At 63.4% G+C, this 54,774-nt stretch carries 59 protein-coding genes, 2 tRNA genes and 2 pseudogenes (1 of these 63 only partly in view); 37 read left to right on the forward strand and 26 right to left on the reverse strand.

Annotated features, from left to right (window positions below; all coding sequences use genetic code 11):
• Positions 1–565: DnaA/Hda family protein (locus X743_RS152100; protein ID WP_023766407.1), on the forward strand; the 565-nt coding region annotated here is incomplete at its 5' end.
• Positions 566–891: 326 nt separating this feature from the next.
• On the opposite strand, the gene X743_RS152095 is transcribed toward X743_RS152100, so the two are convergent.
• Positions 892–968, reverse strand: a tRNA-Pro gene (locus X743_RS152095).
• Between the two features lie 157 nt (positions 969–1,125).
• Between X743_RS152095 and X743_RS152090 the strand changes: the two genes are divergently transcribed.
• The 7 genes from X743_RS152090 to X743_RS152060 all read left to right on the forward strand — a co-directional run bounded on the left by X743_RS152090 (position 1,126) and on the right by X743_RS152060 (position 6,543).
• Positions 1,126–1,431, forward strand: a complete 306-nt coding sequence (locus X743_RS152090) for an ETC complex I subunit (RefSeq protein ID WP_013896224.1) — start codon at positions 1,126–1,128, stop codon at positions 1,429–1,431.
• 56 nt (positions 1,432–1,487) lie between these two features.
• Positions 1,488–1,564 (forward strand) — tRNA-Arg (locus X743_RS152085).
• A gap of 167 nt (positions 1,565–1,731) precedes the next feature.
• Positions 1,732–2,142 (forward strand): hypothetical protein, encoded by a 411-nt coding sequence (locus X743_RS152080; RefSeq protein WP_023766408.1) that lies wholly within the window; start codon positions 1,732–1,734, stop codon positions 2,140–2,142.
• Between the two features lie 855 nt (positions 2,143–2,997).
• Positions 2,998–3,219, forward strand: coding sequence for a hypothetical protein (locus tag X743_RS152075; RefSeq protein WP_023766409.1), 222 nt, complete (start codon positions 2,998–3,000; stop codon positions 3,217–3,219).
• Positions 3,220–3,401: 182 nt separating this feature from the next.
• Positions 3,402–4,184: a GGDEF domain-containing protein gene (locus X743_RS152070; protein WP_023766410.1), complete on the forward strand. Its 783-nt coding sequence runs from the start codon at positions 3,402–3,404 to the stop codon at positions 4,182–4,184.
• Positions 4,185–4,284: 100 nt separating this feature from the next.
• Positions 4,285–5,247: a glycosyltransferase family 4 protein gene (locus X743_RS152065; protein WP_023766411.1), complete on the forward strand. Its 963-nt coding sequence runs from the start codon at positions 4,285–4,287 to the stop codon at positions 5,245–5,247.
• A gap of 69 nt (positions 5,248–5,316) precedes the next feature.
• Positions 5,317–6,543, forward strand: coding sequence for an anion transporter (locus X743_RS152060; protein ID WP_023766412.1), 1,227 nt, complete (start codon positions 5,317–5,319; stop codon positions 6,541–6,543).
• Between the two features lie 99 nt (positions 6,544–6,642).
• On the opposite strand, the gene X743_RS152055 is transcribed toward X743_RS152060, so the two are convergent.
• Positions 6,643–7,227 (reverse strand): TetR/AcrR family transcriptional regulator, encoded by a 585-nt coding sequence (locus X743_RS152055; protein WP_023766413.1) that lies wholly within the window; start codon positions 7,225–7,227, stop codon positions 6,643–6,645.
• An 82-nt stretch (positions 7,228–7,309) separates the two neighbouring features.
• Here X743_RS152055 and X743_RS152050 point away from each other — a divergent pair, with 82 nt between their 5' ends.
• Entirely contained in the window at positions 7,310–8,206 is an 897-nt protein-coding gene (locus tag X743_RS152050) for a crotonase/enoyl-CoA hydratase family protein (protein WP_023766414.1), read from the forward strand.
• On the opposite strand, the gene X743_RS152045 is transcribed toward X743_RS152050, so the two are convergent.
• From X743_RS152045 to X743_RS152025, 6 genes are all read right to left on the reverse strand, one after another.
• Positions 8,152–8,475, reverse strand: coding sequence for a cupredoxin family copper-binding protein (locus X743_RS152045; RefSeq protein WP_023766415.1), 324 nt, complete (start codon positions 8,473–8,475; stop codon positions 8,152–8,154). The two genes, X743_RS152050 and X743_RS152045, sit on opposite strands and share 55 nt — an antisense overlap.
• A complete protein-coding gene (locus X743_RS152040; protein WP_023766416.1) occupies positions 8,472–8,999 on the reverse strand; it encodes a DUF4142 domain-containing protein in 528 nt (175 codons plus the stop codon). Before X743_RS152040 ends, X743_RS152045 begins: the two co-directional genes overlap by 4 nt.
• A gap of 105 nt (positions 9,000–9,104) precedes the next feature.
• Positions 9,105–9,788 (reverse strand): RNA polymerase sigma factor, encoded by a 684-nt coding sequence (locus X743_RS152035; protein ID WP_023766417.1) that lies wholly within the window; start codon positions 9,786–9,788, stop codon positions 9,105–9,107.
• A gap of 105 nt (positions 9,789–9,893) precedes the next feature.
• A complete protein-coding gene (locus X743_RS152030) occupies positions 9,894–10,973 on the reverse strand; it encodes an HPP family protein (protein ID WP_023766418.1) in 1,080 nt (359 codons plus the stop codon).
• 45 nt (positions 10,974–11,018) lie between these two features.
• Complete coding sequence (locus tag X743_RS1000000172095; RefSeq protein WP_156934439.1) at positions 11,019–11,156, reverse strand: hypothetical protein; 138 nt, start codon at positions 11,154–11,156, stop codon at positions 11,019–11,021.
• Positions 11,157–11,216: 60 nt separating this feature from the next.
• On the reverse strand, positions 11,217–12,395 hold the full coding sequence (locus tag X743_RS152025; RefSeq protein WP_023766419.1) for a cystathionine beta-lyase: 1,179 nt from the start codon (positions 12,393–12,395) through the stop codon (positions 11,217–11,219).
• Between the two features lie 299 nt (positions 12,396–12,694).
• Between X743_RS152025 and X743_RS152020 the strand changes: the two genes are divergently transcribed.
• The 7 genes and pseudogenes from X743_RS152020 (at position 12,695) to X743_RS151995 (ending at position 19,658) form a co-directional block, all read left to right on the forward strand.
• Positions 12,695–13,330 carry a DUF1326 domain-containing protein gene (locus tag X743_RS152020; RefSeq protein WP_023766420.1) on the forward strand — a complete coding sequence of 212 codons (636 nt, stop codon included), beginning with the start codon at positions 12,695–12,697 and terminating at the stop codon, positions 13,328–13,330.
• A gap of 7 nt (positions 13,331–13,337) precedes the next feature.
• Positions 13,338–14,208: pseudogene (locus X743_RS01000000169025) on the forward strand (DUF2182 domain-containing protein).
• Between the two features lie 402 nt (positions 14,209–14,610).
• Positions 14,611–15,639, forward strand: a complete 1,029-nt coding sequence (locus X743_RS152015) for an amino acid ABC transporter substrate-binding protein (protein WP_023766421.1) — start codon at positions 14,611–14,613, stop codon at positions 15,637–15,639.
• 63 nt (positions 15,640–15,702) lie between these two features.
• Entirely contained in the window at positions 15,703–16,890 is a 1,188-nt protein-coding gene (locus X743_RS152010) for an amino acid ABC transporter permease (RefSeq protein ID WP_013896207.1), read from the forward strand.
• A gap of 4 nt (positions 16,891–16,894) precedes the next feature.
• Complete coding sequence (locus X743_RS152005) at positions 16,895–18,052, forward strand: amino acid ABC transporter permease (RefSeq protein WP_023766422.1); 1,158 nt, start codon at positions 16,895–16,897, stop codon at positions 18,050–18,052.
• 24 nt (positions 18,053–18,076) lie between these two features.
• The gene (locus X743_RS152000; protein WP_010915400.1) at positions 18,077–18,880 is read left to right on the forward strand and encodes an amino acid ABC transporter ATP-binding protein; all 804 of its coding nucleotides are present in this window, start codon (positions 18,077–18,079) and stop codon (positions 18,878–18,880) included.
• A gap of 112 nt (positions 18,881–18,992) precedes the next feature.
• Positions 18,993–19,658 carry a TIGR02117 family protein gene (locus X743_RS151995; protein WP_023766423.1) on the forward strand — a complete coding sequence of 222 codons (666 nt, stop codon included), beginning with the start codon at positions 18,993–18,995 and terminating at the stop codon, positions 19,656–19,658.
• A gap of 240 nt (positions 19,659–19,898) precedes the next feature.
• Here the strand turns inward: X743_RS151995 and X743_RS151990 are convergent, their stop codons facing one another.
• Both X743_RS151990 and X743_RS151985 read right to left on the reverse strand, forming a co-directional pair.
• A complete protein-coding gene (locus X743_RS151990; RefSeq protein WP_023766424.1) occupies positions 19,899–21,143 on the reverse strand; it encodes an FAD-dependent monooxygenase in 1,245 nt (414 codons plus the stop codon).
• Positions 21,144–21,162: 19 nt separating this feature from the next.
• A complete protein-coding gene (locus X743_RS151985) occupies positions 21,163–21,408 on the reverse strand; it encodes a zinc-finger domain-containing protein (RefSeq protein WP_013896203.1) in 246 nt (81 codons plus the stop codon).
• Positions 21,409–21,552: 144 nt separating this feature from the next.
• Between X743_RS151985 and X743_RS151980 the strand changes: the two genes are divergently transcribed.
• A complete protein-coding gene (locus X743_RS151980) occupies positions 21,553–23,754 on the forward strand; it encodes an RNA degradosome polyphosphate kinase (RefSeq protein WP_023766425.1) in 2,202 nt (733 codons plus the stop codon).
• Complete coding sequence (ppx, locus tag X743_RS151975; protein ID WP_013896201.1) at positions 23,754–25,289, forward strand: exopolyphosphatase; 1,536 nt, start codon at positions 23,754–23,756, stop codon at positions 25,287–25,289. Before X743_RS151980 ends, ppx begins: the two co-directional genes overlap by 1 nt.
• A gap of 359 nt (positions 25,290–25,648) precedes the next feature.
• Here the strand turns inward: ppx and X743_RS151970 are convergent, their stop codons facing one another.
• The 5 genes from X743_RS151970 to X743_RS151955 all read right to left on the reverse strand — a co-directional run bounded on the left by X743_RS151970 (position 25,649) and on the right by X743_RS151955 (position 30,043).
• Positions 25,649–26,053, reverse strand: coding sequence for a DoxX family protein (locus tag X743_RS151970; protein ID WP_023766426.1), 405 nt, complete (start codon positions 26,051–26,053; stop codon positions 25,649–25,651).
• 232 nt (positions 26,054–26,285) lie between these two features.
• Positions 26,286–26,708 carry a DoxX family protein gene (locus X743_RS151965; RefSeq protein WP_023766427.1) on the reverse strand — a complete coding sequence of 141 codons (423 nt, stop codon included), beginning with the start codon at positions 26,706–26,708 and terminating at the stop codon, positions 26,286–26,288.
• Between the two features lie 175 nt (positions 26,709–26,883).
• Complete coding sequence (gene fumC / locus X743_RS151960; protein WP_023766428.1) at positions 26,884–28,281, reverse strand: class II fumarate hydratase; 1,398 nt, start codon at positions 28,279–28,281, stop codon at positions 26,884–26,886.
• Positions 28,282–28,445: 164 nt separating this feature from the next.
• Complete coding sequence (locus X743_RS1000000169830) at positions 28,446–28,997, reverse strand: DUF805 domain-containing protein (RefSeq protein WP_198028444.1); 552 nt, start codon at positions 28,995–28,997, stop codon at positions 28,446–28,448.
• 272 nt (positions 28,998–29,269) lie between these two features.
• Positions 29,270–30,043, reverse strand: a complete 774-nt coding sequence (locus tag X743_RS151955) for an SDR family oxidoreductase (protein ID WP_023766430.1) — start codon at positions 30,041–30,043, stop codon at positions 29,270–29,272.
• A gap of 224 nt (positions 30,044–30,267) precedes the next feature.
• Here X743_RS151955 and X743_RS151950 point away from each other — a divergent pair, with 224 nt between their 5' ends.
• On the forward strand, positions 30,268–31,239 hold the full coding sequence (locus tag X743_RS151950; protein WP_023766431.1) for a glycosyl transferase family 90: 972 nt from the start codon (positions 30,268–30,270) through the stop codon (positions 31,237–31,239).
• Positions 31,240–31,293: 54 nt separating this feature from the next.
• Here the strand turns inward: X743_RS151950 and betI are convergent, their stop codons facing one another.
• A complete protein-coding gene (betI, locus tag X743_RS151945; RefSeq protein ID WP_084555530.1) occupies positions 31,294–31,932 on the reverse strand; it encodes a transcriptional regulator BetI in 639 nt (212 codons plus the stop codon).
• A gap of 92 nt (positions 31,933–32,024) precedes the next feature.
• Between betI and choX the strand changes: the two genes are divergently transcribed.
• Both choX and X743_RS151935 read left to right on the forward strand, forming a co-directional pair.
• Complete coding sequence (choX, locus tag X743_RS151940) at positions 32,025–32,963, forward strand: choline ABC transporter substrate-binding protein (RefSeq protein ID WP_023766433.1); 939 nt, start codon at positions 32,025–32,027, stop codon at positions 32,961–32,963.
• Positions 32,960–33,817 (forward strand): alpha/beta hydrolase, encoded by an 858-nt coding sequence (locus X743_RS151935; RefSeq protein ID WP_031257847.1) that lies wholly within the window; start codon positions 32,960–32,962, stop codon positions 33,815–33,817. Before choX ends, X743_RS151935 begins: the two co-directional genes overlap by 4 nt.
• Here X743_RS151935 and X743_RS151930 read toward each other — a convergent pair.
• Entirely contained in the window at positions 33,800–34,576 is a 777-nt protein-coding gene (locus X743_RS151930) for an NIPSNAP family protein (RefSeq protein ID WP_023766435.1), read from the reverse strand. The genes X743_RS151935 and X743_RS151930 overlap by 18 nt on opposite strands.
• Before the next feature lie 82 nt (positions 34,577–34,658).
• Between X743_RS151930 and X743_RS151925 the strand changes: the two genes are divergently transcribed.
• The gene (locus X743_RS151925) at positions 34,659–35,372 is read left to right on the forward strand and encodes a TetR/AcrR family transcriptional regulator (protein ID WP_051508551.1); all 714 of its coding nucleotides are present in this window, start codon (positions 34,659–34,661) and stop codon (positions 35,370–35,372) included.
• Between the two features lie 28 nt (positions 35,373–35,400).
• Here the strand turns inward: X743_RS151925 and X743_RS151920 are convergent, their stop codons facing one another.
• Complete coding sequence (locus tag X743_RS151920) at positions 35,401–36,000, reverse strand: hypothetical protein (protein ID WP_023766437.1); 600 nt, start codon at positions 35,998–36,000, stop codon at positions 35,401–35,403.
• Between the two features lie 122 nt (positions 36,001–36,122).
• Between X743_RS151920 and X743_RS151915 the strand changes: the two genes are divergently transcribed.
• Positions 36,123–37,256: a metallophosphoesterase gene (locus X743_RS151915; RefSeq protein WP_023766438.1), complete on the forward strand. Its 1,134-nt coding sequence runs from the start codon at positions 36,123–36,125 to the stop codon at positions 37,254–37,256.
• 25 nt (positions 37,257–37,281) lie between these two features.
• Here the strand turns inward: X743_RS151915 and X743_RS1000000170755 are convergent, their stop codons facing one another.
• The gene (locus X743_RS1000000170755) at positions 37,282–37,470 is read right to left on the reverse strand and encodes a CsbD family protein (RefSeq protein ID WP_198028445.1); all 189 of its coding nucleotides are present in this window, start codon (positions 37,468–37,470) and stop codon (positions 37,282–37,284) included.
• Positions 37,471–37,667: 197 nt separating this feature from the next.
• Here X743_RS1000000170755 and X743_RS151910 point away from each other — a divergent pair, with 197 nt between their 5' ends.
• The 8 genes from X743_RS151910 to X743_RS151880 all read left to right on the forward strand — a co-directional run bounded on the left by X743_RS151910 (position 37,668) and on the right by X743_RS151880 (position 42,064).
• The gene (locus X743_RS151910; protein ID WP_023766440.1) at positions 37,668–38,321 is read left to right on the forward strand and encodes a glutathione S-transferase family protein; all 654 of its coding nucleotides are present in this window, start codon (positions 37,668–37,670) and stop codon (positions 38,319–38,321) included.
• Between the two features lie 77 nt (positions 38,322–38,398).
• Positions 38,399–39,154: an SDR family NAD(P)-dependent oxidoreductase gene (locus tag X743_RS151905; RefSeq protein ID WP_023766441.1), complete on the forward strand. Its 756-nt coding sequence runs from the start codon at positions 38,399–38,401 to the stop codon at positions 39,152–39,154.
• Positions 39,155–39,655: 501 nt separating this feature from the next.
• The gene (locus X743_RS151900) at positions 39,656–39,865 is read left to right on the forward strand and encodes a cold-shock protein (protein WP_010915421.1); all 210 of its coding nucleotides are present in this window, start codon (positions 39,656–39,658) and stop codon (positions 39,863–39,865) included.
• Positions 39,866–40,206: 341 nt separating this feature from the next.
• Entirely contained in the window at positions 40,207–40,434 is a 228-nt protein-coding gene (locus X743_RS151895) for a hypothetical protein (RefSeq protein WP_023766442.1), read from the forward strand.
• On the forward strand, positions 40,434–40,841 hold the full coding sequence (locus X743_RS151890; RefSeq protein ID WP_023766443.1) for a hypothetical protein: 408 nt from the start codon (positions 40,434–40,436) through the stop codon (positions 40,839–40,841). Before X743_RS151895 ends, X743_RS151890 begins: the two co-directional genes overlap by 1 nt.
• Position 40,842: 1 nt before the next feature.
• Entirely contained in the window at positions 40,843–41,007 is a 165-nt protein-coding gene (locus tag X743_RS1000000170760) for a hypothetical protein (protein ID WP_023766444.1), read from the forward strand.
• A 58-nt stretch (positions 41,008–41,065) separates the two neighbouring features.
• Entirely contained in the window at positions 41,066–41,359 is a 294-nt protein-coding gene (locus X743_RS151885) for a YkgJ family cysteine cluster protein (RefSeq protein ID WP_085984580.1), read from the forward strand.
• A gap of 93 nt (positions 41,360–41,452) precedes the next feature.
• On the forward strand, positions 41,453–42,064 hold the full coding sequence (locus tag X743_RS151880) for a LysE family translocator (protein ID WP_023766446.1): 612 nt from the start codon (positions 41,453–41,455) through the stop codon (positions 42,062–42,064).
• A 94-nt stretch (positions 42,065–42,158) separates the two neighbouring features.
• On the opposite strand, the gene X743_RS151875 is transcribed toward X743_RS151880, so the two are convergent.
• Both X743_RS151875 and X743_RS151870 read right to left on the reverse strand, forming a co-directional pair.
• A complete protein-coding gene (locus X743_RS151875) occupies positions 42,159–42,545 on the reverse strand; it encodes a nuclear transport factor 2 family protein (RefSeq protein WP_023766447.1) in 387 nt (128 codons plus the stop codon).
• A 17-nt stretch (positions 42,546–42,562) separates the two neighbouring features.
• On the reverse strand, positions 42,563–43,009 hold the full coding sequence (locus tag X743_RS151870) for an OsmC family protein (protein ID WP_023766448.1): 447 nt from the start codon (positions 43,007–43,009) through the stop codon (positions 42,563–42,565).
• Between the two features lie 142 nt (positions 43,010–43,151).
• On the opposite strand from X743_RS151870, the gene X743_RS151865 reads away from it, so the two are divergent.
• Complete coding sequence (locus X743_RS151865) at positions 43,152–43,760, forward strand: TetR/AcrR family transcriptional regulator (RefSeq protein ID WP_023766449.1); 609 nt, start codon at positions 43,152–43,154, stop codon at positions 43,758–43,760.
• 323 nt (positions 43,761–44,083) lie between these two features.
• Here X743_RS151865 and X743_RS01000000169035 read toward each other — a convergent pair.
• The 3 genes and pseudogenes from X743_RS01000000169035 to X743_RS151855 all read right to left on the reverse strand — a co-directional run bounded on the left by X743_RS01000000169035 (position 44,084) and on the right by X743_RS151855 (position 47,321).
• Positions 44,084–45,891, reverse strand: a pseudogene (locus tag X743_RS01000000169035) (chaperonin GroEL).
• A gap of 62 nt (positions 45,892–45,953) precedes the next feature.
• Positions 45,954–46,250, reverse strand: a complete 297-nt coding sequence (gene groES / locus X743_RS151860; protein WP_006203049.1) for a co-chaperone GroES — start codon at positions 46,248–46,250, stop codon at positions 45,954–45,956.
• A 276-nt stretch (positions 46,251–46,526) separates the two neighbouring features.
• The gene (locus X743_RS151855) at positions 46,527–47,321 is read right to left on the reverse strand and encodes a class I SAM-dependent methyltransferase (protein ID WP_023766450.1); all 795 of its coding nucleotides are present in this window, start codon (positions 47,319–47,321) and stop codon (positions 46,527–46,529) included.
• Positions 47,322–47,391: 70 nt separating this feature from the next.
• On the opposite strand from X743_RS151855, the gene X743_RS151850 reads away from it, so the two are divergent.
• The gene (locus X743_RS151850; RefSeq protein ID WP_023766451.1) at positions 47,392–48,243 is read left to right on the forward strand and encodes a hypothetical protein; all 852 of its coding nucleotides are present in this window, start codon (positions 47,392–47,394) and stop codon (positions 48,241–48,243) included.
• 97 nt (positions 48,244–48,340) lie between these two features.
• Here X743_RS151850 and X743_RS151845 read toward each other — a convergent pair whose 3' ends face one another.
• Positions 48,341–48,967, reverse strand: coding sequence for a TetR family transcriptional regulator (locus X743_RS151845; protein ID WP_031257849.1), 627 nt, complete (start codon positions 48,965–48,967; stop codon positions 48,341–48,343).
• A gap of 124 nt (positions 48,968–49,091) precedes the next feature.
• On the opposite strand from X743_RS151845, the gene X743_RS151840 reads away from it, so the two are divergent.
• From X743_RS151840 to X743_RS151825, 4 genes are all read left to right on the forward strand, one after another.
• Positions 49,092–50,354, forward strand: coding sequence for an MFS transporter (locus tag X743_RS151840; RefSeq protein WP_023766453.1), 1,263 nt, complete (start codon positions 49,092–49,094; stop codon positions 50,352–50,354).
• A 5-nt stretch (positions 50,355–50,359) separates the two neighbouring features.
• Positions 50,360–51,661, forward strand: a complete 1,302-nt coding sequence (locus tag X743_RS151835) for a D-arabinono-1,4-lactone oxidase (RefSeq protein ID WP_023766454.1) — start codon at positions 50,360–50,362, stop codon at positions 51,659–51,661.
• Positions 51,658–52,803, forward strand: coding sequence for a DSD1 family PLP-dependent enzyme (locus X743_RS151830; RefSeq protein WP_023766455.1), 1,146 nt, complete (start codon positions 51,658–51,660; stop codon positions 52,801–52,803). Before X743_RS151835 ends, X743_RS151830 begins: the two co-directional genes overlap by 4 nt.
• A 186-nt stretch (positions 52,804–52,989) precedes the next feature.
• Positions 52,990–53,925: a helix-turn-helix domain-containing GNAT family N-acetyltransferase gene (locus tag X743_RS151825; protein ID WP_023766456.1), complete on the forward strand. Its 936-nt coding sequence runs from the start codon at positions 52,990–52,992 to the stop codon at positions 53,923–53,925.
• 178 nt (positions 53,926–54,103) lie between these two features.
• Here the strand turns inward: X743_RS151825 and X743_RS151820 are convergent, their stop codons facing one another.
• A protein-coding gene (locus tag X743_RS151820; protein ID WP_023766457.1) for an AraC family transcriptional regulator crosses the window boundary here: on the reverse strand, positions 54,104–54,774 show its 3' portion. 163 nt of this gene lie beyond the right edge of the window; only the last 671 of its 834 coding nucleotides appear in the window; its start codon lies off the right edge, out of view — the gene reads right to left on this strand; its stop codon occupies positions 54,104–54,106.

A 54,774-nucleotide genomic window follows, 5' to 3' on the forward strand; every position in this document is an offset into this window, starting at 1 on the left:
CTCGCCGGTGGTGGTGCTGGCGGGTCCCGCCGGATCCGGCAAGACGCACCTCGCCGCCATCTGGCGCGCGCATGCCAATGCGGTGGCCGTCGACGCCGGGCGCATCGGCGACAGCATCGCCAATCTTGGCGCCCGCCCGGCGCTGATCGACGATGTCGACGCCGGAGCGGTCGACGAACAAGGCCTGTTCCACCTGATCAATGCCGTGCGTGGCGCCGGCTCGACGCTGTTGTTGACGGCGCGGCGCTTTCCGGCCGCCTGGGGTGTGTCATTGCCCGATCTTGCCTCGCGGCTGAAGGCGGCGGCGACAGTCGAGATCCACGAGCCCGACGACCTTCTGCTGGCGGGTGTCATCACCAAATTGTTCGCCGACCGCCAGGTCGAGGTCGAGCCGCATGTCGTGCAGTATCTGGTGCGGCGCATCGAACGCTCGCTGGCGACGGCGATGCGTGTGGTGGAGCGGCTGGATCGCATCGCGCTCGAGCGCAAAATGCCGATCACCAGGGCGCTCGCCGCCGAAACCGTCAGCGTGATGGACGAAGGACAGGGCGAGTTCGAGATCTGACGGCCACGATGTTCTGATAGAGCCTGCCGGCGTGGCGGCTCTCCGTGTTACCTGCCGGTGTTCCATTTTGGGAAGACAGAGCTGGCATCAGTCTTGCTCCGAGAGTTTGCCGGCTGACCCCGGTCCTGATTGCGTTCCAAATCAGGTTGTAGGCTCGCCGGGGGATGGCGCGGGGTTCTCGCCCGGCGAGCTTGCCTATCGAAAGGCCCAGTATCGACAGGTCCAAAGATCGACGGGCCCAAAGATCGCAGGTCCATGGTCAGCGAGCCACAAAGGCGGCCATGCGTTCATGCCAATGGCTATCGATATCGCGTTTTTGAGAAGGATGGTCGGAGTGGAGAGATTCGAACTCCCGACCCTCTGGTCCCAAACCAGATGCGCTACCAGCCTGCGCTACACTCCGAACGGTCTGTTGCCTATTCATTTCGGCGTTGGATGGCAAGTGCAAAAACCTGCAAGTGCAAAAACCTGCAAGTGCAAAAACCTTGCCGCCGTGCGCATTGCGCAGTAATGACGGGCCAAGGGCGGGCGATACCGCCTTGCACAACAATGAGGTGGCCATGTCCGCGCGCATTTTCAGCCCAGCCAAAACCGCGATGCAGTCCGGCAAGGCCAAGACCGGCTATTGGGTGCTGGAATTCGACCCAGAGATGCGCAAGAAGATCGACCCGCTGATGGGCTATACCACGTCCGGAGACATGAGAAGCCAGATCAGGCTTACCTTCGACACGCGGGAAGAAGCAGTGGCCTATGCCGAAAAGGAAGGCCTTGCCTTCCGCGTCGAGGAGCCGAAAGAGGCCAAGCGCCGCCAGATTTCCTATGCGGAGAATTTCCGCTATGACCGCAGGACGCCCTGGACGCATTGAACGCGTGCCCAAACGGGCGCCAGAGGCAATATCTACCGGCCCCCGGGTCGGCCAGCGGTCCCGTAGCTCAGCTGGATAGAGCACCGGCCTTCTAAGCCGATGGTCACAGGTTCGAATCCTGTCGGGATCGCCAATCTTTTCAGGGTCCGTTCCGGACACATAGGTTACGGTTTATACCGGAGACATGGCTAACACTTGGCCCGAGAGGGTCTTGTGGCCGGGTTTGATTTTGATTGCGTTTTCATTTTAGGAAGACCTAATATCGAGGGGCTTTGAAATCGGCATTTTGGGAGGAGTGTCATGCCTAGAGTTTCAGATCTTTTCTTCAAGACCGCCGTCGTGTGGCTCATTTTGGGAATAGGCGCCGGTTTGCAGATGGCGATCTCGGGCGACCACGGTGCTTTTCCGGCCCATGCACATATCAATCTGCTCGGATGGGTCACAAGCGCGATATTCGGCGGCTACTACGCCCTCAATCCCGCAAAGGCGGCTCGTAAGATCGCAATGATCCACTACGGCCTCTATACGATCGGCTTGGTAATCATGCTGCCAGCGCTGTATCTGATGCTACACGGCGGCTATACGGCGATCGAGCCGGTCGTCGCCGCCGGCTCGCTGATCGTGGCCGCTGCCGTGCTGGTGTTTGCCTTCGTGGTCTTCTCAGGCGCGAGCGTGCGTTTGGCATCTGAGCTGTCGCCAGCCACACGCTGAATTGGCGGAATTGATATCAGCGAGATAAGCCCGCCAGCAAGCTGCGGGCTGCCGGAGCTTTGGGACCGGCGATCGGCCCGCGCAAGCAGCGCCAGAACCTTATTGGCAATTCCGCGTGCCAAAGGTTCGAGGAGGAGCATCCCCGGCGGCACAATATTTTAGCGGCTGCGAAACAAAGATTTCCGACCCGCGTTTAGGCTCGTCCGACATGAGAGCCTCGGGAATGGATCCAGCAACTGCAGCGGTGATGGTTTTGCTTTCGTGCAGCCCGAGCCAAGCGTCCGTCTGCAAACCTGTCAATTGGGCACCTGAGACTCGCTATGCCTCGCTTGAGGAATGCCGTGCCTCATTGGCCGACAGGCTCGCGGCAGCGCCTAGCGGAGAAATAGTCGGCCGATGCCGTCTTGCCGACCAGGCCGTCACCGGCTCGCTGCCTACCGGATATACGACGGTTGTGGTGACCCGAGGCATTGGGAGCAGCGCCGTCAGCACGAGCTATATCGTGCAGCAACACGAGTAAGGTTTCCTGTGAGGAAGCGAGCTACGCGGCGGACTTGATTGTCCGCTGGGCGGACCGCTGGCTGGGCGCCAGCCCATTTTGGGCTCGGGACCGCGGTCCGGCGAGTTCGCAATCCGAGCAAACAAAAGCGCGACAAAATCAGCATGCGTGCCGTCGGCTCCGGCCGCTCAGCATCATCGTCCCGGAATTATTTCGTGATCTTCCTGGCCTGGAACCTTAGCACACACCGCGCGTTCGGGGCCTTGTATTCGCGGTGCCTGATAAACAGGCAGTGTGAGGACCAGCGAAACGGGCGGGGGCAAAATAGGTGCGGGTTGGGGGAGGAGAAGCAGGCCATGTCGAAACGTGAAATTGGAACGTCCCCTGCTTTGGTGCGGCGTATCGCCGAACTCAAGGCCAGAATGCATGATGCCGAAATTTCCGACCATGAGATGAGGACCTTTCACAAGGTCGCCGCCATCATGGGGGCGGGCGACGGTTCGCTGCGACTGGATGCCGACGACCTGATCGCGGCATCCTTCGTTGTCGAGGCGGGTGGGCCGTCACCCAACCGCTGAATTCAGGGTCTCCCCTCATCCAGGCGAAATTCGGTGAATTCGCTTCTGCCGCCGGAGCACTGCCGCCCATTGAGGCAAGCGTGCTCCGGCTCCCGCCAACCGATCTCGAATTGAAACGAACATCTTATCATTTTGTTTGCGTTGGCACGTCATAGTAGAGACGGCTAACGGAGTGAAACGGGATGAAGCTCGACCTGTCGCCGACCAGCTGGGGCAGGGTGGTCGCTGTCACTGCCGCCGGAACGGCGTTCTTTATCGCCGTGGCGTTTTTCGTCGATTCGTTCAATTTCCCCTATCTTTCGACCGAGGCCGTCTGGCGTGCGCAGCTGACCGACCTGATGCTTCCCCTGGTGCTGGGCGGCTCGTTCCTGTTTTTTCTCATGTGGAAGATCCGGCAACTGGCCATAGCCCAGCGCGATCTCAGCGTCATCGCGGCGACGGACAGCCTGACGGCGGTGTTGAACCGAGGCGCCTTCTCGATGCTGGTCGAAGCTTATCTCGAGCAGACCCGCAAACAGGAGCCGACCCGTTCCGGCGCGCTGCTGATCATCGACGCCGACCACTTCAAGTTGATCAACGACCGCCTCGGCCATGACTGCGGCGACCAGGCGCTCAAGCTGATAGCGCAGACGATCAAGGCACAATTGCGCGGCAGCGATATCGTCGGCCGCATTGGCGGCGAGGAGTTCGGCGTGTTTCTGCCTGGTGTCGATCCCTCGCAATCCTGGCTGGTTGCCGAAAGCATCCGCCGGCGCATCAGCGAGATGGACTTTTCGCCCGGTGGCCGCTCCTGTCCGCTTTCCGTCAGCATTGGCGGCACCAGCTTCAACGGGCCGACCACCTATGAGGCGATATTCTCCGCCGCCGACAGACGGCTCTATGCCGCCAAATCGAATGGCCGCGATCAGGTCAGCTTCGATCCGGCACAGGCCGCCCCGGAACCCAGCGCCGCCACCATGCATTGACCACCGCCTTGCAAGTGGCTGGGGGCTGACGCGGGCGGCTTCCTTGACGCTCTCTCACCGCTGTGCTTCCTCCGGGCAAGGCCAGGTAAGCGCAGCGATCATGATCCATTTGTTCAACGGTTTTCAGAACCCGTTTGGCGGCAGTGAACGCGAAACCCTGGACCTGTACCGACTGTTGAGCGCCGATGGGCCGGTGCGGCTGTGGGCAACCTCGTCGCGCGTATCGGACGAGCTGATGCGCCAATTCCCGATTCGCCCCGTCTCGCCGGCAACGCGCAACGCGCCGGACGGTGGCACCTATGTCTTCCTCGGCGCGCATTGGCGCAACAAGCTATGGCCTTACTTGATCCCGAAGCCGCGCCGGCTGATCTATGTCTTCAACACCTTCCACCCGAAGATCATCGCGCTGACGACGCGCATGCCGCGCCTGCTTGGCTGGCCAGACGCCGAACTGGTGTTGATATCCGACTTTCAAAAGCGCCTGTTGCGGGTCGAGGGCGTGGTTCATCCGTCGCCGATCGATATCGACCGTTTCGCGCCACGGCAAGGGAGGCCGGACGGCCCGTTTACGGTCGGCCGGCTGAGCCGCGACACGGCGGACAAGCATCATGCCGACGATGCGGCGCTTTACGAGGCATTGCTGGCCGATGGCGTCGCGGTGCGGATCCAAGGCGGCATGCCGCTCAGGGACAGGCTCGCGCCGCATCCGCTGCTCGAACTCCTGCCGCAGGGCCAATTTGCCGCCGAACAGTTCCTGCCGACGCTCGACGTGTTCTACTACCGCACCGGTTCGCATGTGGAGACGTTCGGCCGCGTCGTGTTCGAGGCGATGGCTTGCGGTTTGCCCGTGGTCTGTCATGTGCATGGCGGCTATGCCGACCACATCAGGCATGGCGAAAACGGCTTTCTGTTCGAAACCACGCAGCAGGCGGCCGGCATCCTGGCCGAGCTCAAGGCCGATCCGGCGCGGCGAGTAACCGTGGGCAAGAAGGCGAGGCAGACCGTCGAACAGCTGTTTTCGCCGCAGGCTTTGCGGCAACAGCTTGATTTCTACCGGCGTTAGCGGCACCACGCCATCTGGCCTTTCCAGACACCGTTCGGCGCGCCATCAGATCGAGCAGGACTTCCACCGATGACATTGATGGGCGCCGCGGCACTGCTGATCCTGGTCCTCACCTATGCCGGCGTCGCTATCGGCCGCATCCCTGGCCTGCGTCTCGACCGCGCGGGGATCGCACTGCTGGGCGGCGCCGCGATGATCTCCATTGGAGCGCTCAGCATGGAGGATGCCTACCGGGCCATCAATTTCGACACCATCACGCTTCTGCTCGGCATGATGATCGTGGTGGCGCATTTGAAGGTATCGGGCGCCTTTCGCGGCCTTGGCGCCATTGCCATCGAGCACGCGCACGCACCGTTCATGCTCCTGGTGATGGTGACGCTTCTAACCGGCGTGCTGTCGGCCTTCCTGGTCAACGACGCCATCTGCCTGGTCATGGCGCCGATCGTCGTCCACGTCACCCGCGTCATCAACCGCAACCCGGTCCCCTATCTGATCGCCACCGCCACGGCATCGAACTGCGGCAGCGTCGCCACCATCACCGGCAATCCGCAGAACATGGTCATCGGCGCCCTATCGGGCATTTCCTATCCGGCCTTTTCGGCGGCGCTGGCGCCGGTCGCGCTGTTCGGGCTGGTCGCGGTCATCGTCATCGTGCGCATGGTCTACCGGGCCGAATTCACCCGTACCGCTCAATTGACCCCGCATGTCTCGCGCGGCCGCATGCATCGCGGGCAAGTGCTGAAGGCGGTGATCGTCTGCATCGGGCTGGCGATCGCCTTCTTTGCCGGCGTTCCCGTGGCCAAGGCGGCGCTGGTCGGCGGCGCCATTCTCCTGCTCACCCGCGCCATCAAGCCTGAACGCATCTACCGCGAAATCGACGGGCCGCTGCTGTTCATGTTCGCAGGGCTGTTCGTCGTGGTTGCCGGCGCCGAAAAGACGCTGCTGACGCCTGATATGATCGCTTCGGCCAAAAATCTCGGCCTGGACAATGTCTGGCGTTTGTCCGGCTTCACCGCCGTGCTCTCCAACATCATGAGCAATGTGCCGGCCGTGCTGGCGCTGAGGCCGTTCATACCGGGCCTGGAGAATCCGCAGCGTGCCTGGCTTGTCGTCGCCATGAGTTCGACGCTCGCCGGCAATTTCACTTTGCTCGGCTCGGTCGCCAACCTGATCGTTGCCGAGCACGCGCGGGTCACCGGCAACCCGTTGTCCTTCGGTGCCTTCTTCAAGGTCGGCTTGCCGCTGACGCTGATCACGCTCGTCGCCGGCACCGCTTGGCTGGCGTTGGGATTCTAATGCATGTCGCCCAAAAGTGATCTCGGTTTTGGGAGAACGACGTGCATAAAAACAAAGGTCTAAAGCGCGTCGCATGAATCCGTTTCGGTGCGACGCGCTTTAGGCCTGGCCTGAGATTCGCGCCTTGACCAGCGTGGCCGCGGCTCGTCCGGCGGCTTCGATGTAGTCGGCATTGCGGTGGATCAGCATGATCGAAAAGCAGCCGTCTATCAGCAGCACGATTTCACGGGCCAGGGCTTGCGGCTCCTCGATGTCGTAGCCGGACAACGCGCCAGCCAGCCATGCCTCGAAGTTGGACTTGTGCCGCGACCCGACCTTGATCGCCGGATGGCCAGGCATCGAGGCGAGTTCCGCGGCGGTGCGCAGGAAGCCGCAACCCTTCCACTTCGGATGGCGCGCCACCCGCGCCAGATTGCTGAAGATCGCCTCGACCTTGCGGTCCGCGCCACCCTCCTGGGCTTCGAACCACGCGGCCATCTGCTTCAGATTGGGCTGGTCGCGCCCGTCGAGATAGGCGGCGATCAGGTCGTCCTTGCTCTTGAAATGGTAGTAGAGCGTCCGCTTGGTGAGCCCGGCCTTTTCGGCGACGGCATCGACGCTGACACGGCCGATTCCCTCGGCGTAGAACAGCTTCGTCGCGGCTTCGACGATGCGTTTGCGGGTCGGGCTTTGAGCTTCAGGCATGGGCTATGTATACCGACTAGTGAATATACAGGCAACCGAAAGCATGTTCCTTTTCTCGCCGCAAGCTGAAGAGGAAAAGCAAATGACCGATCTTGTCCTGAACGAGACCCGCGACGAGGTTGCCGTCCTCACCCTCAATCGTCCGGAAAAACTCAACGCGTTGAACTATGCCCTGATCGATCGCCTGCTCGCGATCCTCGACGAGATTGAAGTCGATGGCAGCGTCCGGGCTGTCATCCTCACCGGAGCAGGGGAGCGGGCTTTCTCGGCGGGTGGCGACATCCATGAATTTTCGGCCAGCGTGGCACTTGGTTCCGATGTCGCCATGCGCGACTTCGTCATGCGCGGACAGCGGCTGACGGCGAGGCTGGAAGCGTTCCGCAAACCGATCATCGCGGCCGTCAACGGCATCGCTTTTGGCGGTGGCTGCGAGATCACCGAGGCCGTGCCGCTCGCCATCGCCAGCGACCGAGCTCTGTTCGCCAAGCCGGAGATCAACCTTGCAATGCCGCCGACCTTTGGCGGAACGCAGCGCCTGCCGAGGCTGGTGGGGCGCAAGCGGGCACTTGAACTGCTGTTGACGGGCGACTGGTTTCCGCCGGCGCGGGCGCTTGAGTTCGGTCTCGTCAGCGAGGTTGTGCCGCATGCCGAGCTGATGCCGGCGGCTTTTGATCTGGCCAGGCGCATCCTGCGGCACTCGCAACCGGCCATCGCCAGCATTCTGACGGCAGTGGCGCGAGGCCTCAACCAGAGCATTGCCGAAGGGCTGCTGGTCGAGGCCGAGCAGTTCGCCCGCATGGCCCCCACCACCGATCTGCGCGAAGGGCTCGATGCCTGGATCGAGCGCCGCAAGCCGGGCTTCGACGGCTCATGGACCCATATCGCACGGCCGGAGGAGGCCCGGCGGGCCTCCTCCGCGTTGGATCACGGCGACACCAGCAATCGGCCCTTCATGTTAGGATGGAAGCGGCAGAAATAGTCGACCGTTCCCGCCGCCTTCAATGTCAGGCTTGCTGATTTCCGTGGCGGGATCATCACCTCCCAGCCGCCTTTCACTGTGGCTGTGTGGGAGATCACGTCCTTGTTCAGCCACTCGATCGTGTCGCCGACCTTCGCCTCGACGGCATCAGGCGAAAAGACTAGCTTGTCGATGGTGACCTGGATGGTCGCGGCCGCCGCCGGCACCGTCACGAGGACTAGCGCCAATGCGGCCAGCCATAGCAGGCGATTTGAAGCGCCCGCTTTCATTTCAGCATGCCGGCGACGTGTTCGGCATGCTGCTCATGGCCCTGGAAGATCTTCAGGCCGGTCTCCAGCAGGCCCTTCAACTCGGCATTGCTGGCCGAGGGAATGAGCAGGGTTTCGAGTGCGCCGTTGACCTGCTTGTGGTAGGCGACCTCGTTGTCGACATAAGCCTTGTCGAAGGCTGCGCCTTTCAGCTTGGCGAGCTTGGCGCGTTCCTCTTTCGCCGCCTTCGTCAGTGCCTGGCTGGTGGCGTTGTCCTCGGGCTTCACCTTGAGCTTCTTGACCAGGTCGAGCGCCTGCTTGTTCACCGCTTCATGGTCGCGCTCCATGTCATTGGCGAAATCGAGAACCTCCTTGTTCTTCGATTTCTTGATCGCCTGCTTGGCGGCCTCGATGTCGAGGACGCCGGCCGTATAGGCGATATGGGCGATCTGCGGGTCGGTCGGCTTGTCGGCGGCCCGTGCCGCAAACGGGGCGGCGCTGACGAGAAGCAAGGCGGCAAGGGCGGCGGTGTATCGGGTGAACATGGCATCCTCCTTGCCCGGTCGCGAGAGGCGCCGGGCTCGCATTTTTCAGTTGACGCTGATTGGATGCGGAAGCTGGAGAAACGTTCCCGGAAAATCAGGACAGGATCATTCGAAGCCCAGCCTTCCCATCACCGCCTGGGTCAGCCGCTCGCAGCGCCGGCCGGCGAAGGGGAAGGCGTCGAGCAGCACCGGGCCGATCTCGTCGTCCAGCGCCTTGCGCAACAGGGCACGCGCCCGGTGCAGCCTTGTCTTGACCGTCTCCGGCCGCAGACCGAGCAGGTCGGCGGTTTCCTCCATGCTCAGGCCCTCGATGACGCGGGCCACGAAGACCATGCGGTAGATATCGGGCAGGCTGTCGGTCGCCCGTTCGACAAGTGCGAGAATCTGCCGCTGCGCCATCGTCCGCTCCGGATCGTCGCTGGGATTGAGGGGAAAGCGGATGATCCGCGCTTCCGGATTTTCAGGCATCGCCACAATGCGACGCCTCTTGCGCAGCCGGCCCAGCGCCTCGTTGATGACGATGCGCGACAGCCAGGTGGCGAGCGAGGACTCGCCACGGAATGCCGCCAGGCTGGCGAAGGCGTGGACATAAGCCTCCTGGACGATGTCCTCGGCCTCGGCGTCGTTGCGCACCACGCCGCGCGCGATGCGGAAGAGCCGCTGGTTGTGCGTCTTGATGATGGCGCGGAAGGCGTCCGCCTCGCGCGCCAGCGCTCGCTGCACGAGCAGCATGTCGCTGGAAGGGTTTTGGGCCACTGCGGGCGTGGCGGGCATTGCGAGCTTGCTCATCGCGACCAGATCTCCCGAATAGACGCCCGAACAGACACTTGACTGCACGTTGGATGCGCCTGCCGCAAAAAGGTTCCCGGGTTTCGGCGATCCGACGTCGCTTTTTTAGGCCGCCGCCAATCCCTTGTCTGCCGTCTGCACGCGCGCGGCCGCCGCCAGAAGATCGGTCTGCGTGATCAGGCCGAGAATGCGCCGCTCGCCGTCGACGATGACCACGGCGTGGCTGCGGCCGTCGGTCAGCACGGGAAGCAGGCTCATCGCCGGCGTATCGGGCGAGGCGGTGCCGGCCCTGGACATCACACCCTTCACCGTATCGACGGCCTTCGTCAGTTCCCGCAGGCCGACGGCGCCGACCAGCCTTGCTTCGGCGTCGACCACCGGCAAGGTGCGGATGTTGTGATCGAGCAGCTGCTGGCGCGCCTCGTCGACCGTGGCTTGCTCGGGAACTGAAACCACGTCACGCGACATGATGTCCTGGCAAAGCAGCGTCCGGTGCGACCGCACCATCGCCTGCAGTTCGACTTGTCTCAACAGCCGTTCAAGGTCGTCGCGGTCGATGTCGAAGGTTTCGTCGAGTGTGGTCAGCGCCGCATCGACGTCCTCGGGCCGGAAGCCGACGCGCTGCCCCGCCGGCGGATCGGCGGTGCCGTGGCTGTTGGCGGGGGGTGCGGCGACGTGCGGGTAGTTGCGCCGTGCCAGCCTGTGGAAGAGGAAGCCGAGCGTGACCAGGATGATCGAATTCAGGGCTACCGGCACGAAGGGAAACAGGAAGCCCGCGCTGACGACGGCCGGCCCGCCGAGCACCGCCGTCAACGCCGCGGCACCACCCGGCGGATGCAGGCAGCGCGTGAACGACATCGCCGCGATGGCGAGCGCCACCGCGAGGCCGGAGGCAAATATCGGATCATGGACAAAATGCATGACGGTCACGCCCACCAGCGCGGATATGGAATTGCCGCCGATGATCGACCAGGGCTGCGCCAGCGGGCTCGCGGGCACGGCGAAGAGAAGCACCGCCGAGGCGCCCATCGGCGCCACCAGCAGGGCCACATGCGGGCCGCCGCCCATCGCCAGTCCGCTGATCGCGCCGGTCAGTGCGATGCCGATCGTCGCTCCGATGCACGCCAACAGGCGTTCACGCAGCGTCGCGCCGGCAAGGATAGGGACAAAAAGACGAAAGGCCATGGCAACTTTGTGGTGGAGTGATCGGCTTGGTGACGAATGGATTGGCTAAAAAGCCGTGCAGCACGCAATGATGCCGAACCCACGAATTTGAAAGTCAAACAAATCCGGAAAGCCGCGGCCCGGGAGAATAATATTGCGCGCCACGCCGCGCTGGGATGCTGCGAGCGGCTCGCGCTTTGTCATCAGCGTCAATGCCTTGCGGCTGTTTGCTGGTTCTGTCCGGCAGCCGGCCCGCACGCGCGGTCAGGCGGCGGCCGCGGCGGCCAGACCACGCTGGATATCCGCCTTCAGATCCTCGACATCCTCGAGGCCGATCTGCAGGCGGATCAACGGGCCTTCATAGGCGGCTTTTGCAACGACGCGATCGCCGAGCCAGACCGGCACGGCGAGGCTCTCGTAGCCGCCCCAGGAATAGCCGAGCCCGAAGATCCGCAACGCGTCGAGGAAGGCGTGCTGCTGTTTCTGGCCGCCGCCGGCAAGCACGATGGAGAAGATGCCGCTGGAACCGCAGAAGTCGCGCTTCCACAGGCCATGGTCCGGGTGGCTGGGGAGGGCAGGGTGGAGAACGCTCGCCACGCCCGGCTGGCCCTCGAGCCACGACGCGATGGCGAGCGCGCTGCGCTGATGATGCTCCAGCCGCACGCCCATGGTGCGCAGGCCGCGCAGCACCTGGTAGACGTCGTCGGGTCCAGCACAGCAGCCAAGCGTGCAAAAGCTCTCATAGAGCTGCTTCCAGCAGCGCTCATTGGCCGAAACCGTGCCAAGCAGCACGTCGGAATGGCCGGCCGGATATTTCGTCGCCGCATGGATGGAGATGTCGACGCCATGGTCGAGCGGGCGGAAGTAGAGCGGCGTCGCCCAGGTGTTGTCCATCATCACGATGGCGCCGGCCGCATGCGCGGCCGCGGCGATGGCCGGAATGTCCTGCACCTCGAAGGTATTTGAGGCCGGCGATTCCGTGAACACCACCTTGGTATTAGGCTTGATCAGGGCGGCGATGCCCGCGCCGATATGGGGGTCGTAATACTCGACCTCGACCCCCAGCCGCTTCAGCATGGTGTCGGCGAAATTGCGGGTCGGGTGATAGACGGAATCGACGATCAGCAGGTGATCGCCGGCCGATACGAAGGCGAGCAGCGGTATGGCCACCGCCGCAAGCCCTGACGGCACCACGATCGTGCCGGCCGAGCCTTCCAACGCGTCGATGGCGTGGGCAAGGGCGTCCGTCGTCGGCGTACCGCGCGTGCCGTAAGTGTATTTCTGGTTGCGCGCCGCCATCGCGGCGGCATTGGGAAACAGCACGGTCGAGGCATGCACCACCGGCGGATTGACGAAGCCGAAATAGTCGTGCGGGTTGTTGCCCGAATGGGCAAGCCGCGTGTTGATGCCCATCTTGCCTGGCCCGCTGCCGTCATTCGCCATTCTTGATCGCCTCGTTTGACAAGGCGCTAGCCATAGTGCGGTGCCATGGGCCGTGCAACAGCCCAGCCGCCGCCACGGGACGGACTTCGGATGTGCCAATTCGAAGACAGCTTTGCCGAGTGCGATCTGGCCGCCGGATATTGTAAGCCGCCGCAAAAGGTATATGATGGATATCTAATACAAAATAGGCGGGCCAATCTTACCGGATGTTCAATCCCGGCAGCGGCTAACGCACTGGCAAATTGGGCTTCCGCATCACCGCTTTTCGCTCCCGCCGAACAACAATGGGAGGGATCGTTATGCCCAACGTCAAGTGGATGTTAAAGGCGCGTGAATTCGTCAATTGCAACTGCGCCTATGGCTGCCCGTGCCAATTCAACGCCTTACCGACCTACGGCTTCTGCCAGGCCGTGGTCGGCATGGAGGTTGAAAGCGGCTATCACGGCGACACCAGGCTCGATGGCCTGCGCTTTGCGGGTGTGTTTCGCTGGCCTGGCGCAATTCATGAAGGCGGCGGCGAGGCGGCGGTGGTCATCGACGAACGGGCGAACGAGGCGCAGCGCGTAGCCCTGCTTCGCATTCTCGGCGGCGAGGACACCGAGCCCGGAGCGACCATATTCCAGGTTTTCTCGACCACGCTGGATACGCTGCATGACCCGATCTTCGCCGCCATCGACTTCAAGGTCGACGTCGACGCAAGGACAGGCCATCTGCAGGTGCCGGGCGTCACCGAGGGCCATGGCGAGCCGATCAAGAATCCCGTCACCGGCGCCGAGCATCGGGCGCGCATAGACCTTCCGCGCGGTTTCGAATACGCACTGGCCGAAATCGGGCGCGGCTGGACCAAGGCGACCGGTCCGATCGCGTTCGAATTGGCCGATTCCCACAGCCACTTTGCCAATCTGCATCTCACGGAAAGTGGTATCGTGCATTGAGCCGACCATGAGCGACACGGCCCTCGAGGCGGCGCTGCGGCGCGACCGCGCGGTCGTGACGGCCGCGCTCGTCGTGATCGCCGTGCTCGCCTGGGCCTATGTGCTGTGGCTCGCCGCCGGCATGGTCACCCCCGGTTCGCCCNGCGCCGGCCGGCGCGGGCAGCGGCATGGCCGAAATGGACATGTCGAACATGGCCGGCATGAACATCGCCGGCATGGACATGGGCGCCACCGCGGCGCCCGTTTTCCGGGCCTGGGCAGCGGCGGATTTCGCTTTCATCTTCACGATGTGGACGGTGATGATGGTCGGCATGATGACGCCTTCGGTGGCGCCGATGCTGCTGCTTTACGCCGGCGTCGGCCGCAAGGCGCGGGCCGACGGCCGGCCCATTGCCTCGACGGGATGGTTTTTTGCCGGTTATCTCGCGGTCTGGGTCGTCTTCAGCCTGGTGGCGACCGCCGCGCAATGGCTGCTCGCCGGCCTTGCCTTGCTCAGCCCTTCGATGGCGACCGACAGCGCGATCCTCGGCGGTCTCGTTCTGATCGCGGCCGGCCTTTATCAATGGACGCCGTTGAAGGGCGTCTGCCTGCGGCAATGCCAGGCGCCGATCGCGTTCCTGGCCAGCCATGGCGGGTTCCGTTCCGCTCCGTTCGGCGCGCTTCGGCTCGGTGTCGCCCACGGTGCCTATTGCCTCGGCTGCTGCTGGGCGTTGATGGCCCTGCTGTTCGTCGGTGGCGTCATGAACGTGCTGTGGATCGCCGGCATCGCCGCACTCGTCCTGCTGGAGAAGATCATCCCCACAGGGCAATTGGTGCCGCGCATTACGGGCGTGCTGATGGCCGCAATCGGCGTCTGGTTCATCGTCGGAGCATCCTGAACAGCTTCGCATCCTCGCCCGCGAACGCCGGGCCCGGAGACAGATGATGTCAGTCGATCGCGGCGAGTCGCCAGTAACGCCGAGTAACGGGCAAGGACGGATTTCGACCGGGAACCTCACTTTACGTAAAGCTGATCGTGCCGACTTTATTTGCGCTCATGACTAAATCGCGGGCGCTCTTGTCCGCAATTCAGGCATTCGGGGCAATCGATTTTCAAACACGTTGGAAATCAGTCATTTCCCTTGACCTCACGGGAATTATCGCCTTCGATGCTGTCCGTGAATGGGAGGCAGCGCGTCGGTTTACGACGCGGGGTTCCGGGAATGGGCCGGAATGGGAGCTGCGTTCACACGGGAAAAAAGATCAGGTTTTGCCTGAAAACAGAAAAGGGTCTGTGGGTCATGAAACACATTGCTATCGGCATTCTTGGCGCCGCTGCGCTTGGATTGATGGCGTCGGCCGCGTCGGCTACCACGCTCGACACGGTCAAGGCGAAAGGCTTCATCCAGTGCGGCGTCTCGACAGGCCTCGCCGGCTTCTCCGCGCCGGACGACAAGGGTGACTGGCAAGGCATCGATGCGGATTTCTGCCGTGCTGTCGCAGCCGCCGTCTTCGGTGATGGCACCAAGGTCAAGTTCACGCCGCTCAGCGCCAAGGAGCGCTTCACCGCCCTGCAGTCCGGCGAAGTCGACATCCTGTCGCGCAACACCACCTGGACCATCAACCGCGACACGGCACTTGGCCTGAATTTCATCGGCGTCACCTACTATGACGGCCAGGGCTTCATGATCAATGCCAAGAAGCTGCCGGGCGTCAACTCGGCCCTCCAGCTTTCGGGCGCCGCAGTCTGCGTGCAGAGCGGCACCACCACCGAGCTCAACCTCGCCGACTACTTCAAGGCGAACAAGATGGAGTACAACCCGGTCGTCTTCGAGAAGCTCGAAGAGGTCAATGCCGCCTATGACGCGGGCCGCTGCGACGTCTACACCACCGACCAGTCGGGCCTCTACGGCATCCGCCTGACCCTCGGGTCGCCGGCGGATCACGTCGTGCTGCCCGAGATCATCTCCAAGGAGCCGCTCGGACCGGCGGTGCGCCAGGGCGACGACCAGTGGTACCACATCGTCAAGTGGACTTATTTCGCGCTGCTCGACGCCGAGGAACTCGGCATCACCAAGGCCAATGTCGATGAGATGAAGAACTCCGCCAGTCCGGAGATCAAGCGCGTGCTCGGCCAGGAAGCCGACACCAAGATCGGCACCGATCTCGGTGTCTCCAACGACTGGGTCGTCAACATCGTCAAGGCCGTCGGCAACTACGGCGAAATGTTCGATCGCAATGTCGGCTCGGGCAGCCCGCTCAAGATCGCCCGCGGCATCAACGCGCTGTGGACCAAGGGCGGCCTGCAATACGCTCCGCCGATCCGCTGACCGAAATGTGATCCGGGAGGCAGATCGTCTGCCTCCCGGTTTCTCTTTCCAGGGGATAGTCGCATGGCATCGCAGGAAATCCTTCGCGAGGAGCCAAGCCGGGCTTCGTTCGTCAATGATCCGAAAGTCCGCAGTCTCTTCTTCCAGACGCTGGTCGTCATCGTGCTGTTCGGCTCTGTCTGGTGGATCGTGCAGAACGTCATCGACAATCTGCAGCGCCTGCACATCGCCTCCGGCTTCGGTTTCCTCAGGGGACGCGCCGGTTTCGACATCTCGGACACGCCGATCGCCTATACGTCGGACTCGACCTATGGCCGCGCCATCGTCGTCGGCCTGATCAACACCATCATCGTTGCCGTCGCCGGCATCATCACCGCCACCATCATCGGCTTCGTCATCGGCATCGGCCGTTTGTCGCAGAACTGGCTGATCCAGAAGATCTGCACCGTCTATGTCGAGATCTTCCGCAACATCCCGCCGCTGCTGGTCATCTTCTTCTGGTATTCGGGCGTGCTGGCCGTGCTGCCGCCGCCGCGTGACAGCTACAACCTGCCCTTCGGCTCCTTCCTCAACCAGCGCGGCTTCTACTTTCCGCGCCCGGTCTGGGGCGACGGCTCCTGGCTGATCCTGGTCGCGCTCGTCGTCGGCATCGCCATGGCGTGGTTCGTCGCCCGCAAGGCGCGTCAGCGGCAGATGGCGACAGGCCAGCAATTTCCGGTGTTGTGGACTTCCGTGGCGCTGATCGTCGGGCTGCCGCTGCTGGCTTACGTGCTGAGCGGCTTTCCGCTGAGTTTCGATCTTCCGAAACAGTCGACCTTTAACCTGACCGGCGGCTTTCAGGTCAAGCCGGAGTTCCTGTCGCTCTACCTGGCGCTGTCCTGCTACACGGCGGCCTTCATCGCAGAGATCGTGCGGGCCGGCATCAGGGGCGTAAGCAAGGGCCAGACCGAGGCCGCCGCCGCCCTTGGCTTGCGGTCCGGATCGATCCTGCGGCTGGTTGTGGTGCCGCAAGCCATGCGCATCGTCATTCCGCCGCTGACCAGCCAGTATCTCAACCTGACCAAGAACTCCTCGCTGGCCATCGCCATCGGCTACCCCGACCTGACGGCGACCGCCGGAACGGTGCTCAACCAGACCGGACAGGCGGTCGAAGGCGTGCTGATCATGATGATCGCCTATCTCATCCTCAGCCTGGTGACATCGGCCGTCATGAACGTGGTCAACGCCAGAATGGCGCTGGTGGAGAGGTAGGACCATGCAGGAACACGACATGACCTGGGTGCGTACCGAGATGGCGCTGGCGCAGCCGCCGCCGGCAAGCGTCAGCGGTCCGATCGCCTGGGTGCGCAAGAACCTGGTCGGCACGGTCGGCGACACCATCCTGACCATCCTCGGCATCATCATCGTCGCCTGGGTGCTGCCGCAGGTCATCGGCTGGGCGTTCATCAATGCCGTCTGGACCGGGCCGGATCGCACCGTCTGCGCGACCGTGGCGCAAGGCGGCATTCAGCCGGATGGCTGGAGCGGCGCCTGCTGGGCCTTCGTCAACGCCAAGTTCGGCCAGTTCATGTTCGGCACCTATCCGGTCGAGGAGCGTTGGCGGCCGATCGTGGTCGCCATCCTGTTCGCGGCGCTGCTGATACCGATGCTGATCCCGCGCGTGCCCCGCAAGGGGTTGAACGCCATCCTGCTTTTCCTGGTGCTGCCGATCGTTTCCTTCTTCCTTCTGGTCGGCGGCATGTTCGGCCTGCCGCATGTCGAAACCTCGCGCTGGGGCGGGCTGCTGATCACGCTCAGCCTCTCCTTCGTCGGCATCGCCGTGTCGCTGCCGCTGGGCACCGTGCTGGCGCTCGGCCGGCGCTCCAAGATGCCGATCGTCAAGATGCTGTGCGTCATCTTCATCGAGGCCGTGCGCGGCATCCCGCTGATCACCGTCCTGTTCTTCGTCAGCGTCATGCTGCCGCTGTTCCTGCCGGCCGGCGTCACCTTCGACAAATATTTGCGGGCGCTGATCGGCGTGTCGCTGTTTGCAGCCGCCTATATGGCCGAGGTGGTGCGTGGCGGGCTGCAGGCGATCCCGAAGGGCCAGTATGAAGGCGCCGATTCGCTCGGCCTCGGCTACTGGCAGAAGATGAGCCTGATCGTGTTGCCGCAGGCGCTGAAGCTGGTCATCCCCGGCATCGTCAACACCTTCATCGGCATGTTCAAGGATACCAGCCTGGTCCTCATCATCTCGATGTTCGACCTGCTCGGCATCGTCAAGCAGAACTTCTCCGACGCCAATTGGGCGACGGCGCAGACCGCGAAATCCGGTCTCGTCTTCGCCGCCTTCGTGTTCTGGCTGTTCTGCTTCGGCATGTCGCGCTATTCAATGTACACTGAACGCCGGCTCGACACCGGCCACAAACGCTAAACAAAAAAGCAAGGGGACCCCGTCATGGCCACCGAAAATGCCGTCAGCGCGGAAGAGATCAAGGTCAACGCCGCCAAGATGCATATCTCCACCACCGATGTCGCCATCGACATCATCGCCATGCACAAATGGTATGGCGAGTTCCATGTGCTGAAGGACATCAATTTGAAGGTGATGCGCGGCGAGCGCATCGTCATCTGCGGCCCGTCCGGCTCCGGCAAATCGACGATGATCCGCTGCATCAACCGGCTGGAAGAGCACCAGAAGGGCAAGATCATCGTCGACGGCAAGGAACTGACCAATGATCTGAAGAAGATCGACGAGGTGCGCCGCGAGGTCGGCATGGTGTTCCAGCACTTCAACCTGTTCCCGCATCTGACCATCCTGGAGAACTGTACGCTGGCGCCGATCTGGGTGCGCAAGACGCCGAAGAAGCAGGCCGAGGAAATCGCCATGCACTTCCTCAAGCGCGTGAAGATCCCGGAACAGGCCAACAAATATCCCGGCCAGCTGTCCGGCGGCCAGCAGCAGCGCGTAGCGATCGCGCGCTCGCTGTGCATGAACCCGCGCATCATGCTGTTCGACGAGCCGACCTCGGCGCTCGATCCGGAAATGATCAAGGAAGTGCTGGAGACCATGGTTGGCCTGGCCGAAGAAGGCATGACCATGCTGTGCGTCACCCACGAAATGGGCTTTGCCCGCAAGGTCGCCAACCGGGTGATCTTCATGGATCAGGGCCAGATCGTCGAGCAGAACACGCCGGCCGAGTTCTTCGACCACCCGCGCCACGAGCGCACGAAACTGTTCCTGTCGCAGATCCTGCACTGAGCGATCCGACGCCAGTTCAGGAAGCCCGGCCGCACCACGGCCGGGCTTCCTTGCATTTGAGCGAGTGGATCGCTTGCATTGGAACGCGACTGAGCCGCAGAGTCGCCGCCTCATGAGAAAACTCGGCCGTTTTCTGGCTCTGCTGTTGATAGCGGCCGCGCTCGCCGCGACGCTCGGCACGCTGTTGCCGCGGCCACTGTGGCCGGCCGCCGCTGCGGGCGAGGGCACCCGGCACATATTGGTGCTGAAGAACCCGATCCACACCGACATCGCCATTCCGGTGGACGATGCCGTGCGCCGGCGCTTTCGTTTCCTGGTCGAGGCCGGCATCCCGGCCGACAGTCCCGAGGTGCGCTACATCGTCTTTGGCTGGGGTGGCCGCGCCTTCTATCTGGAAACGCCGACCTGGTCGCAGCTGAAGGCCATTCCGGTGATGAAAGCACTGACCATCGACGCGTCGGTCATGCATGTCGATGTCGCCGGCGCCATCGCCGAGCCACATCCCGACATTGCCGGTTTCGACATCGGCGAGGACCGTTTTGCGGATTTGCTCGATTTTATCGCAGCCAGCTTCCAGCAGGGGACTGGCGGCCCAATCGTCATCGAGAATGCAGCCTATTCCAGGTTCGACCGCTTCTACGAGGCGAACGGGCATTTCAACGCACTGGTCGGCTGCAACACCTGGACGGCGGCGGCGCTACGCACCGCCGGCCTGCGCACCGGCTGGTGGAACCCGCTTCCGGCTTCGCTGGGGCTGTCGATGCGGCTGTATGATTAGCGTGGGCATTCCGCGGATTGGCAAGCGTCGCGTTCCTTCGCGCCCCCCTCTGTCCTGCCGGACATCTCCCCCACGAGGGGGGAGATCGGATCTCGCTCCGGCTTTCGCTAATCTCCAACGTTTGCAAAAAGGACGCCGGCGCCAAAGCTGCCAATCTCTCCCCTCGTGGGGGAGATGTCCGGCAGGACAGAGGGGGGCGCTGTCCCGCCAGCCTATCGATTTCTTTATTGTCTCGATGTCCTACCGCCTGACAATCTTCGGTTGCTCCCAGCCGTAGAGCCAGTCCAGATCCGCCGCGAGCTTTTCCGCCGGCCGCGTCGCCAGCACCAGGTTGCGAGCCAAGGCCACCGGGCCCCAGGCGTGCCAGGCCAGCCGGTTGAGCGCGCCGCGCCGGGTCACCTTCTCGACGCGCGGTCGCCTGAGATTTTCCCAAATCGCCAGGCCCTGCTTCGGATCAGCCGGGAAATCGGCAATTACCCCGGCAAGCGTTGCGGCATCTTCGATGGCCATGGCAGCCCCTTGTGCCGCGAATGGGGTCATCGCATGTGCGGCGTCGCCAATCAGGGCGATGCCGGTTGGTGTCGTCCAGTGCTGCTTCTGGTCGACTGTGTGGAGCGGCCAGGTCAGCCACGGGCCGGCCATTTCCACCAGTCTTGCAAGGGCTGCCGCCGTGCCGCTCATTGCATTGGCGAGGATGACGGGATCGGCACGACCCGACCAATCCTCGGCAATGCGCTCGCCTTTGGTGAAGGCGACAAGGTTGAAGGCATCGCCCTTGCTGACGGGGTAGGCGACCATGTGGAATCCCGGATGCAGAAAAGTCGTGACACAATCAGCCGCCCCAATCGCGGCAAAGGCTTGTCCGGCGTCGCTATCGGCGGCGACGGTCGTGCGCCAGGCCAGTTCGCCGGAAAAACGGCTTCTTGACGATCCCTCCCGAGCCCGATCGACAACCGCGCGCACGGACGACCACACGCCGTCGGCGCCGACCAGAAGGAAGCCCTGCGACTGGACGATCTTGCCGTCCGTCTCCCCGTCCGTCTCCAGCGTCGCCGTCACACCATGGTCGCCTGTGGCAAAGCCGCTGACGCGCGCACCCTTGACCAGCTGAATATTCGGGCTTTCGGCGACGTGTGCGGTCAGCGCGCTCTGCAGATCGGCTCTGTGGGCGACGAGATAAGGCGCGCCCCAGCGTTCTTCGGCGGCTTGCCCGAGGGGGACACGCGCCAGTTCGCGCAACGTCCTTGCGTCCTTCAGCACCACGGCCTCAGGCCGCACCGCGGCCGGCAGCAGCCGGTCGAGCACGCCGAGTTGGCGCAGGATGCGTGTCGCGTTGGGGGAAAGCTGAATGCCGGCTCCCACGGCCTCCAGCCGCTGCGCCTGTTCGAACACCTGCACGGGATAGCCGCGTTCGGCGAAGGCAAGCGCCGCGGTCAGCCCGGCAACGCCCGCTCCTGCGATGACGACTTGCCGCTTGTCGTCCATCAGGCCCGTCGCGGAAGGATCAGGCGGCCTGGTCGATGTAAAGGCAGCCCGCCGGCAGCGTTTCCGTGGCCTTCAGCTTCGGCGAATAGCGGTAGAGCGTCGAGCAATAGGGGCAGACCTTCTCATTGTCGTCGCCCATGTCGAGAAACACATGCGGATGGTCGAAAGGCGGGTTGGCGCCCGTGCACATGAATTCCTTGACACCGATGTCGATTGCCGGAAAGCCCGCATCGTTCTGGAAATGGGGAATGGAACCGCCTGCCATCGTCGTCTCCTTAACGCAGTCTCGCATGCATCTGGATCATAACAGGTCTCTTTGCAAGATCGATGAAATCAAACTGTCGCAAAAGCCTGTCAGAGGATAAGTTAAGCCGGTTAACCGGCCGAGCTGGTGGGAAGAGCAGGAACAATGAACGAACTGAAGCCGGTGCAGAGCGAATTCATCAATGTCGAGGCGGCAAGCCCGGAGGGCGGCAATCCAGACCGTTTCGTCAATCGCGAGTTTTCCTGGCTGCAGTTCAATCGCCGCGTGCTCGAGGAATCGCTGAACACCAATCACCCGCTGCTGGAGCGCGTCCGCTTCCTGTCGATCTCGGCCGCCAATCTCGACGAGTTCTTCATGGTCCGTGTCGCCGGCCTCGCCGGCCAGGTGCGCGAGGGCATCGTCTTGAAGAGCCCTGACGGCCGCACGCCCGAACAGCAGCTCGAACAGCTGCTGCGCGAGGTCGAGCGGCTGCAGGAAGACCAGCAGAAGAGCCTATCGGCGCTGACCGTGCTGCTCAACAAGGAAGGCATCGAGACCATTACGCGGGATGCGCTGACCAAGGATGAGAAGGCCTGGCTGGAAGAGCATTTCCAGGACCAGGTGTTTCCGGTGCTGACGCCGTTGTCGATCGACCCGGCGCATCCATTCCCGTTCATTCCCAATCTCGGTTTCTCGATGGCGCTGCAGCTTCGCCATCGCAAGAATGGCGAGGAGATGAGCGCGCTCTTGCGCCTGCCGGTGGCGCTGAAGCGCTTCATCCGCCTTCCGGATCGCAAGCACCATGTCCGCTTCATCCCGCTGGAAGAGGCGGTCGGCCTCTATATCGGCAAGCTGTTCCCCGGCTATGAGGTCAAGGGTTCCGGCACATTCCGCATCATCCGCGACAGCGACATCGAGGTCGAGGAGGAATCGGAAGACCTCGTGCGCCTGTTCGAGACGGCGCTGAAGCGCCGCCGTCGCGGTTCGGTGATCCGCATCGAATTCGACAAGCTGATGCCCAGCGAATTGCGCGACTTCGTTGCCGGAGAGCTTGGCGTCTCGTCGAGCCGCATCAGCGTGCTCACCGGCCCGTTGGCGCTCAGCCAGATCTCCGAGATCGTGGCGGTCGCCCGCGACGACCTGAAGTTCACGCCCTACAATCCGCGCTTTCCCGAGCGCATCCGCGAGCATGGCGGCGACTGTTTTGCCGCCATCCGCGAGAAGGACATCATCGTCCACCACCCCTATGAATCCTTCGACGTCGTGGTGCAGTTCCTGCGTCAGGCCATGGCCGACCCCGAGGTGGTGGCGATCAAGCAGACGCTTTACCGCACCTCCAACGACAGCCCGATCGTGCGCGCGCTGGTCGATGCGGCCGAGGCCGGTAAGTCGGTGACCGCGCTTGTCGAGCTCAAGGCCCGTTTCGACGAGGAAGCCAACATCCGCTGGGCGCGCGATCTGGAGCGCGCCGGCGTGCAGGTCGTGTTCGGTTTCCTCGAACTCAAGACCCACGCCAAGATGTCGCTGGTGGTGCGCCGCGAGGACGGCAAGCTGCGCAATTACGTGCATCTGGGCACCGGCAACTACCATCCGGTCACCGCGCGCATCTACACCGACCTGTCCTTCTTCACCACCGATCCGACGATCGCCCGCGACGTCGCCCAGCTGTTCAATTTCATCACCGGCTACGCCGAGCCGACCGATGAAATGCGGCTGGCGATCTCGCCCTTCACGCTGAGAAGCCGCATCCTGAAGCACATTTCCGCCGAAGTCGCCCACGCGCTGGAGGGAAAGCCGGCGCGCATCTGGATGAAGATGAACGCGCTTGTCGACCCGATCATCATCGATGCGCTCTATGATGCCAGCCGCGCCGGCGTCGAGATCGACCTCGTCGTACGCGGTATCTGTTGCCTCCGGCCTCAGGTTCCCGGGCTTTCGGAAAACATCCGGGTGAAGTCGATCGTCGGCCGGTTCCTCGAGCACAGCCGCATCTATTGCTTCGGCAATGGCCATGGCCTGCCCTCGGACGAAGCGATCGTCTACATCTCCTCGGCCGATCTCATGCCGCGCAATCTCGACCGCCGCGTCGAGACGATGGTGCCGATCACCAATCCAACTGTGCATGAACAGGTCCTTGGCCAGATCATGCTCGGCAACATCATGGACAATCAGCAAAGTTTCGACGTATTGGCTGATGGAACCTCCCGGCGCGTCGTGCTGGAGGAGGGCGAGGAACCGTTCAACGCGCAGGAATATTTCATGACCAATCCGAGCCTGTCGGGACGGGGTGACGCGCTGAAGTCGCACGCGCCCAAGCGCATCGCGCAGTTCAAGCGCCGCAAGAAGAACGCCGCAGCGTCCGGCTGATGCTGTCTGATTCCCAGGGCCGGCTGCAGGACCGCCGACCGCTGTCCATCATCGACATCGGTTCGAATTCGATCCGCCTTGTCGTCTATGAGGGGCTGGCGCGCTCGCCGACCATGCTGTTCAACGAAAAGATGCTGGCCGGCCTTGGCCGTGGCATCGTTTCGACCGGCAAACTCGATCCCGAGGCGGTGACGCGCTCGATGGAGGAGTTCCGCCGCTTCCGTGCGCTCTCCGACCAGGCCGGGGCCGAGCATATGTATGTGCTGGCCACCGCTGCCGCCCGCGAGGCGATCAACGGTCCCGATTTCATCCACCGCGCCGAAGAGGTGCTGAAGACCGAAATCCGTGTCATCAGCGGACGCCAGGAGGCCTATTATTCGGCGCTCGGTGTCATTTCCGGCTTCCATCCGGCCAACGGAATCGCCGGCGATCTCGGCGGCGGCAGCCTCGAACTGGTCGACGTCAATGGCGAGGCGATCGGCGATGGCATAACGCTGCCGCTCGGTGGCCTGCGCCTGCAGGACATGGCCAAGAACTCGCTCACCCAGGCGCAGAAGATCGCGCGCGACGAACTGGCGCGGGCCAAGCTGTTGAAGGGCGGGCAGGGCCGGCCCTTCTACGCCGTCGGCGGCACCTGGCGAAACCTCGCCCGGCTGCACATGGAGATGACCAACTACCCGCTTGGCGTCATGCACCACTACGAGATATCCGCCGAGAGCGCGACGGCCTTTCTCAAGCAGGTGGCAAAAGCCGAGATCGAGAAGATCAAGGGCATTGAAGGCGTATCGAAAAATCGCCGCTCGCTGCTGCCTTACGGCTCTATCGTGCTGCAGGAGATCATGGCGGCCATGCAGCCGTCGAAGATCATCGTCTCGGCACTCGGTGTGCGCGAAGGCTTCCTCTATTCGCTGCTCGACGAGGCCGAGCAGAAGGCCGATCCGTTGATTTCGGCATCCGAGGAACTCGCCCGGCTACGCTCGCGCTCGCTCACCCATTCGCATGAACTGGTCGACTGGACGGCAAAATCCTTTGCCGCCTTCGGCATCGATGAGACCGAGGACGAGGCGCGCTACCGTCACGCCGCCGCTTTGCTGGCCGATATCGGCTGGCGCGCCCATCCGGAGTATCGCGGCAGGCAGTCGCTCAACATCATCGCGCACGCCTCCTTCTTCGGCGTCGACCATCCCGGCCGTGCCTTCCTGGCCTTGGCCAACGCTTATCGCCACGATGGCATCTTCAACGAATCCATCGCGCCCGAAATCAAGGCGCTGGCGACGCCGCGCTATCTGGAACGTGCCCGGGTTCTGGCGGCGATGATGCGCGTGGTCTATCTGCTGACGGCCTCGATGCCCGGCATCATGCCCAGGCTAAAGTGGGAGCAGCGCGCAAACGGCGTGCTGGCGCTGGTGTTGCCGGCCTCGCTGGCCGACCTCTATGGCGAACGGCCGGCCGGGCGCCTAGCGCAACTGGCGCGCATCACCAACCGTCGGCTGGTGCTGGCGGTCGAGGGCGGCCCGAGCATGTCGGTGAAATGAACACGGCCCATCAGAGCGTGATTTATCGGACCCACGCGGATATTGAATCAATTCAATCGCGCCACTTGCCAGCGGTTTCGCGTTTGATGACCGGCTTCCCCCACTCCGTCGCTGCTTCGCAGCGCCACCTCTCCCCCCTCCGGAGGGAGAGGAAGGGAGCCTCGTTGGAANTCCCCCACTCCGTCGCTGCTTCGCAGCGCCACCTCTCCCCCCTCCGGAGGGAGAGGAAGGGAGCCTCGTTGGAAAAGCGTTGGCGGCAATAGGCTCGCGCCCTTCCTCTACCCCGTCGATCGAGGGAGAGGTGGCTCGGCGAAGCCGAGACGGAGTGGGGGTCGACCTGGCTCGGGACTAAGACGATATCAAACCGCGCCGCGCCCGTCGGCCGACCATGCGCCCGCACCGGCCATGCCCAGCGCCAGGAAGCCGCCTGCGATCGCAATGTCCTTCATCAGCATCTGCTGGTGCAGGAAGGCGAGCGTCGCATCGCCAGCGCCCTGGCCGTAGTGACCGATGAAGCCGGCCGCGATGCAGAAGGCGGCAAGCAGCAGCGCCACGATCCGCGTCTGGAAGCCGATGAGGATCAGCAGCCCGGCGATCAGCTCGAACAGGCCCGTGCCCCAGGCGGCAAGCGCGGGCAGCGGCAGGCCCAGGCCGGCGAAATAATTGGTCGTGCCGGCGATGTTGGCCAGCGCCTGGAAGCCGGACGGTACGAACAGCACGGCAAACAGCAGCCGCGAAACCAGGAGCAATGCGTTGCGGGCCATGGCCATCTCCCTTGTCGCCGTCGCCGCACGATCGGGCGCAGCCGGCGGCCAGGCAGTCTACGCCTGCGAGGCTGCGGCTGAAACCGGAGAGCCGCCTATTCCAGACAACGAAAAAGCGGCGCGAAAAATTCCGCGCCGCTTCCATTTTCAAGGCTTGGGAGGGAAGGCTTGGAGCAATTTCCAGGAAAAGCGCATAGCGCTTTCCCTCGGGAACTGCGTCAGGACAAGGAACTCAGCCGCGCTTGGCGTCGATAGAGTAGGCGCCGGCGCCCGACGAAGCCAGCAGCAGGAAGCCGCCGGTGATGGCGAGGTTCTTGAGAAACTGGATCATCTGCATCTGGTCGGCCCAGCCGGTGTGGGCGACAAGGCCGGTGGCGACCGTGAAGATAGCGAGCACCCAGGCGGCGATCCTGGTCTGGAAGCCGACGAGGATGGCGAGCCCGCCGAGCAGTTCGATAAGGCCGACGACGACGGCCGTTACGGTTGGCAACGGCAGCCCGAGGGCGCCGAAATAGCCAGCGGTTCCGGAAATGGCGGTCAGCTTGCCGAAGCCGGAAAGCAGGAAAATGACCGCGAGCAGGATGCGGCCGAGCAGGATCGTGACAGAACTATTGGACGCTGTGCCGGCGCCGGCGGCGGAAGTGTTGGTGGACATGGTGGCTCTCCGAATGGGTTGAGTGACCACCCAGATAGACGATGCCGACTGTTCACCAAAGCCGCCTATGTGGCGACACATTGTTCACAGGTCATACGTTCCCGTGATCGCGCGACGCGCGCGAAATTCGTGTCGGATGAGGCGGTGACGGGGGTAAATTTTCCCGCCGAAAACCTCACCCCGGATGCGTCATGTCCTCGGGCCGCACCAGCCGGTCATAGTCGGCCTCGCTGACCAGGCCGGTGGCCAGCGCTTCCTCGCGCAGCGTCGTGCCCTTCTTGTGCGCCGTCTTGGCGATCTTGGCGGCATTGTCGTAGCCGATGGTTGGCGCCAGCGCCGTCACCAGCATCAGCGAGCGGTCGAGGGCCGCCTTGATGTTGTCTTCGCGAGCCTCGATGCCGACGACGCAATTGTCGGTGAAGGAGACCGAAGCGTCGGCGAGCAACTGCACCGACTGCAGGAAATTGTAGGCCATCAGCGGATTGTAGACGTTGAGCTCGAAGTGGCCCTGGCTGCCGGCGAAAGTGACGGCGGCATTGTTGCCGAACACCTGCACGCAGACCTGGGTCAACGCTTCGCACTGCGTCGGGTTGACCTTGCCCGGCATGATCGACGAGCCGGGTTCGTTTTCCGGCAGCGACAATTCACCGAGGCCCGAGCGCGGCCCGGAGCCGAGGAAGCGGATGTCGTTGGCGACCTTGAACAGGGCTGCGGCAGCGGCATTGATGGCGCCGTGCGAGAACACCATGGAATCGTGCGCCGCGAGCGCCTCGAACTTGTTGGGTGCGGTGACGAAGGCGATGCCGGTGATGGCGGCGATGCGGTCGGCCACCCGCTCGGCAAAGCCAACCGGGGCGTTGAGCCCGGTGCCGACGGCGGTGCCGCCCTGCGCCAGTTCCTGCAGGCCGGGCAGCGTCAACTCGATGCGCTTGATCGACGAGGCGACCTGCGCCGCATAGCCCGAGAATTCCTGGCCAAGTGTCAGCGGCGTGGCATCCTGCGTGTGGGTGCGGCCGATCTTGATGATGTGGTTGAACTCCCTGCTCTTGGCGGCCAGCGCCTTGTGCAGGTGCTTCAGCGCCGGCAACAGGTCGTGCACGATGCGCTCGGCGCAGGCGATGTGCATCGCCGTCGGGTAGGTGTCGTTCGACGACTGGCTCATATTGACGTGGTCGTTGGGATGCACGGGTTTCTTCGAGCCCATGACGCCGCCCAGCATCTCGATCGCCCGGTTGGAGATCACCTCATTGGCGTTCATGTTGGACTGCGTGCCCGAGCCGGTCTGCCAGACCACCAGCGGGAAATGTTCGTTGAGCTTGCCGTCGATAACCTCCTGCGCGGCCGCGATGATCGCCTTGCCGATCGCGGGATCGAGCCGCTTCAGCTCCATATTGGCTTCCGCCGCCGCCCGCTTGACGATACCGAGCGCCCGCACGACCGAAACCGGCTGCTTTTCCCAGCCGATCTTGAAATTACCCAGGGAACGCTGCGCCTGCGCGCCCCAATAGCGGTCGGCGGCGACCTCGATGGGACCGAACGTGTCGGTTTCGGTTCTGGTCTTTGGCGTGCTCACGGCAAGTCTCCGGTCTGTCGATTTGGGCAACGGCGTATCGCGTTGCACAAAACGCATCAAGCGGAGATTGCGGACGGTGAGGATGCAAATCGGTTGAAGATGGTCCCGTGGGATTACGCTTTGTATGCAGGCGCCCGCATGTTCGCGGAACTGTCTTTCCCGACCTAGAGGCCGCGGCGGCCAAATCCGGTTGGACCTGTGGGACGCCTCGTTTGCGGCGCCGGTGGTGCGGGATCGATCCTGCTGGCTTGCTGGTCCAGCCTGGTGGATCGCGATTGCTGCTGAACAGAGTGCTCGGCCTTCATACGCGAGATGTGTGTGCTGAGCTCGCTTCCGGAATCATCCGTGCCGGATGGCGGGCCATAATCGTTGTTGCCGCCTGAACCGGAGAAAAAGCCGCATTCGACGAGCACCCATAGTCCGCCGATATAGGGGAGCAACAACAGCAGGGACCATACGCCCGACTTGTCCAGATCATGGTACCGCTTGATCGTTGCGGCGAAATTGATCCAGAGCGAAAGGACGGAGCCGATGATTAGCGCCAGGCTGACACTTAGGCTGTCTGAATGAAGCGCCCTGAGCCTTTGTCCAGCCGATAAGCCTGCGACATGGACAAGGGCTGCGACGGTCACCACCAACAGGGCCAGCACCACGAACTGGGCCAACCACCATTGCCCACGCCCGATCCGCCCGGAAAATCCAAACAAAAGATTCATGTACATCCCCCATCGGCATGTGGGGGCAATATTCATTGCGTATGTAAAAAGTTACTGAAGATTTCCTGGCGAAATAAGGAAAATGGCGAGCCGCCCATCTGGATGGTTAAATGATAAGGAATGAAGAAAATAAACAAAGATCAGTATTTATTTTTGTCTATAGGATATGGACTCGTCAGCTGAAGCAGCAGTTTGGCTGACGATCGGATCTCTCTGGTCCGGGGCAACAACGCGCCGCGCATGTCCGTCTCAGGCAGGGCGACAACTGGCGCTCACCCTACAGTATATCCACCGTCGATCGCGAAGATACCACCGCTCGTCCACGCGGCCTCGTCACTTGCGAGATAGACCGCGATGCCAGACAGATCGTCCGGGCGGCCGATGCGGCCCAGCGGATAGCTGCGGTCGACATAGGCCTTCAGCTCCGCCTGTGCCTCGGCCGGCAGGTTGTCGACGGTCTTGCGCCGCATGGCGGTGTCGACGGTGCCGGGCGCGATGGCGTTGACCCGGATGCCGCGCGGGCCGAGTTCGAAGGCAAGCGATTTGGTCAGCGAATTCAGCGCGCCCTTGGACAGCGAGTAGAGGCTGGATGGGCGCTTCGGGATCATCTTGTTGGCGAAATAGGAGGAGATGTTGATGACGGATGCGCCGGCGCCGAAATGCTGCAACAGACCCTGGGTGAGGAAGAACGCCGCCGTCACATTGAGCGCGAAGGAGTGCTGGAACTGTGTCTCGCTGACGGTCTCGAACGGCACGAGGTAGGCGACACCGGCATTGTTCACGAGGATATCGAGCCGCTGCCCGGCCGCTTTCACATGGTCGACGACGGCGTCGATACCGGGGCTGGCGGCAAGATCGGCCGACAATGTCTCGACCGTGCCGACAGGGCCGGTAGCTGTCAGCTTCTGGCGCGCGGCTTCGAGCTTGCCGGCGTCGCGGCCGACGATCAGCATATCGGCGCCCTCGCGCAGGAATGCCTCGGCGATCGCAAGGCCGATGCCGTCCGAGCCGCCGGTCACCAGCGCGCGCTTGTTGCGAAGTTTCATGGGAACGCTCCAAAGCAGCCTTGGCCAGCCCAAGAGCACCGCATAGTCGCGGCAGTGGTCAACCCAGCGGCCTATCCCACGGTATGAACTTCGATCGCTGCCGGCCCTGCGGCTTGCTTCGGAGGGGCGAACAGGATAGCCGGCTTGATCGAGCGGTGTGTGGTTTCAAGTGAGGCGCCACGGGCTTCCTATCGAAATACCTTTCCCAAGAAGCATTGTTGAAAATGGCTACTCTCGAAACGGCGAACCGAAAGCTTCCCTTGCCGGTCGATGTCGTCGAGGTCGGCAGGCGCTTTCTGCCAGGGCTTAATCGGGGTGAAATCTACTGTCGCCTTGACAAGGGGAAGCTCATCGTGCGCTCCCGTGCCGCCTGGCTTGAACGGCACGTGCAGGTCCTGACGCTGATTGCCGAGGCATTGGCCTCGCTTGGCGCCCGCAGCATGCCGCCTTTCTACATGCTTCTCGGAGACACGCCGTCCCGCAGAAGGCATCGCCGTTTCCGCACCCGCTTTGCCTTCTCCCAAGCCAATGGCTATGGCGAGGTGGCGGCGCCCGATTTCGTTTTCGATGGATGGCCGGACGCAAAGTTCGACGACTATGATGGGAAGACACGAGCGATGGCGGCGGCATCGGAAGAGCCGCCGCGCGACAACAGATTGTTCTGGGCGGGGCGCTGCATGAACGAAGCCCGCAAAAGGGTCGTCGATCTCGCAAAAGCCCGGTCAGACTTGCTGGAGGCTTATGACACCGAGCCGAACTACGATGTCGCCATCAATCGCTATTCCACCAGTTTCAGGACGATGGAGGAACAGGTCGCAACGTACAGGTACATGATCGACATCGAGGGCGCCGGCTACAGTGGCCGCTTCAAGATGCTGCTCCACACCAAACGGGTGGTTCTGCTGCAGGATCGGCCATGGCGCGAGTGGTTCTTCGACGATATCGAGCCGTTTCGCCATTATGTCCCGGTGGCGCGCGACATGTCAGATCTGGCAGAGCGCATCGAGTGGCTGCGCGCCAATCCGAAGAGGGAAGCCGAAATAGCCACGGAGGCGCAGCACTTCGCACAGAACCGCCTGACCCGCGCGGCGGCCGTGACGGCATGGGCGAAGCTCCTGGGCGATCACGCCGCCGCCGGCGGCAATCTGAAATCCGGTCTCCAGCACCGCAAGCGCGCAACCGGCTGGCCGATCTGACCGTGCGCCTTTCCCCATGAGGTGAAACTCAGCCCGGCTGGCAAGCCAGCCGGTCTACGCGCCGGCGGTTGCAGGCCGGTGCATGGCCAGTCGCGCGGCGACAAGATCTCTGACCTGGCGGATCGCCTGTTCGCGCGAGACGCTGCCTGGTTGCAGGCCGAGCCGCAGCCAAAGCCCGTCGATCAGCGCGGTGACGCCAAGCGCGATGTCGTCGGCATCCGCCGGCGGGGCAAGGCCGCGCAGGCCGGACAACAGGTTCGAGCGCATGCGGGCGTGAAGCACCTTCTGGATGCGCGCCAGCTTCTCGTCGCGCGGCACCTCGGCGCAAAGCGAAAGCCAGGCATGGCATAGCGGTGGCCGGAACAGGTGCTCCTCGAAATTGCCGTCGATCACGGCATCGAGGCGCTCCATCGGCGTCCGCGCCTGGCGCAGCCGGGCGACCACCGCGTCGCGCAGGACGGCATTGGCCTCGCGCATGGCATGCTCGAACAATTCCTGCTTGTTGCGGAAGTAGTGCAGCACGATGCCCTTGGAGGCGCCTGCGTGGGCGGCAACCTTTTCCAGCGTGGCACCTGCAATGCCTTCGCGCTCCAGCACCGCGAACGCTGCCTGCCGCAATTCCTTGCGGCGTATGTCGCCGAGACGCTTGAGTTTCACGGGTTCGATCCATGCATGGCGAATCCACGTTGACATTTTCGTCCGGTCAGATCAATCATTGACCAGTGGGGCAATAAAAAGACCAGTTGGTCAATCAGACAATAATTGGTCACAAGAGGAGAACCGAAGTGTTGCGCATCCTTGCAAATGGCGTGTGTCTCGCTGCGTTGGCGCTGGCGTCTCAGGCAGCCCAGGCGGCAGAAGCGGAGGAGTGCAGGACGGTCCGCATGGCCGAGCCGGGCTGGAACGATCTTGCCTTCACCACGGGCGTGGCCAACGTCCTGCTGCAAGCGCTCGGCTATCAGCCGCAAAGCGAGGTGCTTGGCATCAACGTCATCTACGAAGGCATGAAGAACAGGGATCTTGACCTGTTCCTGGGCTACTGGGACCCGGCGATGGTCACTTACTACGAGCCCTACAAGAAGGACGGCTCGATCGAGAATGTGCGCGTCAATCTCGTCGGTGCCAAATACACCTTCGCCGTGCCGACCTATGTCTGGGAGGCCGGCGTCAAGGACATTGCCGACCTGCACAAGTTCGCCGACAAGTTCGGCAAGAAGATGTACGGCATCGAGCCCGGCTCGAACCAATTGATGATGGACGCCATCGCCGATCCGAGCTTTGGCCTCGATGGCTGGCACGTGGTCGAGTCCAGCGAGGCCGGCATGCTCTCCGAGGTCGGCTACGAGATCAAGGAGCAGCAGTTCATCGTCTTCCAGGGCTGGGCGCCGCATCCGATGAACACCATGTACGATTTCAAGTACCTGACCGGCGGCGACAAGTTCTTCGGCCCGAATTTCGGCGCCGCCACGGTGACGACGCAGGTGCGCAAGGGCTATCTCGATCAGTGCCCGAACGTCGCGCAATTCTTGAAAAATCTCGCCTTCGACATCGATTTCGAGAATGTCGGCATGGGCTACCTGATCAACGACGGCATGAAGCCGGAGGACGGGGCGCTGAAGGCGGTCGCACTGAACAAGAACCGCCTCGATGCCTGGCTGGCCGGCGTCACCACTTTCGACGGCAAGCCCGGCCTTGCCGCGGTCAAGGAAAAGCTCGGCCTGTGAGCTCGGCCGCGCTGGATGCCTTGCCCAACGCTGGGGCGGAACAGGACGCCTGGGCCGGCCGCAAGCGATTGGTCGATGTTGGCGGCCTCGAGATCGCCTGTGTCGAGATCGCGGGCGCCGAGCCGGCGCTGGTTCTGGTGCATGGCTTCACCGACACCAGTCGCAGCTTTTCGCTCCTGGCGCCGCATCTGGCTGGCCGCCGGCTGATCATGCCCGACCTGCGCGGCCACGGCGCATCGCAAGCGGGAAAAGGCTTCGGCATCGCCGATTTTGCCGATGACATCGCCGGGCTGGTCCGGCGTTTGCGGCTCGACCGGCCCGTCGTCGTCGGCCATTCCCTGGGCGCCATGGTGGCCATCGCATTGGCCGCGCGACATGATGCGCTTGTCGGGGGACTGGTGGTCATGGCCGGCACGGTGAAGCCTGGCTTCTCGCCCGATCATGCGCTGGTCGCGGGCGTTAAGGCCTTGCACGACCCGATATCGCCGGCCGACCCGTTCTATGCCTGGTGGCATGCCTGCCGGGACGGCGTGCCGCAGCCCTTTCTCGCCGGCCTCGCGGAGGATGCCTCGGCGATGCCGGCGTCGCGCTGGCGCGCGATCCTGGAGGAGATCTGCAGTGCCGACCTGAGCGGTGCGGCACGAGCCGTGCGGACCAGGACGCTGATCATCGCCGGCGCATGCGATCCGCTGTTCGGGGAGGCGCACCAGCAGGCATTGCTCAGGGCTCTTCCCGAGGCCGTCCTCGTCCGCGCCGAGGCCTGTGGCCACAATCCGCATTGGGAAGACCCGGCTCTCGTCGCCAAGGCCATCATCGAGGCCTTCGGAGGCCTGAGATCACCGCCCGACCAATGATCGCGCGGTGGGCGACAGCCGCAGCGTCTCCGTCGGCTTGGTCAGCTCGGGCCGCGCAGCCTGCCAGAAGACCTGCCATGCGGCCGAGCCGGCGAGCGCGGCCTCGTGGCGTGCGTGCGTTTCGGCACCGTCAAAGCCCAGCACGCCGATGAAGACGTTCTCGCTCACCCGCACCGGCAAGCGCGGAAAGCTGTTTTCGGCATGCTCGGTAACGAAGGCGGCAAGCAGGCTCGCACCGGTTGCCGCCATCAACGGTGCCATCTCGGCCTGGTAGCGGCGGGCGAAACCGGTTTCGGCGCCACGCCGCAGATGGTGAATCTGGATGACAACGATGCCGGGCAGGGGCCTGTTCTTGCTTGGCTTTTCGTCGGTGGCCAGGCCTGCTCGCCGCAGCCCTGACAGGTCGAAGCCGGCGCCTGGCCACGCCGGCTTGAGCAGCAGCACATCGTCGGAATCGATCATCGTCGCATTGGCCGCATCGCGGTGCGCCGCCCAGATCGGGCCGCCGTAAAACGCGGCCAGGGCATCCTTGCGTGAGTCCATATCGTCGAAACCGCGCAGCCAGACGAACATGTCGCGACGGTCGAGGTCTCTGAACTGGCCGATAATGGTCATCCCGGCGTCTTCCTGGCCCTCGATGAACTTGCTGTCGAAGAGGTCGATGAGTGTGTCGCGCTGGCCCGATTTCAACGTGTATTGCCGCAACTCGACGACGGGCGACGCGGGCAGATCGGGCCCGGTGTTCGGGGGCAGGTCCATCGGTCATCTCCAAAACAGGTTGATCATCCGGTTTACAAAACAGACCGGTTGTCCTGTTTTGTCAATCTGCTATCGTGTGCAAATGTCAGCAGAGATCGCCGGGCGTCTGAAAGGGCGGCCATCAAAACGCACCAACGACCCCGAGGGCCTGCGCAACAAAGTGCTCGATGTCGCCGAGGTCGCGTTCCAGGCGCGCGGCTATCACGCATCCAGCCTCGGCGATCTGATGGCGGCGGCTGGGGTCAGCGGTGGTGCGCTGCATCACCATTTCCCGACCAAGAAGGCGCTGGCCCTGGCGGTGATCGAGGAGCGCGTGGCGGCGGCGGTCGAAGAGACATGGATCGCGCCGGTCAAGGCTGCGGCCTCGGTGCGCGAGGGCGTGCGCGCTGTCTTCGAGGCCGTGGCGGCCGAACTGGAACAGCAGGGTTTCGTGCGCGGCTGCCCGCTCAACAACCTGGCGCACGAACTGTCCCTTGCGGACTCGGAATTCCGCACCGCCCTTGCCGGCATCTTTTCGGGATGGCGGCAGGCGATCGCCGACAAGATCAGGGCCGACCAGCAGGCGGGCAGGGAGCAGGGCACCGATCCCCAACGCTTTGCGGCGCTGGTGGTGGCCACTTACTCCGGCGCCATGTCGATGGCCAAGACGGCGCAGGATGCCGGCCCGTTGCGCGATTGCCTCGCGGCGTTGGAATGGGACGCTTCCCAGGCCGAGTCGTCCCAGGGCGAGTCTTCCCAGGGAGAGACGGGAGCGAGGCGGCGTCGCAGGGTGCTGCGGCGGTACGGAACCTCGTGAGGCCAGTTTCTTACTCGGCCTGCGTCCCTTACTCGGCCAGCGGTTTGATCGTCTCGTAGCCGTTCACCGATTCCTTGCTGGTGCCTTCATCGTAGCGCCGGGCGAGGGCGGCTTGCAGATCGGGTGCGTAGAGCGCGGTATAGGCATCGAGCGTCTCGCCGGCTCCGTTCTTGAAGGTCTCCTGGACGGCGAGCACATTGTATTTGCAGTCGCCCAGGCTGAACGTCTCCTTGCCCTTGACGACCAGCGTCAGCGTCTTGGTGCTCTTCGGTTGCTTGCTGGGCGACAGCTCGACAAATTCGATCGTGCCTTTGGTCCCCTTCTTCAGCGGAAACAGTTTTCGCAGGTCGGAAAACGGGATCATCGCCAGCCGGCCGGTGTCGCTGTCGCGAAACACCTCGATCAGGCCGGCAAACAGGAACTGCTTCTGTGGTGATTGCGAAGCGTAGGTGTTGACGACGGAGACCATTCCGCCGGCTACGGGCCGAAACTCGCTTTGGATGCCGGGCCTCGCCAGGATGAAGCCATTCTTGGCGGACTTTGCGTCGATGCAACCGGCGGCATGCGCGGTGCTCGCGGACGGGATCACGATCGCGGCAAGGATCACGCAGATCGGTGCGGTTTTCATTTCGTCCTCCTCTGCTCGCGCAAGTTGAGGGTTAGACATGCCAGACCCATGAACCTATGTCGATGCTCGGCTGCAAGGAGAGGCGCTGGACGGCCGCCCGCTCTCCGTGCTGAAATTCCCCGATGATGAATCGCCTGTCGCCGGCATTGCTTTCACGACGCTGCTTCCTAGCGCGGGCCGCCGGTTTTGCCGCGGCTGGCGTGCTGTCACGCCCGGCTCTCGGTCAGACTGGGCAACGCGTCCAGCCCATCGACGCCACTTTTCTGTTCATCGCCGATATTCATGCCTGCCGCATGGCAAGCGGTTTGAGCCCCAACTGCCAGCAGGAAGGCAAGACCGACGCGGCATTGCTGCGCAATGTAGCGGCGCTGAACGCCATCGGCGACAAGGACTGGCCCGCCGAAATCGACGGCGTCGCCACCGGCCTGCGTTCGGCTGGCAGCCGCATCGGCACGCCACTCGGTCTCGTCGTCGGCGGCGACATCACAGACGACGGCGGCGGCCAGATCACCCAGCCGAGCGAGGGCACGCAGCTTCTGCAGTTCAGCCAGCGCTACCAGCAAGGTGTCGGCCCCGATCGCGTTCACATGCCGGTCTATGTCGGTCTCGGCAATCATGATCTCGACCAGAACGGGCCGCCGCACCATGTCGACTGGTACCGGCGCGAAATGCGCGACTATGTCGAGGTCAACCACCGTGCCGGCGTCTTCTTCAAGCCGCCCGTGCCGGCCACCAGCTACGATGTCGACACCGATTGCTATTCCTGGGACTGGGGCGGCCTGCATCTCGTCCAGACCCATCGTTTCGCCGGTGACATCGGCCACGGCGCCGAAAGCAGCCTGCCATGGCTGAAGCAGGACCTGGCGACCTACGCGGCGGACGGTCGTCCCGTCATCTTGTTCCAGCACTATGGCTGGGACACGTTCTCGATCGAGCGTTGGGATGCCGCCACGAGAACCTACGACGATGACGGCGCCGGCGCGCCGCACTGGTGGGGCGAAGCCGACAGGCAGGCGCTGCTGGCGGCGCTGAAGGGCTACAATGTCGTCGCCATCTTCCACGGCCACCAGCACGCCACGCCGCTGATCTACCGCCGCGACGGGCTCGACCTGTTCAAGCCGAAGGCCGCCTATATGGGAGGTTTCGCCGTCGCCAGGGTGACCAGCGACGGCATGGACGTCGCGCTTGGCGAGGCGATCGATGACCATGGCGAGGTCGCCTTCACCAATGCCTTCAGCAAAGGCTGGAGCACATGACAGTCGATGTAGCCATCCGAAGAGGTCAAAGCGCCTTCTTGATCTTTTCCTTCATATCGCCATAGGCCTTCTGCACCTTGCCGGTGGCCTTGTCGGCCATGCCTCTGGCCTGGGTCTGCCTGTTGCCGGTCGCCTTGCCGGCGACCTCCTTGACCGAACCCTTGACCTGCTTGGCCACGCCTGCGACCTGATCCTTGTTCACCATTTTCGGCATCTCCCAGTTTTGAATTCGAAGGAATTGGGTTTTGAATTCGAACGAATTCATCCGCGGCAAGCCAACGGACGGATCCCGCTTGGGTTCCAGGCGTCGTTCGGCCGGCAGATCACGTCGCACCGTCGCTTCCTGGCGAAAGCTCGGCAGGCTAGGCTGTGAATACGCATCGGGTTTGGACATCGTGCGCGGGGAGAAAAATGGCGGAATTCACGCTCTACATCGGCAACAAATGCTTCTCCTCATGGTCGCTGCGGCCGTGGCTGGCGATGAGGCATCTGGAGATCCCGTTCGAGGAAGGTTTTGTGCGCCTGCGCACGCCGGAGACCGCCGCCAATCTGGCGAAAGTGTCGCCGACCGGCCAGGTCCCGGTTTTGAATCACAGCGGAAGGATCGTCTGGGAAACCCTTGCCATCCTTGAATATCTTGCAGACCTCTACCCGCAGAAAAAACTCTGGCCGGACGACCTTGGCGCCCGCGCGCTGGCGCGCTCGGTGGCGACCGAGATGCATTCCGGTTTTCGCGAAGTCCGCTACGGCTGGCCGATGAATTTGCGCCGGCCCAAGGTCCATAAGCCGCTCGACGCCGAAGGCGAGGCGCAACGCGCCCGCATCGAGGCGCTGTGGCGCGAGTGCCGCGAAAAATACGGCAAGGGCGGCCCGTTCCTGTTTGGCCATTTCACCGCCGCTGACGCCATGTATGCGCCGGTCGTCACCCGCTTCGACACCTATGGCGGCGTGCTGGCGGCCGACACCAGGGCCTATGTCGACGCCGTGCTGGCCACGCCTGCGATGCGGCACTGGTATGCGGAAGCGGCGAAGGAAATGTGGCCGGAACCCGGGCCGGACGAATAACCTTGCCACAGGCTGGGCTTCCAGAAACGTTCGCGCGGCCTATCTGAAGGGGTGGGCCGGGCATCTGGAGAAGATCCATGACATCCTCTAATTCCCCTCTCATGGGCAAGGTCGGGCTCGTCACTGGCGCCTCGTCGGGCATCGGTGAGGCGACCGCGGCGGCACTTGCCGCCGCCGGCGCGAAGGTGGCGGTCGCCGCTCGCCGCGCCGATCGCCTCGACATGCTGGTTGGCCGCATCGAGAAGGCTGGCGGCAAGGCGCTCGCCATCGAAGCCGATATTGCCAAGGGCGGCGACATCACCGCCATGGTCGACAAGGTTGTCTCCGAATGGGGCCGGCTCGACATTCTCGTCAACAATGCCGGGGTCATGCTGCTGTCGCCGGCGGCCGAAGCCGACCTCGACGATTGGCGCCGCATGATCGAGCTCAATCTGATCGGCCTGATGGCCGCCACGAAGGCGGCATTGCCGCACCTCAAGGCTGCCAAGGGCCATGTCGTCAACGTATCCTCGGTCGCCGGCCGCGTCGCCAATCCGGGTGCCAGCGGCTACGCGGCAACCAAATTTGGTGTCGTCGCGTTCTCGGAATCGCTGCGCCGCGAGGTCTATGTCGACAAGGTGCGCGTCACCGTCATCGAGCCCGGCCTGGTGCGCACCGAGCTTGGCGACCACATCACCAATCCCGCCATGAAGGCCGGCCTCGACCAACGCCTCGCCACCCTGGAAGCGCTGACCGCCGATGACATTGCGAACGCCATCCTCTACGCCGTCAGCCAGCCACCGCGCGTCAACATCAACGAAATCCTCATCCGCCCGACCGATCAGGAGCGCTGAACCGCGGGCGGAGCAGGGGCCTGTGACCTCCAGCGTCGCGTGACCTCGGGTTCCATGACGAGATACTGCCGCTGATCGGCGCGAGCTTACGACCCGGCACATACAAGAACGCCCCTCGCACCTTTTATCGTGCGGGAGGCGTCCTTTTGTCAGCATCCTGAGATTGATAGGACTACCGACACCCTCGAAATGCGCCAGCGTGGAATTGGTTCCGGCGTGATGCTTTTTGATGAAAAATGAACGCGTGGTCGTTCAGTGGCTTGGCCAGTTGAGGCCCCTGCGCCAGGCAACCCAAGATTGAATTCGGCCCGCTGAGAAACCAGAAATTGACTCGCCGCCAAAAGAAGTCTAGAAGAAACATGTCGATATTTGTTTGACTGACTTTTGTTATCCGCGCCCGAATGCGCGCCTTTGACGAACTTCCCCATCAAAAATCGAGACAAAAATCGTTGTGCATTCGCACCGCGGTTAGCGAATATTTGCCATGGAAAGGGTTCGTTTATGAGCACCGGCACAGTTAAATGGTTCAACGCCACCAAAGGTTTTGGTTTTATTCAGCCTGACGACGGCTCGGCCGACGTTTTCGTCCACATCTCGGCCGTAGAGCGCGCCGGTATGCGCGACATCGTCGAAGGCCAGAAGCTTGGCTACGAGATGGTCCGCGACAACAAGTCGGGCAAGATGTCCGCCGACCAGTTGAAGGCGGCCTGAAAAAAGAATTCGGCCCTCCCGGTGACCACGGATGTACTGGCACCGGTGAGTGGCGAATTCTGGCGCATGGCCACGGAGACCTGAGTTTCCAAGGCACATCATGCGCATGAGAGGAGTGTTCCTGTACATCCATCCTGTGCATCCATCTGGATGCGCGTGGATGCGCGGTGCTCCCATGGAAGGTCAGGCGGTGCCTGGCCTTTTTCATTTTACGCTTGTGGCCGCCGAAAATGCGCTGCGCATCGTGCTGAACGTGCTAAGGGACGCTCCAGCAGTGCGTGGTCCTGACCGAAGACCCGGTCTCGCCCTATCGGCACCAGGCTCCTGACAGGAGAAAGATTTTGACCGCCCATTCGAAGACAGCCGCCGAACCGGCGGTGTCGCTGTTCAGCAAGACGCAAACCCAGTCGATGTCGCTCAACCGCATCATGTCCGAGCGCGATGCCGTCAGCGCGGCGCGTGAGGCCAAGACGGCTCGCTTGCGCGAACTGCGCCTGGAAAAGGAAGCCGACGAGATGGCCGCGGCCGCGGCCCGCCCGGCATTGCCGAAACGGGCTGGAAAACGCTGATGGCCACCAAGCGCGTACCGCCAACGCCGATCGCCGCCGACGCGACCATCGCCGACATGGTCGAAGGGCTCGACAAGCCTGTCGAGTACGTCCGCCGTGTCCTGGAAAAGCTCGAGCGCTGCAAACGCGCCCATGGCGATGCCCAGGTGCGCGTCGGTGTGCGCGGCCGTGCCGAGTGCCCGAACTACCTGATCGAATATGTCCGCGAGGACGCCAAGACCCATGAGCGGGTGACCTATCAGGACGCCGCCTACAGCGGCAGCACGCATCGCGAACTGGCGCCCCACCACATCGAGGCGGTAAAGAACTGGTCGCCCGAGGAAATGAACATCACGGCGGTTTCGGCGCTGATCGGCCGCCTGCGCAATCCACGCGCACCATCATCGCGTTTCGCCGACGAGGACTGACATGGCCATAAAATTCTCCGCCAAGGACCAGCCTGCGGCGTCGGTCGCCGCCGCCAAGCCGGCCAAGCCGGCCGCCGCGCCGAAAGCCGACGCGGCCGACACCGCGACCGACCTGTTCAAGTCGCCGGCCGAGACGCCCCGCGGCAAGGCAGGCAAGAAGAAATAGCGCCTTGCCGCGCGACGCCGATCATGATCTTGCCGCGCTCGCACCGCGCGGTTCGCAGGTGCCTGCCTTCGACTGCCAGAGCTGCGGCGCTTGTTGCTCTTACTCGGCCGAATGGCCGCGTTTTTCCACCGAGGATGACGCACAGCTCGACCGCATCCCGGAAAAATACATAGCGGCTGACCTGTCCGGCATGCGCTGCGACGGCGTGCGCTGCTCGGCCTTGTCCGGCGAAGTCGGCAAGGCGACCGCTTGCGGCATCTATGATGTCCGGCCGGACGTCTGCCGCGCCTGCATGCCCGGCGACGCGGAGTGCCTGATGGCGCGCCGCGAACACGGATTGCCGATCTTCTAGAATTGCCCGTGTAACTGCCAATCTCCCCCCGCTTGTGCGTGGACCCGCGGCCCGGTACCTTCCTGGCCGGGCAGGGTGCCGGAGGAGATCATCGTGAGCATCGAATTTCTGTTGACGTCGCTGATCGTCGTGGCTTCGCCCGGCACCGGCGTTCTCTACACGCTGAGCGCTGGGCTTTCGCGCGGCGCGCGGGCCTCGATCATCGCTGCCTTCGGCTGCACGCTCGGCATCATCCCGCACATGGCCGCCGCCATCACCGGCCTTGCGGCGCTGCTGCATACCAGTGCGGTCGCTTTCGAGACGCTGAAATATCTCGGTGTCGCCTATCTGCTCTACATGGCCTGGAACACGCTGAAGGAGAAGGGCGGCCTGAGCGTCGAGGACAATGTCGCGCCGCGTTCGGCCGGCAAGGTGATCGCCACCGGCATCCTCGTCAACGTGCTCAACCCGAAACTGTCGATCTTCTTCTTCGCCTTCCTGCCGCAATTCGTCAGCACGACCGAACCCAACGCCCTGTCGAAGATGCTGGAGCTCAGCTCCGTCTTCATGCTTTTGACCTTCGTGGTCTTCGTCGGCTACGGCATCTTCGCCGCCTCGATCCGCAGCCATGTCGTGTCGCGGCCCATGGTGCTGACCTGGATGCGCCGGACGTTTGCCGGAGCCTTCGTCATGCTCGGCGCCAAGCTGGCATTGGCCGATCGGTAGCGCCACCGGGAGCGGTTCAGTCCCGCTGATCCGCTCCCGTGCTTGTTCATACGCAATTCCGGACGGAAAACCGGATATCCCTGTTCAGGGCGCGCTATCCCTTTACATAGCCCATCGCCTCGACGATCCGTCCGTCGGCGACGCGCATGAGGTTGACGCCGCGCACCGAATGGCCGTCGGCCATCCAGTAGCGCCAGCGGATCGTGGCACGGTGGCCTGCCACGAAAGTCTCTTCGATGTCGAAGCGCGTGCCGGGTCCGGTGGCGATCGCTGACCACAGTTCGACGCAGGCGGCCTTGCCGGCGCGGCGGGCGCCGTCCGGCGCCGGCGTGGTGTTCTCGATCACGCAGTCCTGCGCCACCAGTTCGTTGAGCGCCGATGGATCGTGACGCTGGAACACGTCGTTGTAACGCCGCATGATTTCGGCTGTTTCGCCAGAGAGCTTTGCCGTGGCGAGGTCGATGATGAGTTCCCTGGTCATTGGTTGGGCCCTTTCGTTCAGTGATCGATGGCGGCGTCGACAAGGGTCGCCTTCAGCGTGATCGTGGCGACACCTGCCAGCGCCCGGGAGACGAGGCAGCCTGCCTTGGCCGACTGCGCCAGCCTTTCGAAATCGTCTACGCCCAACCCGGCGACATTTGCTCCAGTCTCTAGTTCGATGCGGGTGATCGTCGGTCCGGCCGCGGTCGCGCCGAGATGCACCTTGGCCGTCGTGTGGATAGTTTGGGCCGTGTGGCCCTCGCTGCCGAGGACGGCGCTCAGTGCCATCGAGAAGCAACCGGCATGCGCCGCCGCGATCAACTCCTCCGGGTTGGTGCCTGGACCGTTCTCGAAACGCGACGGAAAGGAATAGGCGCCTTCGAAGACACCGCTGCCGAGCCGCAACTGGCCCGAACCTTCCTTCAGCGTGCCTTGCCATCTGGCCGAAGCTTCACGAGTTGCCATTGTACCCTCCTGGGTTGGCCGGTTGGGTTGAAACGCTACGCCGCACCCTTGTGCAGAATATATAGACTGATCTACATATTATGTAGACCGATTGTCATATTCGACGCAAGGCCTATAATGATCGCTGCTGACAGAGGTTGACATGGCGAACGATACACGGGCCCGCATACTCGAAACGACCGGACTGCTGCTCAGGCAGCGCGGCTATCACGGCACTTCGCTCAACGACATATTGAGCGCCAGCGGCGCGCCGCGCGGTTCGCTCTACTTCCATTTTCCCGGCGGCAAGGACCAACTGGTGATCGAGGTGACGCGCGATAGCGTTGCCGAGGTGACGGAGCGGCTCACCGAGGCGCTGGCCGCGGAGCGCGATCCGGCGGTTGCCGTCCATCATATCTACCAGTCGGTGGCGCGCATGCTGGAGGACAACCAGTTTTCGCTCGGCTGTCCGATCGCCCCGGTCGTGCTGGATTCGCCGACCGACGTGCCGGAGCTGGCTGATCTGTGCCGCTCGGCCTTCGAGCAGTGGATAGGCTTGCTGCGAGACGCCTTCGTCAGGGCAGGGGTGCCCGAGCGTCGCGCGCATGCCTTGGCGCTGCTTGTCGAATCGTCGCTGGAAGGGCTGATGGTGATCGCGCGCGCCACCCGCGACCGCGCGCCATTGAAGGCGGTGGCCGACGAGGTCGCGGCACTGATTGAAGGCGCCGTGCTGGCTGGGGAGGCACGGCAACGCGCGGATACAACCGTCTGAGGGCATCGAAGGGCGGCGATCAGGAAGCATGCAAGCAAAAAGGGCGGCATCGCTGCCGCCCTTTCCGTATCTGAAGGCTGATGGAAGCGTGGATTAGAAATCCATGCCGCCACTCAAGCCCGCTTGCGGGCTTGAGCAATGTGAGTTCATGGGCGTGCTTTATGGATTTCTTAGAAATCCATGCCGCCNTCAAGCCCGCTTGCGGGCTTGAGCAATGTGAGTTCATGGGCGTGCTTTATGGATTTCTTAGAAATCCATGCCGCCACTCAAGCCCGCTTGCGGGCTTGAGCAATGTGAGTTCATGGGCGTGCTTTATGGATTTCTTAGAAATCCATGCCGCCCATGCCGCCCATGCCGCCGCCCATGCCGCCAGGCATGCCGCCGCCGCCGCCAGCCGACTCCTTCTTCGGAGCCTCCGCGATCATGGCTTCGGTGGTGACGAGCAGGCCGGCGACCGAGGCCGCGTCCTGGAGAGCGGTGCGCACGACCTTGACCGGGTCGACGATGCCCATGGCGATCATGTCGCCATATTCGCCCGACTGGGCGTTGTAGCCGAAGGTCGCGCCCTTGTTCTCAAGGATCTTGCCGGCAACGATCGAAGCTTCCGCACCGGCGTTGGCCGCGATCTGGCGGGCCGGAGCCTGCAGCGCACGACGCACGATGTTGATGCCGGCGGCCTGGTCGGCATTGACGCCGGTGGCCTTGATGTTGGCCGAAGCGCGCAGCAGGGCAACGCCGCCGCCTGCAACGATGCCTTCTTCCACGGCCGCGCGGGTCGCGTTGAGGGCGTCATCGACGCGGTCCTTCTTTTCCTTGACTTCGACTTCCGTCGCACCGCCGACGCGGATCACGGCAACGCCGCCGGCGAGCTTCGCCAGACGTTCCTGCAGCTTCTCCTTGTCGTAGTCCGACGTGGTCTCTTCGATCTGCTGCTTGATCTGGGCAACGCGGCCCTGGATCTCGGCCTTTTTGCCGGCGCCGTCGACGATGGTGGTGTTCTCCTTGGAGATCGACACCTTCTTGGCGCGGCCGAGCATGTTGAGGCCGACGTTCTCGAGCTTGATGCCGAGGTCTTCCGAGATAANTCGACACCTTCTTGGCGCGGCCGAGCATGTTGAGGCCGACGTTCTCGAGCTTGATGCCGAGGTCTTCCGAGATAACCTGGCCACCGGTGAGGATGGCGATGTCTTCCAGCATGGCCTTGCGGCGATCGCCGAAGCCCGGAGCCTTGACAGCGGCGATCTTCAGGCCGCCACGCAGCTTGTTGACCACCAGCGTGGCCAGGGCCTCGCCTTCGACGTCTTCCGAGATGATGAGCAGCGGCTTGGAGGTCTGCACGACGGCTTCGAGAACCGGCAGCATGGCCTGCAGGTTGGAGAGCTTCTTCTCGTGGAGCAGGATGTAGACGTCCTCGAGCTCGGCAACCATCTTGTCGGCGTTGGTGACGAAGTAGGGCGACAGGTAGCCGCGGTCGAACTGCATGCCTTCGACGACTTCCAGCTCGGTCTCGGCGGTCTTGGCTTCTTCAACCGTGATGACGCCTTCGTTGCCGACCTTCTGCATCGCTTCCGCGATCATCTTGCCGACCGACTCGTCGCCATTGGCCGAGATCGTGCCGACCTGGGCAACTTCCTCGGAGGTCTTGATCTTCTTGGCAGCCTTGCCGAGCGCCGCGACGACNGATCGTGCCGACCTGGGCAACTTCCTCGGAGGTCTTGATCTTCTTGGCAGCCTTGCCGAGCGCCGCGACGACTTCGGTCACGGCCAGATCGATGCCGCGCTTCAGGTCCATCGGGTTCATGCCGGCGGCAACGGCCTTGTGGCCTTCCTGGACGATCGACTGCGCCAGAACGGTCGCGGTCGTGGTGCCGTCGCCGGCGATGTCGTTGGTCTTCGAAGCGACTTCGCGGACCATCTGGGCGCCCATGTTCTCGAACTTGTCCTCAAGTTCGATTTCCTTGGCGACGGTGACGCCGTCCTTGGTGATGCGCGGGGCGCCGAACGACTTGTCGATGACGACGTTGCGGCCCTTCGGGCCGAGCGTGACCTTCACCGCGTCGGCGAGGATGTTGACGCCGCGCAGCATGCGCTCACGGGCATCACGGGAGAATTTTACGTCTTTGGCAGCCATTTTTTAGCTCCTGGCAGGGGCTTGGGGTAAGCCCGGAATTCAGTTGACGGTGAGGCCGATGATCAGCCGATGATGCCCATGATGTCGGATTCCTTCATGATCAGAAGGTCTTCGCCATTGAGCTTGACTTCGGTGCCCGACCACTTGCCGAACAGGATGCGGTCGCCAGCCTTGACGTCCAGCGGGACCAGCTTGCCGGCTTCGTCACGAGCACCGGAGCCGACGGCGATGATCTCGCCTTCCTGCGGCTTTTCCTTTGCCGTATCCGGGATGATGATCCCGCCAGCGGTCTTGGATTCGGATTCGACCCGGCGAACGACCACGCGGTCATGAAGCGGGCGGAACTTCGACTTTGCCATTTTTTCTTCCTCGATGAGAACGGTGAGAAACAGTTCCTCCATCCGGCGAAGCCGGACAACAACAAAGCCCGGCGGCGCCGGGCCTTGTGATTAGCACTCACCAAAGGCGAGTGCTAACGTGGCGCTGAAATAGGCTGACGGCTGGCGAGAGTCAAGGCGGGCGAAGGCCGCGATGCGAGCGAAATTTTTCTCATGCTGCCGCACGATTTTAGAAAGCCTGGGTTGTGCCTGCCCCGGCTTGAGCGCCGTTCTGCTAACTTCAGTGTCTTGGCGCCTTCAGTGTCTTGGCGCCCGCAGCACCAATAGCGGGCATCGCTCGGCAAGCCCATAGCTCCCGCTCAAAGCGATGCGAACATCACCAAAGTACGCTCCCGCCTCGCTCACCAGTGTAGCCACCGGCGCGAAGGTGTAGATGGCCAGCGAGTTCCGATAGACATCGATGGTGCCGATGGTTGGCAGGTCCCAGCCTGTGCGAGCCGAAAGCTCGTTGCGGTCAGGAAACAGTGCGTCGAATCTTTCCGCGATCGCCCTGACCGGAATGGCATGGTCGGGCGCATCGCCCGTCGCGGTCATGGCGACGCGCCATTTGAGTTCGTGGAAGGTCGAGACACCGCCCGAGAGTGCAAGCGCCCGCACCGCCGCCGGATCGTCCGGTGTTTCGGGACCGGCAAAGAGACGCAGTCCCGCCCGGCCGTCGGTGCGCAGTACGCCGGCGATCGCCGCAAACAGCGCCCGGCGCGCGGTTGAAAGGCCGAGCGCCGACAGGCAGCCGTCGCCGATCACCGCATCTACGCTTGCGTTCGGTACCGGCAAGTCCAGCCAGTCGCCGTTGATCGCCTTTCGAAACGCGGTGTCGCCTGGCCACATACCGGCGATCATGTCGGACGATTCATCGACGGCCGTCATCGTCGTCCCGAGCCCGGCGAGTTCCGGCGTTACGCCGAGCAGAATGACGTGCGCCTTCGAAAGGTCGAGCTCACGCTCATAGGCCTCAACCGCTTCCGCTGGCGGCCGCAACGGTGGCCCGAGCAACTGCCAATGCCTTCGAATGGTATTCCAATGGTCGGTCATCCACAGCCCCAAGCCCGCGTTGTATTGGCAGCTATAATAGAGGACGTTAAAGAGACCAAGCGGGGGAAGCATGACGCGCATCGCGGTAATTACGCATGAGTTCGACAGGTTCGAACGCCGGCGCGGGCCGCTGTTTCGCCGCGACAGCCCCTACATGCTGTTCGATCTGCTGGAGGAACTGAAGCGACGCGGACATTCCGTCCGCATAATCCCCGGAACGTCGGCAAAGCCGGAGGCCGATATAGCGGTGCTGCACGTCGACGCGACCGTGACGCCACCCGAATATGTCGAATACGCACGCGCTTTTCCCTTCTGCCTGAACATTGGAGCCGCCGACATCTCCAAGCGACGCATCAGTGGCGCGGCGATCGGCAAGGACGACGACTGGCCAGGGCCGGTCATCGTCAAGAGCAATCTCAACAATCTCGGGATGCGGGAGCAGACGCTCAACCGGCGATCGCTGCGTGCCGGAAAGCCGAAGCCGTTTCCCGGCGTCGAGCCTGTCGAGGGTTATCGCGTCTATGCATCCCTTTCGGAGGTTGCGCCGGCGGTCTTCGACCGCAGCGATCTCGTCGTCGAAAAATTCATTCCCGAGCCGGAACCGGACGGCTTTGGAGCCCGCTTCTGGATATTCTGCGGCGAGCGCGAGCGCTGCACCCGCCACGTCTCGCCGCAGAGCCTCGTCAAAGGCGACGACACGATCCGCCGTGAGCCGGTTCCGGTTCCCGAGGAGCTTCGCGCGCTGAGGCGCCGGCTTGGCTTTGACTACGGAAAGTTCGATTTCGTCATGCATGAGGGCAGGGCGGTGCTGCTTGATGCCAACAAGACGCCCGGTGGCGCCCGCAATCTTTCCGCGTTTCTCGCCGCCGGCAATGCCAATCTTGCCGACGGCTTCGAAGGCCTTGTCCGCCAGTTCGCATAGCGGGCGTCCTGATGCTTGCGCCCCGACACCTCTCATTCGCGGCAGCTTGCCGACGATCGCCCGGGCTACAGATCGCCTGGGCTACAAAAACACAGGGCTACAAAAACAGCCGCAACTGGGTGTGGATGATCGACCGGTAATCCTCGAGGGTCCGGCGGCCTTCGGCTTCGCCTTCCGCGAGCGCCAGCCGCACCACGCCACCGGCGAGCTGGAAGATCAAGAGAACCATGCGTTCGAACTGCTCGTGCTTGTCCGGCGCGAGCAAGGCGATGACGTGGTCGCAGAACATCCTGGCTTGATGCCGGGTCTCGGCGATGTCGAGATTCTTGAGCGCCTTGTCGGCCTGGATGGCGTTCTGCAGATCCTGGATGGCCGGATCGCCGGCAACGCGGCTGCGATAGTCGTCGAGCAGCCGGTCGGCCGCCACGATGATGTCCTTGGCTTCCCGGACATCGGCGACAATCGCTGACAGCCGCGCCCGGCTGACTTCGGAGAAACGCTCATAGAGCATCGCCAGGATCGCCGACTTGTTGGGGAAGTAGTGATAGACGGTGGCGATCGGCCCGCCCGCCAGCATGCCGACCTCCTTCATGGTGACGGCATCGATGCCCTTCTCGCCGATCAGCCGCATGGTCGTCGACAGGATGGCGTCGATGCGCTCGCGGCTGCGCTCCTGCTTGGGCCTGCGCCTCGGCTCGATCATCGTCTGCCTTGCTTCAACCATGCACCGGTCTTTCGCGCGCGTTTCCAAATTCTGGTTGACAACAAATATGATCAAGTATCAGTTTCTGGAATCCTGACAGATTGTCAGTTTTTTTGCCGCGCGGCAAGGACGTTGGGAGGCGCCTTTGGCTTCGACAAATACCGGCCACACGGGCACCGGCCACACCGGCACCGGCCACAAGGACACCGGACACAAGGACACCGGACACAAGGACACCGGACACAAGGGCAATGGCGACTGGCTGGTCGGCAATCCGACCGGCGGGCAGCTTGCCTCGGCTCTGTGGATCGGGTCGGTCGGCCTGCTGATCCTTGGGCTGCAGCCCGTGCTGCTCGGCGCCCTCTATACGGAGGGCCATGTCAGCGGCGATGAACTGGCGCTGGTCGCCACCGCCGAGATGATCGCCATCGCCATCGGCTCGGCGATCGTGGCGATGCTGCTGTCCGCCCACAACATGCGCTGGAAAAGTGCGGTTCTCCTGCTGCTGCTGGCGCTGGCGAACATATGGACGGCCTATGCCGCCGGGGCCGGCACATTGATGGCCGCACGCGCCCTGGCTGGTCTCGCCGAGGGCGGCCTGGTCGCGGTCGCCACCGAATTGATCGCCCGGTCGCGGCGAGCCGAGCGCATCGGCGGCTATTTCGTCACCATGCAGACCCTGGCGCAATGCGCCCTGGCGTTGCTGCTGGCGCTCTATGTCATCCCCGCCGCCGGATCGGCCGGCGGCTTCCTCAGCCTCGCGGTCGTCTGCGTCCTGTCGCTCGTGATCGCCTTCATTGTTCCCGCTGACTACGCCGATCTGCCGAAGGAGGAGGATCTGGCCAATGTGCTGACGGTTTCCTCGATCACCGCTTTGCTGTCGGTCTTCTGCTACTTCATGTTCTTCGGCGCGGTGTGGGCCTTTCTCGAGCCGCTCGGCGCGCAATTCGGCATCGACGGTCGCACCGTTGGCCTGATCGTCTCGGCCAGCCTCGCGGTGCAGGTCCTGGGCGCGATGACGGCGACCGTGTTCGAGGCGCGCATCGACTATCGCATCGCCATCGCAGCCATTGGCGCCGTCGCGGTCGTCGCCTCGCTCGTGCTCGCCAGCGGACCTGGCCTCACCACCTTCTGGGTCACCGCCCTGGTGATGGGTTTCATCCTCCTGTTCATCGTGCCCTACCAGATCCGGCTGGCGATCACCGCCGACGAGACGCGCACCGCCGTGCTTTTGGTGCCGGCCGCCCAACTCTTTGGCCTGGCGATCGGTCCGGTCGCGGCGTCGCTGCTCATCGACGGCAAGGATTTTCGCCCGGTGCCGGAATTCGCAGCCGCCAGCGCCGTCGCGAGCGCGGCATTGCTTGGCCTGTTCATCTTGGTGGCGCGGCGTCGCCGGATCGTTGCGTGAGCGCCATGTCGAAAACCTGGAGCAACTGGTCCGGCTTTGTCACCGCCGAGCCACTGCTGATCGCCAGCCCCGCCGATGCCGGCGAACTCGGCGATCTCATTCGCGCGGCACCGGGTCCCGTCCGTGTCGTCGGCGCCGGTCATTCCTTCACGCCGCTGGTGAAATCGCAGGGCACGATCCTGTCGCTCGAGAAGCTCGAAGGCTTGGTGTCGCATGACCCGCAGAAACATCAGGCACGCGTGCGGGCAGGGACGCGGCTCGGTTCGCTGATGCACATCCTGCAAGGCATCGGCCAGGGCCTGCCCAATATGGGCGACATCGACCGCCAGGCGATCGGCGGCGCACTGGGAACCGCCACCCATGGCTCCGGACCGACGCTCGGCGCCTACCATACGCAGTTGGAGACGGTGCAGATCGTCGACGGGCTTGGCAAGGTCCGTGACTTCAGTCGGGCAGGGGATCAGGACATGATCCACGCCATCGGCGTCGCGCTCGGCGCTTTCGGCATCCTCAGCGAAGTGACGCTGAACAACATCCCGACCTACCGCCTGCGCCGCCGCAAATGGGTGCTGCCGATCGCCGATATGCTGCGCGATTTCGAGACCATGATGACCGCGCACCGGTCGGCCGAGTTCTATTACATTCCGTTCTCCGGCTATGCGCAGTTCATCGCCAGTGATTTCAGCACCGAGGCGACCACCGCACGCCCGACCGAGGATGACGAGGGCTCGTTGAGGACGCTGCGCCGGCTTCGCACCGCGCTTGCCTGGCTGCCGTCGCTGCGCCGCCGGCTGATCCTGGGCGCCGTCGCCAAAGTGCCATCCGAGGACTATGTGCAGGACTGGATCAACGTCTATGCCAGCGACCGGCAGACAAAATTCAACGAAATGGAATATCACCTTCCCTTCGAGGAGGGCCCGAAGGCGCTGGCCGAAATCATCGAGCTGACCGAGAAGCGCTTTCCCGAGGTCTATTTCCCGATGGAGGTGCGCAGCGTCGCGGCCGATCGGTTCTGGCTTTCGCCCTTCCATGACAGGCCGACCTGTTCGATCGCCATCCACCACGATGCCGCCAACGATCCGCTGCCGTTCATGCGCGCGGCCGAGCCGATCTTCCGCAAATATGGCGGCAGGCCGCATTGGGGCAAGATGCACAGCCTGCAAGCGGCGGACCTGAAGAAGCTTTACCCGCGTTGGGACGATGCGATGGCGGTGCGCCGCGACATCGATCCGCAGAACCGTTTCGTCTCGCCCTACATGGCTGGCCTGTTCGGCATCGAGCCCAGTCCTTTCGGTGTCGACCGATGAGCGCCTATTTCGCCACGCTGTCAGAGGCGCTGAAGCAAGCCGGCATCTTCCAGCCCTGCCTGCTGCTCGACCGCGACCGGCTGGATAGCAACATTGCCCTGGTCAAAGCGAGACTTGACCCCGGCCTTGCGGTGCGGCTGGTCGACAAGTCGCTCGCCTGCCTGCCGCTGCTTTCGCACATCGGCAAGGCGCTTGGGACCGATCGCTTCATGACGTTCCATCCGCCGATCAGCGAGGCGGTGTTGAAGGCGCTTCCGGATGCGGACCTCCTGTACGGCAAGCCGATGCCGGTCGGAGCGGCCAGAGCCATGCTTTCGAAGGGCGAAGTTGACCGGACACGCATCTGCTGGCTGATCGACACGCAGGAGCGGCTGGCGGAGTATGGCGCCCTGGCAGCCGAAATCGATGTCGACCTGCGCATCGCCTTCGAAATCGACGTCGGGCTGCATCGCGGCGGCTTCGCTGACCCGGCGGCCTTGTCGCAAGCCTTGAAGGGACTGTCGGCGCACAAAAGGCTGCGCTGCGAGGGCGTCATGGCCTATGAGGCGCATGCGCCGCACATTCCCGGCCTGTTCGGCGGGCCGGCGAGGGCGTTGGCACGAGCGTCGGAGCGGGCCACCGCTTTCGTTGCGTGCCTCGGCGCCGGCCAGCGCGGCATTCTCAACATCGGCGGCTCCAAGACCGCGCTGCTTCACCGCGGCGGCATGGCCAACGAAGTGTCGATGGGTTCGGCCTTCGTGCTGCCCGGCGATTTCGATACACCTGGCCTCGACGGCTTCCAGCCGGCGGCTTTCATCGCGACGCCGATCCTGAAAGTGGTCGAGCCGATGCTGCCCGGCCCGCCGGCTGTTTCCTGCCTGCTGCGGGCGCTCGGCCGGTTTCCGCGCAAGGGCTGCTACCTCTATGGCGGCAAATGGATGGCCGAACCGGTGTTTCCCCGGGGGATGAAGACGAATAGCCTGCTCGGCTTGTCCTCCAACCAGCAATTCATGGGTCTGCCTGCCGATGTCGTTGCCAGGCCGGGCGACTATGCATTCCTGCGACCGACGCAGAGCGAGGCCGTGCTGCAGCAATTCGGGCCCATCGCGGTGCTTTCCGGCGGCAAAATCGTCGATCGCTGGCCGGTGTTGCCGATGATGTGAGAGCGCATCACGGCGTTGCCAGTAGCGCTGGCAACCGAGACGTCGCCATCCTAGGGTCTGCGCCGCGTCGCTTCGCTTCGCTCCTTGCTCCGCCCTAGAATGACGAAGTTGTGTGGTGCCTCGCCGATCATTTCCTTGACTCAGTCAACTAAATCATCGATCCTGTCCAAGACAGGAGAAACCGCTATGACTATCCACAATCACCGCGGCAAGGAACTGATCGATGCGGTGCGGGCCTTCAACCGCTTCTATACCCGCCAGATCGGCCTGCTTGACGAGGGGCTGTTAAAGAGCCGGTTCTCGCTGACCGAGGCGCGGGTGCTTTATGAGCTTGCCCATCGCGACGGGCTCGTTGCCAGCGACCTTGTGCGCGATCTCGGTCTCGATCCCGGCTACGTCAGCCGTTTGCTGAAGAAATTCGAGGAGCGGGGCTTGGTCGAACGCGCCGCGACGGAAGCTGATGCGCGCCGCGCTTCGATTACGTTGACGCCAGCGGGCAAGGATGCATTTGCGCCGCTTAACCAGGATTCGCACGATCAGGTGCGTGCGTTGCTCGATCGTCTGGTTCCCGCCGATCAGGACCGACTGGTCAAGGCGATGTGCATTGTGCAGGACCTGCTCGGCGACAAGCCTGAACCTGGGGTTCCTTACATCCTGCGGCCGCTGCAGGTCGGCGACATCGGCTGGATCACCCGCCGGCAAGGAATGCTATACGCGCAGGAGTATGGCTGGGACGAAACCTATGAGGCACTGGTCGCCGAGATCCTCGCGGCGTTCGTCAAATCCTTCGACCCGAAATGGGAGCGCGCCTGGATCGCCGAGCGGGAGGGCGAGGTCGTCGGCTCGGTGTTCATCGTGCGCAAGTCGGACCATGTGGCGAAGCTGCGCCTGCTCTATGTCGAGCCTTCGGCGCGCGGCCTCGGCATCGGCAAGCGGCTGGTCGAGGAATGCATCGGCTTTGCCCGCGCCAAGGGTTACAAGACGCTGACCCTGTGGACCAACGACATCCTCTCGGCCGCCCGGCACATCTACCAGGCGGCCGGCTTCCAGCTGACCGAGGAAGAGCGGCACCATTCCTTCGGCAAGGACCTGGTCGGCCAGAACTGGAACCTGGAGCTGTAGCATCTCCTTCCTTCTCCCCTTGCGGGAGAAGGTGGATCGGCGCGCAGCGCCGAGACGGTTGAGGGGTGTTGGCCGGAGCGCTGTCGGTGTCAAGCTGGAACACCCCTCATCCGACCTCGCTTCGCGAGGCCACCTTCTCCCACAAGGGGAGAAGGAAGAACCAGCCGGCGCTTTCCGGCTATGATTTGACCGGAATCCAGATCTCCAGCCCGCCATTGCCGCTGCGCGGATCGAACTCCGGACCATAGCGCTCGAAATCTGGCGCGTCGGCCACCTCGTGCCCGGACGCGGGCAGCCATGTGTTCCAGATCGTGTTGACCGTACGGCGGATGGTCGAGATGTGTTCGCGATGCGAGAACACCGCATATTTCTGGGCCGGTATCCGCACACGGCTGAATTCCCTGGGAAGATCGGAAAAGTCCGTCACCTCGACGCCGGCGATGTAGTCGAAATTGCCGGCATCGTCGCCGTTGACGCAGACGCCGTAGGCGACGTCGCCGGTCTCGCCCGGAATGTTGCCGATATAGGGGCCGAAGCGCTGCCATTGCATCGGAATGGCGGCACTGGTTTCGCAGCTGTAGCGTTCGCCGAGACCTGCGATCAGGAACGGCCGGCTGGTCTCGAAGCGTGGCGGTTCAAGATTGGTGAGAGGGGACTGGTCCATCAGGATTGGCTCCACGAGGTCGAGGGACTTGGTCGAACCTTGCGCGCGCACCAGTTCCGGCGTGGTGCCGAACTGGTCACGGAAGGCCCGGGTGAACGCCTCATGCGAGTTGTAGCCGGCGTCGAGCGCGACGCGCAGGATGTCGGGCGCCCCGCCGGCCAGCCTACGCGCCGCCTCGGTCAGCC

Source organism: Mesorhizobium sp. LNHC232B00 (genome assembly GCF_000502435.1).
GTDB classification, from domain to species: domain Bacteria; phylum Pseudomonadota; class Alphaproteobacteria; order Rhizobiales; family Rhizobiaceae; genus Mesorhizobium; species Mesorhizobium opportunistum.

Bases quoted from the DNA above. Each gene is read 5' to 3' on its own strand.
- X743_RS152075 (WP_023766409.1), top strand. From the start codon at position 2,998: ATGTCGAAACGTGAAATTGGAACGTCCCCTGCTTTGGTGCGGCGTATC.
- X743_RS151890 (WP_023766443.1), top strand. From the start codon at position 40,434: ATGGCCACCAAGCGCGTACCGCCAACGCCGATCGCCGCCGACGCGACC.
- X743_RS151915 (WP_023766438.1), top strand. From the start codon at position 36,123: ATGATGAATCGCCTGTCGCCGGCATTGCTTTCACGACGCTGCTTCCTA.
- X743_RS152000 (WP_010915400.1), top strand. From the start codon at position 18,077: ATGGCCACCGAAAATGCCGTCAGCGCGGAAGAGATCAAGGTCAACGCC.
- X743_RS152005 (WP_023766422.1), top strand. From the start codon at position 16,895: ATGCAGGAACACGACATGACCTGGGTGCGTACCGAGATGGCGCTGGCG.
- X743_RS152015 (WP_023766421.1), top strand. From the start codon at position 14,611: ATGAAACACATTGCTATCGGCATTCTTGGCGCCGCTGCGCTTGGATTG.
- X743_RS151995 (WP_023766423.1), top strand. From the start codon at position 18,993: ATGAGAAAACTCGGCCGTTTTCTGGCTCTGCTGTTGATAGCGGCCGCG.
- groES (WP_006203049.1), bottom strand. From the start codon at position 46,250: ATGGCAAAGTCGAAGTTCCGCCCGCTTCATGACCGCGTGGTCGTTCGC.
- X743_RS151930 (WP_023766435.1), bottom strand. From the start codon at position 34,576: ATGGACCTGCCCCCGAACACCGGGCCCGATCTGCCCGCGTCGCCCGTC.
- X743_RS151985 (WP_013896203.1), bottom strand. From the start codon at position 21,408: ATGGCAGGCGGTTCCATTCCCCATTTCCAGAACGATGCGGGCTTTCCG.
- X743_RS152030 (WP_023766418.1), bottom strand. From the start codon at position 10,973: ATGGCCTTTCGTCTTTTTGTCCCTATCCTTGCCGGCGCGACGCTGCGT.
- X743_RS151825 (WP_023766456.1), top strand. From the start codon at position 52,990: ATGACTATCCACAATCACCGCGGCAAGGAACTGATCGATGCGGTGCGG.
- X743_RS1000000170760 (WP_023766444.1), top strand. From the start codon at position 40,843: ATGGCCATAAAATTCTCCGCCAAGGACCAGCCTGCGGCGTCGGTCGCC.
- X743_RS151900 (WP_010915421.1), top strand. From the start codon at position 39,656: ATGAGCACCGGCACAGTTAAATGGTTCAACGCCACCAAAGGTTTTGGT.
- X743_RS151920 (WP_023766437.1), bottom strand. From the start codon at position 36,000: ATGAAAACCGCACCGATCTGCGTGATCCTTGCCGCGATCGTGATCCCG.
- ppx (WP_013896201.1), top strand. From the start codon at position 23,754: ATGCTGTCTGATTCCCAGGGCCGGCTGCAGGACCGCCGACCGCTGTCC.
- X743_RS152090 (WP_013896224.1), top strand. From the start codon at position 1,126: ATGTCCGCGCGCATTTTCAGCCCAGCCAAAACCGCGATGCAGTCCGGC.
- X743_RS152065 (WP_023766411.1), top strand. From the start codon at position 4,285: ATGATCCATTTGTTCAACGGTTTTCAGAACCCGTTTGGCGGCAGTGAA.
- X743_RS151865 (WP_023766449.1), top strand. From the start codon at position 43,152: ATGGCGAACGATACACGGGCCCGCATACTCGAAACGACCGGACTGCTG.
- X743_RS151905 (WP_023766441.1), top strand. From the start codon at position 38,399: ATGACATCCTCTAATTCCCCTCTCATGGGCAAGGTCGGGCTCGTCACT.
- X743_RS151980 (WP_023766425.1), top strand. From the start codon at position 21,553: ATGAACGAACTGAAGCCGGTGCAGAGCGAATTCATCAATGTCGAGGCG.
- X743_RS151875 (WP_023766447.1), bottom strand. From the start codon at position 42,545: ATGACCAGGGAACTCATCATCGACCTCGCCACGGCAAAGCTCTCTGGC.
- X743_RS152070 (WP_023766410.1), top strand. From the start codon at position 3,402: ATGAAGCTCGACCTGTCGCCGACCAGCTGGGGCAGGGTGGTCGCTGTC.
- X743_RS151830 (WP_023766455.1), top strand. From the start codon at position 51,658: ATGAGCGCCTATTTCGCCACGCTGTCAGAGGCGCTGAAGCAAGCCGGC.
- X743_RS1000000169830 (WP_198028444.1), bottom strand. From the start codon at position 28,997: ATGAATCTTTTGTTTGGATTTTCCGGGCGGATCGGGCGTGGGCAATGG.
- X743_RS152025 (WP_023766419.1), bottom strand. From the start codon at position 12,395: ATGGCGAATGACGGCAGCGGGCCAGGCAAGATGGGCATCAACACGCGG.
- X743_RS152050 (WP_023766414.1), top strand. From the start codon at position 7,310: ATGACCGATCTTGTCCTGAACGAGACCCGCGACGAGGTTGCCGTCCTC.
- X743_RS151990 (WP_023766424.1), bottom strand. From the start codon at position 21,143: ATGGACGACAAGCGGCAAGTCGTCATCGCAGGAGCGGGCGTTGCCGGG.
- X743_RS152020 (WP_023766420.1), top strand. From the start codon at position 12,695: ATGCCCAACGTCAAGTGGATGTTAAAGGCGCGTGAATTCGTCAATTGC.
- X743_RS152010 (WP_013896207.1), top strand. From the start codon at position 15,703: ATGGCATCGCAGGAAATCCTTCGCGAGGAGCCAAGCCGGGCTTCGTTC.
- X743_RS151925 (WP_051508551.1), top strand. From the start codon at position 34,659: ATGTCAGCAGAGATCGCCGGGCGTCTGAAAGGGCGGCCATCAAAACGC.
- X743_RS151855 (WP_023766450.1), bottom strand. From the start codon at position 47,321: ATGACCGACCATTGGAATACCATTCGAAGGCATTGGCAGTTGCTCGGG.
- X743_RS151970 (WP_023766426.1), bottom strand. From the start codon at position 26,053: ATGGCCCGCAACGCATTGCTCCTGGTTTCGCGGCTGCTGTTTGCCGTG.
- X743_RS151845 (WP_031257849.1), bottom strand. From the start codon at position 48,967: ATGGTTGAAGCAAGGCAGACGATGATCGAGCCGAGGCGCAGGCCCAAG.
- X743_RS152060 (WP_023766412.1), top strand. From the start codon at position 5,317: ATGACATTGATGGGCGCCGCGGCACTGCTGATCCTGGTCCTCACCTAT.
- X743_RS151870 (WP_023766448.1), bottom strand. From the start codon at position 43,009: ATGGCAACTCGTGAAGCTTCGGCCAGATGGCAAGGCACGCTGAAGGAA.
- X743_RS1000000170755 (WP_198028445.1), bottom strand. From the start codon at position 37,470: ATGCCGAAAATGGTGAACAAGGATCAGGTCGCAGGCGTGGCCAAGCAG.
- X743_RS152080 (WP_023766408.1), top strand. From the start codon at position 1,732: ATGCCTAGAGTTTCAGATCTTTTCTTCAAGACCGCCGTCGTGTGGCTC.
- X743_RS151910 (WP_023766440.1), top strand. From the start codon at position 37,668: ATGGCGGAATTCACGCTCTACATCGGCAACAAATGCTTCTCCTCATGG.
- X743_RS152055 (WP_023766413.1), bottom strand. From the start codon at position 7,227: ATGCCTGAAGCTCAAAGCCCGACCCGCAAACGCATCGTCGAAGCCGCG.
- X743_RS151955 (WP_023766430.1), bottom strand. From the start codon at position 30,043: ATGAAACTTCGCAACAAGCGCGCGCTGGTGACCGGCGGCTCGGACGGC.
- X743_RS151965 (WP_023766427.1), bottom strand. From the start codon at position 26,708: ATGTCCACCAACACTTCCGCCGCCGGCGCCGGCACAGCGTCCAATAGT.
- X743_RS151835 (WP_023766454.1), top strand. From the start codon at position 50,360: ATGTCGAAAACCTGGAGCAACTGGTCCGGCTTTGTCACCGCCGAGCCA.
- X743_RS152040 (WP_023766416.1), bottom strand. From the start codon at position 8,999: ATGTTCACCCGATACACCGCCGCCCTTGCCGCCTTGCTTCTCGTCAGC.
- X743_RS151850 (WP_023766451.1), top strand. From the start codon at position 47,392: ATGACGCGCATCGCGGTAATTACGCATGAGTTCGACAGGTTCGAACGC.
- X743_RS152035 (WP_023766417.1), bottom strand. From the start codon at position 9,788: ATGAGCAAGCTCGCAATGCCCGCCACGCCCGCAGTGGCCCAAAACCCT.
- X743_RS151950 (WP_023766431.1), top strand. From the start codon at position 30,268: ATGGCTACTCTCGAAACGGCGAACCGAAAGCTTCCCTTGCCGGTCGAT.
- X743_RS152045 (WP_023766415.1), bottom strand. From the start codon at position 8,475: ATGAAAGCGGGCGCTTCAAATCGCCTGCTATGGCTGGCCGCATTGGCG.
- X743_RS1000000172095 (WP_156934439.1), bottom strand. From the start codon at position 11,156: ATGACAAAGCGCGAGCCGCTCGCAGCATCCCAGCGCGGCGTGGCGCGC.
- betI (WP_084555530.1), bottom strand. From the start codon at position 31,932: ATGTCAACGTGGATTCGCCATGCATGGATCGAACCCGTGAAACTCAAG.